This window comes from Legionella rowbothamii, from assembly GCF_900639985.1.
Lineage (GTDB): Bacteria > Pseudomonadota > Gammaproteobacteria > Legionellales > Legionellaceae > Legionella > Legionella rowbothamii.
The window spans coordinates 57,672-115,342 of record NZ_CAAAIM010000004.1 but is presented as its reverse complement, the minus strand read 5'-3'; the positions used below and the strand labels follow the sequence as shown (position 1 = coordinate 115,342).

Here is a 57,671-nt window from a genome sequence, read left to right as displayed (position 1 = left end):
GTGGACGAGTTAAGAAGCCTATTTATTATGTAGGTTGGGCCCATGGCCCAACAAGAAGCGTCTAGTCACACCAGAGCTCAATGTTGGGCCAGGAGTCCAACCTACAAGTCAACATTTTCTTAACTTAATGACAGAGCTATGCCTGTATCTTACCAGCCAGTTACTTCTGCAATAGCATCGCCTAAATCAGCAGGAGAACGTACTGTTCTTACGCCAGCAGCTTCTAAAGCAGCGTATTTCTCAGCAGCAGTACCTTTACCACCAGAAATAATCGCACCAGCATGGCCCATACGCTTACCAGCAGGTGCAGTAACACCCGCAATGTAGGATACAACAGGCTTGCTTATGTTGGATTTAATGTATTCAGCAGCTTCCTCTTCTGCAGAACCACCAATTTCACCAACCATAATAATTGCTTCCGTTTGCGGATCTTTTTCAAATAAAGCCAATGCATCAATAAAGTTCGTTCCTGGGATAGGATCGCCACCGATACCAATACAAGTACTTTGTCCGAAACCTTTATCAGTAGTTTGTTTTACTGCTTCATAAGTTAAAGTACCTGAACGCGAAACAATACCTACTTTACCTGGTAAATGAATTGAACCTGGCATAATTCCAATTTTACATTCGCCTGGAGTGATAATTCCTGGGCAGTTTGGTCCAATTAAACGAGCTTGGGTATTATTCTCTAAGTAAACTTTAACCTCCAGCATATCAAGAACAGGAACACCTTCAGTGATACAAACAATTAATTTAATTCCTGCATCAGCTGCTTCAATAATCGAATCTTTACAAAATGGTGCTGGAACATAAATAACTGTTGCATCTGCATTCGTTGCCTCTACCGCATCACGCATCGTATTAAATACAGGTAAGCCTAAATGTGTTTGGCCGCCTTTGCCTGGAGTTACCCCTCCAACCATACGTGTTCCATATTCAATTGCTTGCTCTGAATGGTAAGTTCCTTGCTTGCCAGTAAAACCCTGACACAATACCTTGGTTTCTTTATTAACTAATACACTCATTGTTGACCTCGAAATTTAGTTTAAGCCTGCAGATTAATGCTGCAGGCAATCGCTCATAGCAATCAATTAATTAAGCAACAGCTGCCACAATTTTCTTCGCAGCATCAGTTAAACTGGTTGCAGCAATTACGTTTAAATCACTTTTATTTAAAATGTCAGCGCCTAATTGAGCGTTATTCCCTTCCAATCGAACGACCACAGGGATCTTAACATCGACTTCTTTCACCGCAGCCAAAATACCATCAGCAATGAGGTCGCAACGAACGATACCACCGAAAATATTCACCAAAATACCTTTAACTTTATCGTCAGATAAGATAATTTTTAGTGCTTCACTCACACGCTCTTTTGTTGCACCACCGCCCACATCTAGGAAGTTTGCGGGCTCACCACCATGAAGCTTAATCACGTCCATAGTAGCCATTGCTAGGCCTGCGCCATTAACCATACAACCAATTGAACCATCAAGAGGAATGTAATTTAATTCCCAATCGCTAGCGCGATTTTCACGCTCATCTTCTTGTGATGTATCGCGCATACCTTTCAATTTGGGTTGGCGATATAATGCGTTACCATCGATATTTATTTTTCCATCCAAACACAATAATTGTCCTGATTTAGTAACAACTAATGGGTTGATTTCTAATAAGCTTAAATCGCATTCAACAAACATTTTACCTAAGCCCATCATTAACTGAGTAAATTGCTTGATTTGGTCATCTTTCAAGCCTAATTTAAATCCAGCTTCACGACCTTGAAATGGCATAACACCTACTAATGGGTCCACCACCACTTTGAAGATTTTCTCAGGAGTCTCTTCAGCTACTTTTTCAATTTCAACGCCACCTTCGGTAGACGCCATAATAACTACACGACGCGTTGCTCTATCAACAACAGCACCAAGATATAATTCACGGTCAATGTCACATGTCTCTTCAACCAATACGGCATTAACAGGTTGTCCATGTGCATCTGTTTGATAAGTTACCAGACGAGTTCCAAGTAATGCCTTAACTGCTGCAGCTAATTCATCACGGTCAGAAACTAATTTGACACCACCTGCTTTTCCGCGACCACCGGCATGCACTTGTGCTTTAACAACCCAACGTTTGGTTGATAATTGAGAAGCAACTTGCAGTGCATCTTCAACCGTGTACGCTACTTGGCCATTTGGCACCGGTAAGTTGTAGCTAGCAAATAATTGTTTGGCTTGGTATTCATGTAAATTCATTGCAATTACCTTTATAAAAAAGCAAAACCCGCAGACACGGGCTTGCTGTTAATTGTGATTATTAAACATTAAGTAAAAGACGAGCAGGATCTTCCAATAACTCTTTAACACTCACTAAGAACTGTACGGAATCTTTTCCATCAATTAAACGATGATCATAAGATAAAGCGACATACATCATTGGACGAATAACAATCTCACCTTTCTCAACCACAGGCCGGTCTTCGATTTTATGCATACCAAGAATACCTGTTTGTGGTGGGTTAATAATTGGCGTTGCCAATAATGAACCGAAAACCCCACCATTAGTAATAGTAAAAGTACCACCCTGCATTTCTTCCATAGACAATTTACCTTGTCTAGCGCGGCTGGCAGCATCGTTAATTGCCATTTCAATTTCAGCCATGCTCATTTGATCTGCATCACGAATCACAGGCACTACTAATCCGCGTTCAGTCGATACGGCAATACCAATATCATAAAAACCATGATAAACCACATCTTGACCATCAATAGATGCATTCACCGCAGGGAAACGCTTTAATGATTCAACAACTGCTTTAGTGAAGAAAGACATAAACCCTAATTTAACGCCATGCTTCTTCTCAAAACCATCTTTATATTGAGCACGCATATCCATTACGGCTTTCAAGTTAACTTCATTAAAGGTAGTTAACATAGCGGCATTATGTTGTGCTTCAAGTAAGCGTTCAGCAATTTTTGCTCTTAAACGAGTCATCGGCACACGACGCTCTTCACGCGTTCCCATTGCAGCGACTGGGGCTGATGCCGATTTGTTTGTTGCTGGAGCGGCTTTACCGCGATTAGATTCAATATAAGAAAGAACGTCGTCTTTGGTAATACGACCATCTTTACCACTGCCTGGAATCTGACCTGGTTGTAAATCGTGCTCTGCCATCATACGACGAACTACGGGGCTAGTTGATTTATCTTCATGAGCACTCACCTCAGCACTGCTTGCAGTAGCTTTTTCTTCACTTGGCTTGGAACTAGTCTCAGCAGCCGCAGGAGCTGCAGCACCTGCAGTGATTTTTGCCAGAAGTTGACCCGAAGTTACCGTATCTCCAGTTTGGAAAAGAATTTCACTGAGCACGCCATCAGCAGGAGCTGGCACCTCAAGAACTACTTTATCTGTTTCCAGATCCAATAGATTTTCATCACGAGTAACTTTATCACCTACTTTTTTATGCCAAGCAGCTACAGTTGCATCAGCAACTGACTCAGGCAGCACAGGTACTTTGACTTCGATAGACATGGTTATACCTTCTTATTTTATTAAATTCATTTAAGAGAGCACTGTCTGGAGCAAACACCAGACAGCAATAGCCTAAAATTTATTTCAACAACGCTTGTTCAACTAATGCCAATTGTTGTTGTGCATGCAAGGCGGGACTACCTACTGCTGGTGCCGCAGCAAATTCTCGTCCTGCATACTGCAATGATTGCTCAGGGCGTAAACAATCTTTCATATTATGCTGAGAAGAGAACCAGACGCCTTGGTTTTGTGGTTCTTCCTGACACCAGACTACATCCTTAGCATTTGGATACTTATTAATCTCTGCAATAAGCGCTTTTTTAGGGAATGGATACATTTGCTCAATTCGTACAATAGCAACATGATCCAAGTTTTTATCACGACGCATTTGCAATAAGTCATAATAAACCTTTCCACCACAGAGCACCACTTTCGTTACTTTTTCCGCATCTAAAGCATCAATTTCCGGAATAATTGTATGAAATTTACCTTTAAATAAGTCTTCTAGAGGTGACACAGCTAACTTATGACGTAATAAACTCTTAGGAGTCATCACAATTAGTGGCTTGCGGAAATCACGAATGGCTTGTCTTCTTAATAAATGGAAGATCTGAGCTGGTGTAGTTGGTGTACAAACCTGGATATTATGCTGTGCGCAAAGCTGCATGAAACGTTCCAAACGTGCAGATGAATGTTCAGGTCCTTGGCCTTCATAACCATGAGGTAGCAACATCACTAAACCACACAACCGACCCCATTTTTGCTCACCAGAGCTAATAAATTGGTCAATAACTACTTGTGCACCATTAGCAAAGTCACCAAACTGGGCTTCCCAAAGGACTAAGTAGTTAGGCTCCGAACATGCATAGCCGTATTCAAATGCCAATACCGCTTCTTCAGATAACACCGAATCAATAACGGAAAAACCCCGACCATGTCCATTAGAAATGTGCTCTAGAGGCGTAAATGAGTCCCCAGTTTCAATGTCATGCAATACTGCATGGCGATGTGCGAAAGTCCCTCGACCACAATCCTGGCCTGACAAGCGAACACCATAGCCTTCTTGAATTAGACTTGCATATGCCAAGGTCTCTGCATACCCCCAATTCATGGGTAATTCACCAGCCGTCATTTTGTCACGTTCACTCAATAAACGTTGCACTACTGGATGCAAAGAGAACCCTTGCGGCAAATCATTTAATTGCTTTGTAAGTTTTTGTAGATCACCTTTAGTAATGGTGGTATCTGCTTTATCCGTCCACTTACCATTGATGAAAGGACTCCAATCCATAGCATGTTTACCTTCATAATCGCCATGAACTAAATTAACCACTGGCTTACCTTGGTCTAAACCATCACGATAAGCATCAATTAGTTGTTCTGCATCTTTAGAAGTCAACAAACCTTGTTGAATTAATTTTTCTGCATAAAGCTCACGCAAGGGACGCATGGATTTAATTTTTTTATACATTGCGGGCTGCGTTACAGCAGGCTCATCAGCCTCGTTGTGGCCATGACGACGGTAGCAAACGAGATCAATAACCACATCGCGGTTAAATTTCATTCGGAACTCAAACGCAATTTGGGTTGCAAACACTACTGCTTCAGGATCATCACCATTAACATGGATGACTGGCGCCTGAACCATCTTGGCAACATCAGTACAATAAAGAGTTGAGCGAGCATCCAAAGGATTGCTAGTCGTAAAACCAATCTGGTTATTGATGACGATGTGGACCGTACCGCCAGTTGCGTAACCACGAGCCTGAGAAAAGTTAAAGGTTTCCATCACCACGCCTTGACCGGCAAACGCAGCATCCCCATGAATTACAACAGGCACTACGGAATCTTTCTTCTCTAAGTCATTACGGCGATTTAAACGCGCACGCACAGAACCTTCAACTACTGGCCCAATAATTTCCAAATGAGATGGGTTAAAAGCTAGTGCTAAATGCAATACAGAGCCTGAAGCCGTTTTAATATCAGAAGAATAACCAAGATGGTATTTTACATCTCCGGTACGTTCGTATTTAATTTTACCTTCAAATTCTTGGAAGAGTACGCTAGGTTCTTTACCTAAGACGTTAACTAGTACGTTCAAACGTCCGCGATGCGCCATACCAATAATTAATTCTTTTACATTATCCTTGCCTGCGCAATTAATGATTTCTTTCATCATGGGGATTAAAGAGTCACCGCCCTCTAATGAGAAACGCTTTTGCCCAACATAGCGAGTACCTAAGTAACGCTCTAAACCATCAGCAGCGATTAAGTCCTTCAAAATTTCCATTTTTTTTGCAGCATCAAATGTAGCGCGGCCGCGAACTGATTCCATTTTGGTTTGTAACCACGTAGTTTCTTCAGTATCAGAAATATGCATGTATTCGATACCAATGCTGCCGCAATAGGTTTCACGTAAGGCTTCATAGATTTCATTTAAGGGCATTTCTGGGCCATTAAAAGAAGTGCCAGCAAAAAACTTACGGTTTTTATCTACGTTGGTCAGATTATGGTAATTCAAATCTAAATTAGGAACAGCGGGACGCGCTATCATTTCTAATGGATCGAGATTTGCTGCTAAATGTCCTAATGCTCTAAAATCATTAATTAAACTAGCCACTTCATATTGATGGCTATCTCCAGATTGAACAACATGAGTAGCTTTCTTGTCCGCGTTCTGCAAAAAATATTCGCGAATATCACGATGAGATAGCTCTTGATTAGAACCGTTAACCTTAGGTAAGGCACTAAATACTGCTCGCCAATCGGCAGAAACCGAGTCAGGGTCAGCAAGATAATCTTCATAAAGACTATCAACGTAAGCCATACTTCCACCAGACAAGTAGGAAGAAGCCCATTCATTTTGCAGATTGGAACTGCTCATTATCGTTCTCCAAAGGGTGTAGCTAAAGGTTTATGTAACGACTCCACCCCTGCATTATGGAAGGGGTGGATAAATTGCATCATTACTGCGATTAGGTTTCCTGTCTCAACATTTGCGTGCGAATTTCTGCGATCGCTTTAGTTGGATTGAGTCCCTTCGGGCAAACATTCGTACAATTCATAATAGTACGGCAACGGAACACACTGAATGGATCCTGTAATTTCTCCAAACGATGATTCGTTGCAGTATCACGACTGTCTGCTAAAAAACGGCGTGCCTGTAATAATCCTGCAGGGCCTACAAATTTCTCTGGATTCCACCAGAAGGAAGGACATGAACTAGTGCAGCATGCACACAAAATACATTCATATAATCCATCCAGTTGCGCTCGCTCCTCCGGAGATTGCAAACGCTCTTGAGCTGGAGCTACCTGGTCATTTTGTAAATAAGGTTCAATACGCTCATATTGTTGATAAAACTGCGACATATCAACCGCTAAATCTCGAATCACTGGAAAACCAGGTAAAGGACGAATAACAATTTTATCCGTATTTAATTGAGAAACGTGGGTAATACAGGCTAAACCATTCGTTCCATTAATGTTCATACCATCAGAACCACACACCCCTTCACGGCATGATCTTCTGTAACTGATGGTAGAATCTTGCTCGTCTTTCAAACGCTCCAGCAACGTCAACAACATTGGATCGCTTTTAGCCGGTATTGTCAACTGATAATCTTGCATGTAAGGCTTAGCATCCACATCAGGATTATAGCGATAAATTGATAAAGTCAAATTTCTATTATCTGACATTCTTATATATCCTCTTTAGTAAACGCGTTCTTTCGGCTCAAAAGGCGCAATATGTTTAGGTGATGCATTAACCGGACGAAAATCGATTACTTCACCTTCCTCAAAATACAGTATGTGTTTAATCCAATTGGCATCATCACGCTGTGGATAGTCTTCACGGCTGTGTGCCCCACGGCTTTCGGTACGGACAAGTGCCGAATGTGCTGTCGCATAAGCAGTGGCCATCAAATTATCTAATTCTAAAGCGCTAACCCGATCGGTATTAAAGACCTGACTTTTATCTTCCAGCTGCGCATGCTTCAAACGCTCACGTAATGCTTCTAAACGTTTTAGACCTGACTCCATAACTTCACCAGTACGGAATACGCCAAAATCTTCTTGCATTACGCGTTGCATGTCAGCGCGAATAACCGCAATGCTCTCACCATCCTTAGATTCATTCCAACGATTATAACGAACCATAGAAGCAGCAACATCTTCGTCGCTGATATAAGCCATGTCAGGCAATTGATTGGATTGCCATAATTCTTCAACATGGATTCCAGCCGCACGACCAAACACTACTAAGTCTAATAAAGAGTTTCCACCTAAACGGTTAGCACCATGTACGGACACGCAAGCACACTCACCTACCGCATACAAGCCTTCTACGATATGCTCTTGGCCATTAGTTTTACTAATAACTTGGCCATGCACATTGGTCGGTATCCCACCCATACTGTAATGGCATGTTGGTACCACAGGAATTGGTTCAACAATTGGGTCAACCCCGGCAAATTTCATCGATAATTCGCGAATTCCTGGTAAGCGCGACATAATTAGATCTGCACCTAAATGATCCAACTTCAACTTAACGTAATCAACACCACCCGGATCAAAACCTTTACCGGCGCGCATTTCCAAAGACATAGAGCGGGCAACCACGTCACGTGATGCCAAATCTTTAACTCGAGGGGCATAACGTTCCATAAAACGCTCGCCATCTTTATTAATAAGGTATCCGCCCTCTCCGCGGCAACCTTCGGTGACTAAAGTACCGGCACCAGCGATCCCTGTAGGATGGAATTGCCACATTTCCATATCTTGTAAGGGAATGCCAGCTCTTAATGCCATGCCAAAGCCATCGCCTGTATTAATGAAAGCATTGGTAGTCGATTGATAAATACGACCTGCACCACCTGTAGCTAAAATACATACTCGTGATTGGAAAAACACCACCTCACCCGTTTCAATGCTCATTGCCGTAACACCAGAAATACGGCCTTCTGCATTTTTAACGAAATCTAAAGCATACCACTCGCTAAAAACGTGGGTTTTCGCTTTTAAATTTTGTTGATATAAAGTGTGAAGTAAGGCATGTCCTGTACGGTCTGCTGCAGCACAGGTACGAGCAGCCTGCTCACCACCAAAATTCTTGGACTGCCCACCAAATTGACGCTGGTAAATTTTACCATTGTCCATGCGCGAAAACGGCAAGCCCATATGTTCTAATTCATAAACAGCTTCTGGGCCTGTTTTACATAAATATTCAATACTGTCTTGGTCACCGATGTAGTCAGCTCCTTTCACAGTATCATACATATGCCAACGCCAATCATCCTCATGTGAGTTTCCTAAAGCACAAGTAATACCACCCTGAGCTGAAACTGTATGTGAACGCGTTGGAAATACTTTAGATAAAAGTGCCACTTTTAAACCAGAGTTTGCCATCTGTAGTGCAGCGCGCATTCCAGCACCGCCAGCACCAATAATTACTGCATCAAATGTATTCCGTGCAATAGCCATGCTTACCGCCCCCAAAGGATCAAGAAGCCCCAAATCAATTGACTAAGGAGCCATAAAAGAACCAACATCTGTACTGATAAACGTAAAACAGTACATTTCATATAATCGGTAGTTACTGTCCAGATACCAATCCAGGCATGCAACGTTAACGCAAACAACGCTAAAGCAGTTGCAATTTGCACCACTGGATTGGTAAATAGGCTATGCCATTGTTCATAACTCAATCCCGGATGCAACAATAAAAATCCAAAAAAGAAAAACACATACGCAGCAAAATATACTGCTGTAACACGTTGAACTAACCAATCTTTTAACCCATTGCCTGTTAAGCTGGTGACATTAGTTACCATATCCAGAATCCTAGTAAAATTGACAAAATAACGGCAAAAACTATTACTAAAACAGCAGTACGCCGACCAGCACACAGATGCTCACCAAATCCCAAATCCATAATCATATGACGGATACCTGCGAGCACGTGATAAATCAATGCGGCCCCGAAGGCCCATAAGATCAACTTATAGCACGGATGTGTTAATAATGCCTTCATCTGTGCAAAAGTCTCTGCTGATTGCACTGACTGACCAAAAATAAACAACATTATTGGCAATAATAGGAATAAAACCACCCCTGAAATCCTATGTAATATCGACGCGATGGCCATAGGGGGAAATTTTAAACTACCCAAATCAAGATTAACGGGTCTTTTCTTGTTCACTGTTAGTTTCTTCCTTAATTTGAAAAGTTATAAAAGGACGCACGAATGCGAAGTATAGCACTCTGTTTTTATCACGCAAGATTAAGTCATAATGTGTGGAGATATAACGGTTTAAATGGCTAAAATTTAGCCGAAATTAGGAGGGCATGTCATTCTGAGGAGGTAACGGCTATGGATCTTCTGAATATGGCATTATACTTTTGCATAACACTTATGCTTCTTTCAGGAGATCCCTTGCTGTCTTCGGATGAGCTGTCCTCTTAAAAGAGGGATAATTAACAACCATTTAAATCTTCATACCCGGAGATTTATGGGGTTGTCTAAAAGTTGACCGGGGTGCCTCTGGAGGATAGCCATATTTTTCAGCATTTTGTTTTACAATCTGCAGATAGCGCTCACCCCAAGCTCCTGGGTCGAAGTTGGTGACTACTACGTTATAATTTAGGTTAATAATTGACTCAAAAGCCTTTCTTTGTGATAACAAGTGTCCACCAAAAGCAACTTGCACTTCTACTTCAGTACTAACGCCCCCAGACTTCAATCGCTCTACCAGAATATAAATCATTTTTTCTATGGTATAGAATAACTTACACATGGACATACCTGAATTAATCATGTCTTCGCCTTTCGAGGTAGAAAGTTTCGAACCATAGTCATGAATATCATAGACAAACTCATATTCCTGAGTCCCAGGTATAAGTTCCGGCTTAATTACTATAGGCGGAGATATTGGCGGAATAGTAGGAGAAATAATATAAAGATGGAAATCAGCCCAATGCCACCAAATCTGATAAACCCGCTCTACTAAAGCTACGGGATCATTAAGATCGGCTTCCATTTCCAACTTGCGCAAATCAATACCGCGCTCTTCGGGCATATCTGCTAAAGGATCAATATTGCTTTCATCTGGTTCATTGGCCATGTATGAGTATCCAATGTAATGCTTCTGTTTATGATTATATATTAGCCCAAATTTCACGAATGAGCATCAAAGTTGGATTACATAGTGGTAAAAAAGATGTAAAAAAATAATAAAAACAGTAAGTAGGCTATAAAAAAACCTCGCCAGCACGCCATCCCAAACTACGAGAGGGAGCCCTGGAGATGGCTTAGATGAAGAACTAAGTAGAGTATCGCATTCAGGAGATATCCTACCGTGGTGGGACTTTATAGATGGCTTAGGTCTGATATTGATAATATTCAGGTGCATTAATACGGCATTTAAAACAAGTGCTCTGACAATTCGCTTTTTCCTGGCATTTACGAATTACCCCTTTTTTAACCCAAAGATCCAACATAGGTTGTAAAGCAGGTAAATCTAAACGAAACTCTCGAGTTAACTGTTGTGTGTTAACCACGCCCTGGCGACAAATATAATCACGTATTTGCAATAACATTCTGCCCTCCCCTTATGCGTTTACTGAAATGCCATAGAATAGGGAGCAAGACAAACGTCAAGACGGATGCTAAAAGCCAATAATGACCATATGGTGAATGTTCTATAAATTTGGCTCCCTGATAAAATCCAACCGCCGCCAAATAAGCAACAATAAAGGACCAAGTAACCGATATCCACATAAATTTTTTATTTGCTTCCTGACGAATAACCGCCATGGTGGAAACACAGGGAATGTATAGAAGAACAAATAAGAGATAAGCATAGGCCCCAATTTGCCCATCGAAACGCTGGACCATAATGCCATAGACTGACTGCGATACAGAATTATCTGCAGCACTCGCTAATACGGGATTTGCAAAAGCGCTACCTAATTGCGATAAATTTTGAGGCACAGACCATAAAGCAGCTTCAATACCGCCCCAAAAATCAAAATGTGCTGCAGCAATTTCACCTAGGTGCCCTGCTTGTGCATAAAGAGAATTTAGCGTACCAACCACAACCTCCTTGGCTAACATTCCTGTTAATAAGCCCACGGTCGCAGGCCAATTGTCTGGATGAATCCCCATCGGGGTAAATAAAGGAGTAAGCCATTGCCCCATTATCGATAATAAGGATTCGCTATTTGCCTCAGCAGCATTAATACCACCGCCCAAAGTAATTGCATTTAAAGCTCCCAATATCACACAAATGGGAATAATTAATTTCCCTGCACGGAGAACAAAAAACCGCAGCCGCATGGCAGTTTCTTTGCACAAACGGCGCATCGACGGCTTGTGGTATGCGGGTAATTCTAAAATCAATGGCGAAGAATGCCCTTTAAGCATGGATTTACGTAAAATAAATCCGGTGAGAATCGCCATTAGAATCCCAACTAGATACAATGAAAATACGATATTTTGACCACCAGAAGGGAAAAAAGCAGCTACAAATACGGCATAAATGGCCAATCGGGCACTGCATGACATAAAGGGGCTCATCATAACTGTCAATAGTCGATCGCGTTCGGAATCTAAAGTACGTGCCGCCATAATCGCTGGGACATTACAACCAAAACCCACAATCATGGGTACAAATGACTTGCCCGGCAATCCCAAGACACGCATAACTTTATCAACAACAAAAGCGGCTCGAGCCATGTATCCTGAGGTTTCTAATAAGGATAAAAAGAAAAACATCGCCGCAATCACGGGAATAAAAGTTAACGTCGTATTAATTCCTTTTCCAATTCCATTTGCCAAAATAGCAATGAGCCAATTCGGAGCATGAGCTTGTTGCATTAACCAAGCAACTCCTTGCACAAAAATGGTATCTGTACTGATATCAAAAAAATCTTGGAATGCCCCACCTATGTTGATCGCAAATAAAAACATTAAATACATCATGCCAAAGAAGATTGGCAATGCCCAAAAACGATGCAATACAATACGATCTAACTTGGCAGTAAAATTTTCGCTCGCATCACTACGTTTTTTTTGCACAGCAGTAACTAACTCATGGATTTTCTGATAACGAGCATCTGCCAATAAGACATCAAGCTCTAAATCATTATCATTCAATGCAGATAAAGCCTGAGTTATTCGCTCATTAACCAAAATCACATCGCCCTCAGCAATTCTGCGTGAAAAATAGTACGCGAGTGCTTGGCTATAACCTTCAGCGATTAAAGCATTTTCTATCTCCATTAAGCCTTGGTGTACTGGGGATGCTAAAGGAAGAGTCCACGGCAAAATGACTTGCGGTAACTTGAGCAAAGCCTGTTCTAAGGCCGCCAGCCCTACCTTTTTATGTGCCTGAATAGCAATTACTGGACAACCTAACTGTTGTGTTAATGCGGTCACATCAATGGAGATGCCTCGTTGCTCGGCAATGTCGATCATATTTAAAGCAACAATAACAGGTTTACCCAGCTCTAAAATCTGGCTAGTTAAATATAAATGGCGCTCTAAATGACAGGCGTCCACTACGTTAATAATGCAATCTGCCTGCATGGTAGCAACTGATTGCGCGGCGATTTGTTCATCCTGACTCACGCCACCGGAGTTAGCCACTAAGGAATAAACTCCTGGTAAATCAGTGATGTTAATTAATTGTTTCCCTAAAGAAAAAGACCCTGTTTTCTTTTCGACAGTGACCCCAGGCCAATTTCCGATACGCTGATTATCACCAGTTAATGCATTGAATAAGGTGGTTTTGCCACAATTCGGATTGCCTACCAATAAAACATGGGTCATATACGCTCCAAAATCAATTGGCTTGCCTCTTCCTTACGCAAGGTCAATGCAGTGCCTCGTACATCAATTTGGATGGGACAACCCAAAGGCGCCATTCGGACGACACGAAACTCTGCTCCACATGTAACCCCTAAAGATAGGAGCCTGCGTCTATATTGCACATCAGTAGTACCATAGCTCACTAATCGAACACGGTCACCCTGAGCTAATTCAGTTATTCTGGTCATGGAATAATCAAAAGACATTAATATATTAGATCTATTCTAACACAAACGATATCGAGAATCATTCTCATTTAAGAAAAATAATTCGCCGAACGATTACTCCATTCTGAGTTTACGATATCAATTTATAAACTCCATAAACCAGCACCAAAATAAATCCAATTTTTAGATAAAATGCGAGGCGTGTGTTCAGGTATAAATTATGCAGATACGCGAAAGGATGCTTATAGATTAAGGTGCGTAATATTTTTTTACAAACCGGAGTGGGGACTCCATGCATTGCTTGCTCGTGAATGCGGACACTTGGTCCATGATTGGCCTCAATAATCGCTCCATTGGAATGGTCAAGTGGCACATTTATATCCGCGCACTGCACATCAAAACCAACTAACTCCAGCCCTAATACTTTGGCTGCTCGGACAAAAAGTCGCTTGTTTTCTTTGCAAATCTTTTTTCCTAAAGAAATATAGGTTCCGCCACGAGTGGCATTCGAGGTATAAGCTACGGTAACCCACTCCCCCCTTGGTGGAATGTAATTCAGATCAATATCTAACTCTTTTAGGCGAATATTAAACTCTGTATCGATGCAAATCGGTCCAAGAGTATCATTAACTTTTTGGCGTTGCTTATTAGTTATTTCTACAAGTTCTTGCAAATTGTGTTTACCATCACCAATCACATGAGCTGGATGCCTTAATACAACGCCAATCACATTATTTTTTAATACCAATACGCGATACGATTGTAAATTACCAAGATATTCTTGAATCAATAAAGATTCATACTTCACAAACTGTTCGCGCAAATGCTCATCCAGCTGTGCCAGACTTTGTATATTACATAACACATCCTCTCCAAGCCCCCCCGTAACTGGTTTTACAACCAATGGAAATGACAACTCGGAAATTATCTCTTCAAGTTCTCCATTTTCAAATTGCTCCTGGTAAATGACTGTAGTGTTTGGTACTGGTAAACCAGCTTGTTCGAGAAGAGAGTTAGTGGCATATTTATTTTTGGAAACAAATGCATTGGTATAACTATTTAACGGGGTAACGGCACGAAAAAAAAAATAGTGTTTTGAGCCTAAAGAAAGTTCTAATGTACCTAATTCAGAATTATACGTTACAGGAAAATGCATCTCCAATGCATGTTTCTGATAACATTCAGTGTTTTTATTCATGGAAGACAACTGGTTTTCCTTATGAAAAATATATGAAAATAATTATCATCTAAACATCGCTCATTTGACAATAATATTTTTTTAACTCACCATTTAAATCATAAACATCAATAGGTTCTTGCATGCACGACGATTTAAAGCCCTATCGTTATCCTAACAGTTATCTTGTCAAAACGTTAAATAATAAAGGGCCCTCATCAACATATATTGATGAGTATGGGAAACAATTTATTCACTATGCAGCCTCACAAAAAGAGCCTGTTTTAGAGCTAGGAACCGCTTATGGTTTTGTCGCAATTGAAGCATTAAAAGCTGGAGCAACACTAATTGCGAATGATTTGGATCAACGTCATCTCGATATTTTATACAATAATACTCCTGAAGAATGCCGTTCGCGTTTAACTTTATTGCCAGGCGAATTTCCCAAAGACATTAATTTAGCCAATGAAAGTATTGCTGGCTGTTACATTTCACATATGCTCGGCTATCTAGCTGTAGCGGATTTACCAGTAGGATTTATGAAACTTTATCGTTGGCTCAAACCTGGTGCTTCATTATTTATTTTATCTTCCTCACCTTATCGTACTATTTATAAAGATCTGATTCCTATCTATGAACAACGAATTAGGGAAGATCAACAATGGCCGGGTTATTTTACAGGAATAAAAGAACTTGTTAGCGGCAAACTCGCCCGCTATGCTGCGGCAGATACCTTACACTTTCTAGATGACAAAGTATTAAGCCGTGAATTAATGGGTGTAGGTTTTGTAATTAAAGAGGCTAAATTATATCCCCGAAAAGATTTATCAGAAAAAGTTGCTTTTGATGGCCGCGAAGGGGTCATTGTTATTGCTCAAAAACCATAGAGGTAGTTTATCGTAATCGTTCATCAAAGGTGATTTTATGGGAAAAGTTAAGGTTTCTTCGAGCTTTATTAATCAAGAAAAGCTCCCCTTAATCATACAACCGCAAGACCAGCAACTATTAAGCGCTGAGCATCTAGTGCAATTTCTTAATGAGGAAAATGCATTATTTCAGGAGCAATTATTAGAGTATGGCGCCGTCTTATTTCGTAATTTTCAAGTCAACTCTCCCGATGCATTTTTGAAGGTAATTAATGCATGTGCTTTGGGTACTGTTTATAATTATGATTTTTGCACGGTTCCTCGCACAAAAATTCAAACAGGAGTCTATACCTCCATCAATTACACTCAAAAAAAAATTCCCATGCATAATGAAAAAGCTTATGACTATGACACACCAAGCCATATCTATTTTAATTGCGCACAACCTTCTGAGACAGGTGGATGCACGCCCTTAATTGATGGTAATAAATTGTGGTTTTCTCTTCCAGAACCCTTAAAGAGCAAATTAGAACTTCATGGGGTGATGTATCGTCGCTATTTTTATGGTGATGGTATAAAACTGAAATTAATCAGAAAAATCGGCGGAGGGATTAATTGCAGAACATGGATGGAACAGTTTGATACCCAAGAAAAAAGCGTCGTTGATGAGATATTCGCCAATAGCATTTACCAACATCAATGGACTATAGGAAATGGCTTAATCACTAAAAAAATAATGCCTCCTTATCGTCGGCATCCGATATCAGATAAAATAGTTTGGTTTAATCAATGTCATAATCTTAATCGTTATTTTAACACGAACACTGGCTTTATTCGTTTGAAAGTTAAAAATCCTATTGCCCGTTATATTATGGAGCGGCCTAGCTTATCCCCGTTGACGGCTCGTTTTGGCAATGATGAGAATTTTTCAAAACATGAAATCGAGTTAATTAATCAATTAATGCTTGAGCAGCAAGTAATGACTCCATGGCAAAAAGGTGATGTAATGATTGTTGATAATTACTCTTGCTTGCATGGAAAAACAGCCCATACTGGTGAGCGCTTAATTTTAGTTGGTATGAGCCAAAGACCGACAGATGTATCCGATATAGTCGACCCTAATTTAGAGTAAAAAAATGATTAACAAAAAGGAATTCGCGATTGGCGAGTTGTACTATATAAATGAGCTTGAAGTTTCTATCCTCATTAGAGAAATATATGGGTTGGATGCTTATTTACGAGATTATCTAACCTTAGAACCCAATTCAGTGATCTTTGACATCGGCGCTAACATAGGTATTTTTTCTTTATATGCATTATATCAGTGTGAGGAACAAGCAAAAATCTACAGCTTCGAACCGATCCCCGCTACATTTGAGTGCTTGCGTAATAATTTAGCGTCTTTTGGGGAGAAAGTGCAGGTCTATAATATGGGAATTGGTAATGTTGCTGAAGAATGTACGGTTGAATTTACCCTTTTTGGCGCAGCAACAGCCACGGCAACCTATCGACCTGAAGATAAAATTATTTCAAATTTTCGCCCCCAATTGAATTATGATACCTTGTTGAAACTATCGAGTCGACGGGATCGTAAATTATATTACCTATTAAAGTATCTGCCTTTTCTGCGGAATTATCTTATTAAAAAGAATTACAAGAAGCGCACGACATCGCACAAAGTTCAATGCAGACTTGAATCTCTAGGGCGTTTTATTGAAAAAAATAATATTGATCATATCGATTTTTTAAAAGTAGATGTTGAAGGAGCTGAATTTGAAGTCATTAAAAGTATTTTCCCTCATCAGTTTTCTACGATAAAACAGTTGGCAATAGAGGTTCATGATATTGAGCATCGGGTTGAACATCTTGCAGCTTTTCTCGAAGAAAAAGGATATGAGCTCAAAATATATCGAAGCCCGGTTATGGAAAGGCTAGGATTTAACCATCATATGATTTATGCAAGACAGCAAGAGAAATTGTAGGTTGAGCCATGGCCCAGCCTACATGAGTACTCGCTTACTCAAACTCATTGCGCACTCTATCCCATCTCCTGTACTTCCCGCTTAGGATGACGACTTAAATAATCAACCGATTGCATTTCCATTAGCCGACTGCGAGTCCGTTTAAACATATCCAACAATTCGCCCTTTAGATACAACTGCTCAAGGGGAACTGCGGCGGTAATAATAATATTCACCCCGCGGTCATACATTACATCAATAAAATGAATAAACATGATTGCTTGTAAGGTATGATTTTCAGTTAACTCTGGCACATCGCTGATAAAAATAGAATCAAACTTATCCGCCAGTTCTAAATAATCTAATTGGCTGCGCGGCAAGTTGCACAATACATTAAAGTCAAACCAGATGGATTTATCACCCCGCTCCAAATAAAGAATATCTCGATTTTGGATCAAAATCGTCCCAGGTCCTTGGGGGGAGGCAACCAAGCTTAGAAATTGCTGTTCCATCTTCTGTTGAGTTTGCTGAGTCAACGGAAACAAATAAGCATCGACTAATGGCTCGCGCCCGACGCGATAATCTCTTAATTCATTGAGATTTAAAACCTGGCAATTTTTATTAATTGCAGTAATCGCAGGCAAAAATCGCTTACGGTGCACCCCGTTTTTATACAGATCGTCGGGCATGGTATTCGATGAAATAACTAAGATGACCCCATGTGAGATTAAAGCCTGTAAGAGTTCTGCTAAAATCATGGCGTAGGCTACATCGTGCACCAAAAACTCATCAAAACATAACACACGAACTGATTTAGAGAGATTTTTCGCAATGTGCCGCAAAGGATCTTTTTGACCTTGTAAACGTCGTAACTGAGCATCAACTTGTTGCATAAAATGATGAAAATGAAACCGCGCTTTTTTGCTTTCCCCAATATGGTCATAAAAGAGATCGACCAGATAAGTTTTACCCGCACCTACAGGCCCATAAATATATAAGCCCTGGATATGAGGTTTACGTATCCAGGAAAACCAGGATGTGTTTGCCTTTTCTAAATCCTGCGCCAGACGTTCCATATGTGCCAAAATCTCTCGTTGCAGGGGATCATCATTAATCTCACCACGCTCAATCGCATCGTCATAATAGGCCGTCAAGGTCATATGAGCTTTACCTGTGTACTAAGATATTCAGCCAGTTTATTTTTAAGCTCAATTAACTTGCCATGGAAAAAATGCGTTGTCTCGGCAAAACGAATCACGGGTATTTCTGGTTGGGCTTGAGCAGCAAAATCAAAGACCATATCAGGCGGCACCACTTCATCCTCGTCACCCTGAATAATTAGCCAAGGATAAGGCCCAGGGCTAAATTCCTTATAATCATAGTGATGTACAGCAGGGGCAACACTAATCAAAAGCTTATGCGCGCATTGCGCTGCGACACGATAAGTCACATAAGAACCAAAAGAAAAGCCGGCAAAAATAAATCGTGCCTCAGGTTGCTCCTTTTTCCAAGCCAGTACTAAAGAAAGCATATCCTCACTTTCACCAATCCCCGCATCATACACCCCCTCAGATAGGCCAACACCGCGAAAATTAAAACGCAACGAGGGAATACCTAAGTCTTTGAATGTACGCGCCAAAGTAGTTACTACTTTATTGGTCATCGTTCCCCCCTGCAAGGAGTGAGGGTGTCCTAAAAAAGCAATGTAATTAGAAACACGTTGCTCTGGAACCGTCAAAACAGCTTCCAATTGACCAACCACACCGCGTAAAGTTAAAGGATGCTCCCCCGGCACAGCTAATTTTTCAGTGATTTGCATACAAAACCTGTTATTATAACGAGCATAAATGATAACTCAGAATCAAAGATGATGAAAATGCATAACGAACAAAAAGAATCGACTATCCCAAGAGAAAACAAAGCAACACTCTGGTCTAAGCGTTTTATTCTATTAGTCGTAGTGCCTGCATCAGTTCTTGTGTCAGTAATGGTTTTATATCTATTCGGTGGTCGTTATGTTTCAACAGATAATGCTTACATCAAGGCCGACCTGATCCCGCTTAGCCCTCAAGTTTCAGGAGCCATCCAAGAAGTATTTGTTCAAGAAAACCAAGCGGTGAAAAAAGGCCAGCTGCTTTACCGTATTGATCAACGACCTTATAAAGTCGCCTTAGCCAAAGCAGAATCTAAATTGGCCCAAGTAAGTATTGATATCAAAGCACTCAAAGCCAATTATCTCGAAAAGAAAGCAGAAATTGCTTTAGCGCGTACCAAATATAATTTCTCGTTACGCAACAAGCAGCGTCAGCTGGGCCTGGCAGAAAAACATTTTGCGTCTCAATCCAGCCTTGATGAAGCCAGTGAAGGAGCTGAAGTTGCAGCACAACAAATTATCACAACAAAACATAGCCTGCAAAGCCTCGCAGAATCACTTGCTGGCAGCGTAAATGCACCAGTAGAACAGCATCCGACATATCTGGTGGCCAAAGCCGAATTGGAACAAGCGCAACTTGATTTAGACCATACCGAAATTAAAGCCCCTGTTTCAGGAACCATCAATATCCCGCCCAAAAAAGGCCAATATGTAACTCAAGGAACAATAGCCATGTCGTTGGTGGCACATGAGCATCCGTGGATTGAAGCCAATTTTACTGAAAAGGAATTGACATACGTACGTCCAGGACAAAAGGTAACTGCTTCGGTAGATATTTACCCAGGGCAGAAATGGACCGGTATAGTCCAAAGCATCAGCCCTGCAACTGGCTCTGAGTTTTCCATTATTCCAGCGCAAAATGCTACAGGAAACTGGGTTAAGATCGCCCAGCGAGTTGCGGTGCGAATTCAATTAGATCAAAAAGCAAACAGTCCTCAACTACGCTCTGGTTTAAGCTCCTGGGTGGAAATTGATACAGAACATAAACGTTATGCGCTTAAATAATTATGCTCGAAAATAAGCCCGGCCCGAACGTAACAAACAGGCTATTCATTACATTATCAATAATGCTTGCTACCGTAATGCAGTCACTAGATACGACCATTGCTAATGTGGCTTTGCCTCACATGCAAGGAGGCATGGGCGCTACTCAAGAGCAAATTTCCTGGGTACTCACCTCCTATATTGTTGCCGCAGCAATCTTCACTCCACTAACTGGCTTTTTAGGGGATCATTTCGGACGGCGACGTATTTTCATTTGGTCAGTGATTGGTTTCACCGTTGCGTCCATGTTATGTGGCGCGGCACAGACCCTCCCGCAAATTATTTTATTCCGTCTACTGCAAGGAATTTTTGGTGCAAGTTTAGTTCCATTATCTCAATCCGTTTTACTGGACACCTATCCCCCAGAGAAACATGGCTCAGCTATGGCGATGTGGGGCATGGGGGTCATGGTTGGACCAATTCTTGGTCCATCTTTAGGTGGTTGGTTAACTGAGTACTACAATTGGCGTTGGGTATTTTACATTAATTTACCTTTCGGTATTTTTGCTTGGTTAGGCTTAACCATGTATCTGCAAGAAAATAAATTAAAACTTGGCAAGCATTTTGACCTAATGGGTTTTGCATTTTTAAGTATTGCTATTGGTGCCTTACAGTTATTTTTGGATCGCGGTGAATCTTTAGACTGGTTTAATAGTGATGAGATTATCATTGAAGCTCTTATTGCACTTATCTGCTTGTACTTGTTTATCACCCATATTCTTACTTCGCGCAGCCCATTTATTGAACCAGCAATGTTTAAAGATCGTAACTTCAGTGTGGGACTAGTGTTTATTTTCATTATCGGTATTATCCTTTTAGCGACCATGGCGCTAATGCCTCCTTACATGCAAGGTTTATTAAATTATCCAGTAATTGATGTAGGGCTGCTCTTAGCACCGCGTGGGCTAGGAACCATGACAGCCATGATGATTGTAGGAAAAATCTCTGGGAAAGTGGATACGCGCTACCAAATCTTCCTCGGCCTAATGCTTACCTGTTACTCCTTATGGATGATGACCTTATTCAATGCCAATATTAGTGGTCATGACATTGTTTTAAGCGGAGTCATTCAGGGACTTGGCTTAGGTTTTATTTTTGTGCCTCTCTCAACCCTATCTTTTGCTACCCTACCGACTCAATATCGTAATGATGGTACGGCACTATTTAGCCTATTACGAAATATCGGCAGCAGCATTGGGATCTCCATTGTCATGACCAAATTAGCCCAAAGCACACAAATGAATCATGCAGCCTATGCGAATTACATAACCCCTTTTAATATGAATTTACAGCAAGCAAGCCAGTCTGGTATTTACCCCTTAAATTCACTTAGCGGCCTTGTTTCTCTTAATGCAGAAGTTACACGCCAAGCCACCCTGATGGCTTATTTACAAGATTTTCGCTTTATGATGTGGCTCGTTTTATGTGCCTTACCATTATTATTTCTCTTAAAGGCTCCAGCAAAGAAAGCTAAGGAAAAAACGCCTTCTCAATTACCTGAATTTGAACTATGATACCTGAGGCTGTTAATTGCATTAAAACAATAGAATTATCAGCCCCATGGCGCGTTGACCCCAAGTAAGTATTCGCGGAAATGTGAATACGTCGTCCCGAACACAGTGAGGGATCTCCTGAATGTGGCATAAATGCAATAGTTAAGTGTAAGGCCCCATTCAGGAGATCTTTCCTCCGGAATGACGTACCGTTGTTATCGAACGCTTACAACACGGCAGCGACCCCTTATCATTTCAATTTATGGAGGACTTGATCCATGCGACAGGTACCTAAAGTATATTTTGGTTTTATTAGTCATGCGCCACTTAGTCTGCTAAGGAGTGCCGCATGAAAATTCATGATTTTAAACGCAAAAAGCAAGAGCAGCAAAAAATCGCTATGCTCACGTGCTATGATTATCCCTCCGCCTGTACTATTGCTGAATCTGATATTGACTGTGTTCTTGTTGGCGATTCAGTGGCAATGGCAGTACATGGCCATGATACAACCATTACGGCAACCATGGACATGATGGCTCTGCATACTGAGGCAGTAGCTCGTGGTCTAAAACAGCAATTTTTAATTACCGACCTGCCCTTTTTAAGTCATAAAATTTCTCTGGCTCAAACGGTTGAAAACGTAACTCGCCTTTTGCGCGCAGGTGCTCATGCGGTAAAAATCGAAGGCGGTGATGCAGATACTTGTAAAACGATTAACCACCTAGTGACTGCCGGTGTTCCCGTAATTGGTCATATAGGCCTCACACCACAGTCCATTCACCAATTAGGTGGTTTTAAGGTTCAGGGAAAAAGCCAGGAACATGCAGATATCCTAGTGCAACAAGCGCTTGAATTAGAACAAGCTGGTTGCTTTGCCCTCGTCATTGAATGTGTTCCTCAACAGGTTGCTAAGCGTATTACCGATGCATTGAGCATCCCCACTATTGGTATTGGGGCGGGTATAGATACTGACGGACAAGTCCTGGTTTGGCATGATATGTTAGGCCTGCAAACCAGTCATAACTTTAAATTTGTTAAACGCTACGCTCAAGGCAAAGAAGTATTGCTTAATGCAATTAATGCTTACGCAGGTCAAGTGCATCAAGTGAGTTTCCCAACACCTGAGCATACATTTTAGGTAATGGAATTTACATACCCTGAGCACTTTTAATAGCGTCAACTTCAGCAACCATTGTAAAGCAAAGGCTGGGCTTCAAAAGCCCAGCAACATTGTTGCTGCTCGTTCCGATGGTAGCTTTTCAGCCCCGCCTACACTCATCAAGATATGTGTAGAAGCAATGCTTGACACTATTACAAAAATACTTATGCACCACATGTAGGAGTAATTCATGCAAATTTTTCATGATCTTCATGAATGGATAAGCTTTCGAAAGCAGCTTTCCGTAAAACACACTATTGGCTTTGCACCAACTATGGGCAATTTACATGCAGGCCATGCTTCTTTATTTTTAGCGAGTCAGAAAGAAAATCAGTATACTGCCACCACTTTATTTGTTAACCCCACCCAATTTAATCAAGCAGATGACTACAAACATTATCCTCGGACTTTAGAGGCAGATATTTGTATTATGGAGGAGTCAGGAGTTGATTTTTGTATTTTGCCTACGGAAAAGGCAATGTACCCTGATCAGTATAACTATCAAGTTCATGAACACCAACTTTGTCAGCTTATGGAAGGAACACATCGTCCAGGTCATTTTAACGGTGTACTCACTGTGGTTATGAAATTACTGAATCTGGTTAAGCCTCATAAGGCTTATTTTGGGGAAAAAGATTACCAGCAGTATTTACTGATCCGTGAAATGGTTAAGGCTTTTTTTATGGATATAGACATAATCCCCTGCCCTATTATTCGGGAATCCAGCGGTTTAGCTTATAGCTCTCGTAATAATCGTTTAAATCGAGAAGAAAAAGCATTAGCAGAAGTGTTTGCCCAACTATTCCAGCAAAAAGACAAGACCTGCAAACAAATTGAAGCTGATCTAAGAGCGAGAAATATAACCGTTGAATACATTGAAGAATACGAAAATCGCCGTTTTGCGGCTGTACGTATCGGCGATATTCGTTTAATCGATAATTATTGTTTGTAGTTTTTAATGGGGTAGCCTGGTTACTTGCAACCAGGCTATATTAGATTTAGGCCGATATGCTTTCCGGTACACTACAATAACTCAGGTACCGCTCCTGCAACCACCTCACCAATCGTAACAACTTGAGGTGCCCGTTGATAGGTAGCCCCAACTAAGGTTGATTGTGCAGGAATACCAGCCCATTGGGTATTCTCAGGCAAGCACTCGCCTTTCATTAATAAAGAGAGACTTCCTAAGGTAGAGTTATCTTCCATTACTGTGTTGTAGAGTACGATTGACCCAGTACCGATGTTACAGCCTGAATTAATGGTAACATTAGATACCTTAAATATACGATCTTCATAAAGATGTGTTTGGATTATAGTTTCCGCATTAATGCACACATCATCACCAATGTTGATTAAATCAAATTCAGAAAACTCAGCACTATCAGTAAATACTCTTTTTCCAGCCTTAGTTCCTAAACAACGATGAATCCAAAGTGCAAAGGGAGTACCTAAAACCTTATTTGTTAAATGAGGATTGGTGTAATAGTTATAAGAATATTCAATGACATCATTTTTCCAAATAAAAGGATCCCAAATAGGTTTAGTTAGGGGCTTTAATTTGCCCAAAAGGACCCATTTTAAGCCGACTAAAACTCCAACCATACACACAGTAAGGAATAGCTCAGAAACGGGCAAGACAAGCGCCGTAACGCCCCAAGAATAGGTTGTTAACATGTAGTCCAGAATATAAAGCATGTTAAATAAAACGATTAATGAAAAAGATGTAGGTAAAATAATCCGTAAAAACTCGATTAGCAAACGCGTGCAATACAATTTTTTTGATGGATAAAACGTCTCTTTATCAGAAAAACCAACAAAAACTTCACGTTTTGGTAGATAAACGGCTGGAGAACCTAACCATGCAGAATTTACTTCTGTTGCCTTATCCCCTGGAGGTGTTATTGACAAACATCCAAGCAACGCACGCTCACCCAGTTCTTTACCTGCAGAAAGTAAACTAACATTCCCTACAAAACCACGACGGCCAACAGAAACTGGAGCAAAATTAATTGCACCCTGATAAACATGGGGCCAAGCTAAGGCGACAGAGCTTGCCGTAAACCCCCCCTCCTCGATCGTTACTAAGTCAGGAATAATGTGAGGGGTCTCTCCCATCTCTACGCTTTTGCCCAGTTTAGCACCTAAAAGTCGCAAAAATGCCGGCAAATAAAGGGTATCGGCCATCACTGAGATTTCATCGCTATCTAGCATTTTTACGATGATCCAATGACGAAGATAATAAAAGCTTTTCAGCGAATACTGGCCAGGTTTTACCTTGTCCATAATAATTTTTTTGCAAACAATGACACACAGATAATACAAACTTAAGAAAACAACAGAACCCAAAGGAACTGCAAAGAATATCGTTGTGAAATAACTGCCTTGATCATAATAATAACTGATAAAAGAAAGCGCCGGAATCAGACATAAATAAAACATAACCATAACAAAGACAATGCCTAAATAGTGCAAAATACCAAACGTCGTATTTTCCAGCATTGTTGACTCTTCCACGTCTACTTTTTTCCTCGCGATGTGATCCGCCGGAAGCATGCCTGGGACTGCAGGAGAGCCCGAAAAATAAGCTCCTTTAGGAATAAAACCTTGGTCAGGTAACATGGACATATCATCCAATACCGCATTATCTTCAACAACGCTATTTAAGCCAATAACCGACCGAGAACCAATATAGCAATTCTTACCAATAGTAATAGTACCTATTTTCAGCCAACCATCTTCAACAATATATCCATAAAGCCGGCTATCCGTATTAATAGACGTATTATCACCAATCACCAATAGGTCATGAGCAGCAATCTGCATGGAGCCTATATGACAGTTTTTACCTATTTTTGCCCCTAACAGACGGTAATAAATCGTGACTAATGGAGATCCTACTAGGTACTTAGCCAAAAATAAGTTTTTTTGCAGTTTCTGTACCAACCACCAACGATAATAGAACCAACCCCAAAGCGGATATTCACCCGGCTTCACTCGGCCTAATAAAATCCACTTCATAGCGACGGTAATCATTAACGAAATAATAGGTAATGATAAAAATAAGGCCAAAAATGCTAACTGTGATTCACGAGAAATAATTGAATATTCTGAAGTCACCCAACTGTAGCATAAAACCACCGCCAACAATTGAAAGGTGCCCACTCCATATTGCAATAAACAGCCGAAAAACTGCCCAACACCGCATAAATAATATTTCCATTGAGGGGCACGGTATTTTGGCTTACGCGGAGCTTCTGCTTGTTGGGCTGGGTTTGAATTGTTGAATTTTTGCTCTAGCTGGCCAATTGTGGGATTTTTATATAAATCTAAAATAGATATATTTCGTAACGCAGGAATCCTACGTAAGCTAGATATCGCTTTCGCTGCCAGTAGAGAATGTCCACCAAGATCATAAAAAAAGTCAGCATCTGCAGAAATGTTAGGATAATCCAGCACCTTCTCCCAAACATGGGCAATTTCTTTTGCCAATTCTGATTTGGGTGCTACATATGTGGTCTCTGCTTTTGCTTGAGTTGGTTTAGGCAAGGCCTTGCGGTTTACCTTGCCACTCGATAAGACCGGAAAAAATTCCAGAACCTCTGTAATCGCTGGAATCATATAATCAGGTAAATTAGTTTTTAAAAATGATCTGAGCTCACTGACACTAAATTTTGCATTTTTTTCGAGTAAAACATAAGCAACTAATGTTGGTTGATCTAGGGTTTGCAAAGAAACTACTGCTTGCTTAATGCCTGGGTATTGCATCATTACGGCTTCGATTTCATTAAGTTCAATACGAAAACCACGTAGTTTCACCTGATCATCAATCCGCCCAGCAAAGCGTATATCACCATGTTCTGTTTTAGATGCTAAATCACCAGTACGATACAAGCGCTCTTGATTTGCTGGATTAATTACAAATTTTTCCGCTGTACTTTCTGGACGATTCACATATCCTCGGGCCAGGGCTAAGCCACTAATGCATAACTCACCCTCTTCGCCATCGCTTACTTCATTTAGATGTTCATCAACAATCACAACGCCATAACCAGGCAGTGGCTTGCCTATGGTAATTTCTTTCTCTGGATGACATTCCGCATAAGTTGCAATAACGGTGGCTTCCGTAGGACCGTAAGTATTAATAATTCGAAGCCCTTTACGGCTCCAATTTTTAACCAAACTGGCAGGACAGGTTTCGCCGCCTAAAATTAATAACCGTAAATCAGGTAACTGCCCTTCTAAAGTAGATAATAGTGTCGGAACGGTGGACAGTACACTAACCTGATGTTGATGTAAGAAAGAAATTAAACCCAGGCCTGAGCGAACCTCTTTTGCAGTACATGCAACTAAAGCAGCGCCATTAGCAAAAGCCATCCACAGCTCTTCTAACGAGGCATCAAAAGCTAAAGAGAAACCTTGATAAACACGATCATTGCTGGTTATCGCATAAAGAGTACTTGCCTCGGTTACATAATGACAAATACTGCTATGTGGAATTTCTACTCCCTTGGGCTTGCCAGTCGAGCCTGAAGTGTAAATGACATAACATAAATCATCTGCATCTTGCTCATTTGAAACTGAGGTCAGTCTTTTGGTCGGCTGTTGTGAAAGTTCCTCATTAAGCTCATCAAGCGCATAAGCCTTTGGCCATGCTAGTTTTTTTTGTGCTAATTGGCTTGAGGAGGTTAACACTGCCGTAAATTGCAGATCAGAAAAAATATAATTAATTCGCTCCTCAGGGTAATCTACTTCAATAGGAACGTAAGCTGCTCCTGCTTTAAGAGAAGCGAGTATGGCAATATAGCATTCAACGGAGCGTTCTAAAAGAATACCGACAATGCTGCCTTTTGATACGTTGTTCTCAACAAGATAATGAGCCAACTGGTTAGCACGACATTCTAATTCTTGGTATGAAATAAAAGCATTATCGCAAATTAAAGCAATATTACTGGCAAAGCGATCGACGGATCGCTCAAAAAAATGATGCAACTGCATAGTGTTATCACCGGATGAAAAACTCAAGTTGGCTTGCTCCTACTAAAGGCACCATTTCCACAACTTCATTGATTTTTGATAAAAAAGCACAGAAAACCCTATACTTTAAATATATTATATTTAGCATCAATAGTAAAAGGCTTATGAAAAAAACACAGAAGCGGAGCTATATTTGAGGGATTATAATTCTTTATTGTCTGACAAGCGACACTCTAAGGATATAATTTTTTTAAAAATCATCGTACCTTATACACGACAGTAATTTTCTGCGCCCCAGATCGAACAAAAAAAAGATCATGCTGGACTTTAATGCCACATTGCACACAGCACATCCTCCTGCAAAGGATACGAGGGAGGAGAATGTGCCATTAGCTAAAAAATTTCTTGTAGAAAATTAGTCATTGCCAACCAGGAACGTTTCGCTGCAGTGGAATTATACATTAAGCCTAATTCGGTATCATGAGCATTAGGGTTGGTGAATGCATGTTGCACTTGACCATACATATGCAACTGCCAATCAACCTTTGCTACAGTCATTTCTTGACAAAACGCATTGGCTTGCTCGGGATTTGCCAGAGGATCTTCATAACCATGCAAAACTAAAATCTTGGCTTTAATGGGGCCCGACTTCATACTTCCAGGCTTATTCAGTAGCCCATGAAAGCTAACCGCACCTTTGATATCAGCCCCTGAGCGTGCTAATTCTAAAGCACACATGCCGCCAAAGCAAAAGCCAATGATCGCAACCCGCTCCTTATCTACTTCAGGAATGGAGAGAACCGTCTTTAAAGCAACATCCAAACGTCGACGAAACAATGCTTGATTAGAAACCAAGGGTTGTATTAATGCTGATTTTTCTTCCGTCGTTTTGCCAATCTGAGCATTCCCAAACATATCCAGTGCAAAGCCAAGATAACCCATTTCAGCAAGCATCGTTGCTTTTTGGCAAGCAAATTCATTACGTCCCGACCAATCATGAGCTACAATTACTGCGGGCCGAGTACCTTCTTTAGAAGAGTCGTAAGCCAGAAAACCATGAAGTTCCAGTTCATCCTGATGATAAATATAGTTTGAAGTATGCATGTACTATCCCTGAAATAAACAGTAACGATAGTCTAGGTGAATCTAATTAAATGTCCAGTAATTTAACCTGGGTAGTGCATAAAAAAGGCTGTGATTTTTATGAGTAAATATAAGGGATTTTTAATATATAGCCATTTGATAATAAACGAATTGTGAATCAATAAAAAAATTGGTCTACACTAAAAGAAAATGAAAGGAATTAATATCATGTTAACTACATCATTAACATACGTTAGGGATTTATTACATGCGAAATTCTGCTATCAAGTTTTTATTACGCCCATCCATTTCCCCCTAGAAAAAGAATATCGAAATTTTGCCAAATTAGCCTGTGAAATTATGGAGAAAAGGCGTACGGAGGTAATTCATAAGGAGTATCCCCGTCATCACGTATTACATCGGTTTCTCCCCATTAAAACAACTAAAGATAAAAAAATTCTTATTACTCATGGCTGGATATCTCGCGCTGCTTATATGATGCGAATTATTGATTCTTTGCAACAACAAGGATATGAAGTATATGCCATTGATTTCCCCGCTCATGGTGAAGCCAAAGGGCTACAATTGCCGTGGATGGATGCCGTCAACGTAATTAAGGAAACCGTAAACCAATATGGTCCTTTCTATGGAGCCATTGGGCATTCTTTTGGTGGTTCCATGTTGCTTAATACGTTAAATTTATCCGGACAACTTCCGGAATGGCGATTACTTCATAAACCGGAACGTGCCATATTAATTGCTTCTCCCACGCACATGCGTGGTCCAGTAACTCACGTTGCTAAAAAATTCAAGCTTAGTGGACATGGGTATGTTCACCTGCGTCATCTCATGGAAGAAGATGCGAAGGTAGGTTTAAATCGGATACAACTAAATCATTTCATTTCCCAATCCCCGAATATTCCCTTTTTATGTATTCATGGAGACTTAGACAAAACGGTGAGCACCGAGGAATCTATCCGTTTTTGTAGACAGTACCCTAATGCGGATTTGCGAATTTTGACAGACGCGAATCATGTCAGTGTATTAATGGACGAGCGGGTGGAGAGTTTGGTGCGAGATTTTTTAGAGTAATTGGTGCTGCTCACCTACTTAGTACAAGCAATGCTGGAGCCTGTAAATAGAAAATCGAATTACCGCCTTGACCGCGGTAATTCGAGAATATTATATTATTTGGCAGGGAACAAACTATCCGGCTACGCCTCAATATACTGACGTAACTTCTTCATCGCATTTTTTTCAAGCTGTCGCACACGTTCAGCAGATACACCATATTTTTCTGCTAAATCATGCAAAGTCAGTTTATCATCGGCTAACCAGCGTTGCTGCAAAATATCTTGGCTGCGCTCATCAAGCTGCTCTAAGGCCAGCATTAATTTCTCGCGACCTTGATCCCCACTGTCTTCTTTTTCTAACACCAGTGCGGGATCATCTTCTGCATTAAATAAATAGCGCTCTGGTGCATGGAAATCATCACCATCATCCGCATCAGAAGCCTCATATGGAGAATCCATCGCATTCAAACGTTGCTCCATCAACAGAACGTCCTTAGTACTGACACCCAGATCTCTTGCCACAGCTTCAACTTCTTCATTACTAAACCACCCCAAGCGATTCTTCATCTGACGAAGATTAAAAAATAACTTGCGCTGTGCTTTAGTAGTCGCAACCTTAACAATACGCCAATTGCGCAATACAAATTCATGGATTTCCGCTTTAATCCAATGGACTGCGAAAGAAACCAAGCGCACGCCCATTTTAGGGTCAAATCGTTTTACAGCTTTCATTAACCCAACGTTGCCTTCTTGAATTAAATCATTTAAAGGCAAACCATAGCCTAAATAGCCTCGAGCAACTCGAACAACATAGCGTAAATGAGCAAGAACTAAGTGTCTAGCTGCTTCAAGATCCCCTTCAGAATGAAAACGCTCGGCATAGGCAAGCTCTTCCTCCAAAGTTAACATAGGAATTTGATTAACTCTATGAATGTACGCATCAAGACTGCCTATCGGTAAATTCATAGCAGCAAGTTGCAAATGTTGACTCATACGTCTTCCTCTTGGAATTAAACTACAATTGAGGTTCTATAGAAGCTAGTTGCCGTTTTACCGACAAACAGGCCCCTAACCAACCTAGTATAATAGCAAATATAATGAGTAGCAAGATTTGGCGCATTGAAAGAAGATCAATCGAGTAGTGCATTTGATATACAAATGCTAGGTGATTAACTGCTCTTGCTAAACTTAAAATAAAAATGTTCACTAAAAAGGCAGCGAAAACAGCCCCAATAACCCCATACCAAATTCCTGAGTATAGAAAAGGCCGAAGGATAAAGGGATCTTTAGCACCAATTAACTTTAAAACTTGAATCTCTTCCTGACGACTATGTAATGCTAAACGCAATGTCGTACCGATGATCAGCACTACCGCTAAGGCGAGCAAGACTAATAAGCCATCGGCAAAATGCGAAGCAAATCGTATCAGCGCGTCAAGGCGACTAATCCACTCCATATCAACCTTCGTTTGCTCAACACCCACCAAGGCTTGCAACTGTTGGACCAGCTGATCCAACTTAATGGGAGAATCAACCGATAGGGCTGGCTGTACAGCCACAACCGCCGGCAATGGATTTTCAGGAAGATAACGCATGATATCCTGCATTCCCTCTTGCTTTGTTAATTCCGCGAGTCCTTCTGCCGATGATGTTAATGAAACCCGGCCGACCCCCTCAGTATCACGCACCCTCTGTACAAGTTGTTGCTGTTCAGCTTCCGTCAAATTAGGTTTTAGATACATAGAAATTGGGCCGCCTCGTTTCCAATCACCTGTCAGTTTATTGATATTATCGGTACATACCCAAAAAAGAGCGGGCAATGCCAAAGCAATTGCAATCACCACTGAAGTCATTAAGGTCGCCACCGGTTTGCTGCACAGATAATTTAAACTTTGAGTTGCAGCCTGGACATGATAGGCAATAAACGGTTGTAATTTCTTTAACATACCCTGCCTCCTTTCAGCATGACAATTCGATGTTTCATGCGGGCAATTAAAGGCAAATCATGGGTCGCAATCAATACACTTACACCAACCTGATTAAATTGCTCAAATAGGGACATAATTTCCGTAGACAGCTTGGGATCTAAATTTCCAGTAGGCTCATCAGCCAATAATAAAGCCGGTTTATGTACTACAGCACGCGCGATGCCAACCCGTTGTTGCTCTCCTCCAGAGAGATGAGGAGGCAGCATTTTTTCCTTGCTTAATAAACCGACCATGTCTAAAGCAGCATGAACCCGTTTTGCAATCATGGGATAAGGAGTGCCCTGGATTTGTAAAGGTAAGGCGACATTATCAAAAATGCTGCGATCATTCAGTAAATAAGGCGATTGAAAGGTAATGCCTAATTGACTGCGGTGTGCCGCTACATCGCGACGTTTCAAATGATTTAAACGCACGCCATTCACTGTTAATTGTCCAGACGTAGGCCATTCTAAAAGGGCGATTAGCTTCAATAAAGTGCTTTTACCCGCTCCCGAATGTCCGGTAAGGAACGCCATTTCGCCCTTTTGTAACGAAAAATTAACATTGCTTAAGGCTTCATAGCCACCAGGATACCGTTTACTCACCTGCTCAAATGTGATCATGAAACAATGCACCAACAAATTGTTCAGCATTAAAGGGACGTAAATCCTCTATCCCTTCACCAATCCCTATATAACGAAAGGGTATTTCTAATTCACTCGCAATAGCAAACAATATTCCACCTTTGGCAGTTCCATCCAACTTGGTCATGGTAATGCCCGTTAATTTCACTGCCTCATGGAATTGTCGTGCCTGTATTAATGCATTCTGCCCTATGCTTGCATCCAAGATCAACATCGTTTCATGAGGTGCTTCAGGGCAAAGCTTTTGCAAGACCCTTTTTACTTTTTTCAACTCATCCATCAGATTGCCCTGGGTATGCAAACGTCCGGCGGTATCAGCAATAAGTACATCGACTTTACGCGCTTTTGCTGCTTGCAGCGCATCAAAGACCACTGAGGCACTATCTGCCCCAGTATGTTGGGCAATGACAGGGATATCATTTCGCTCACCCCAAACTTGCAATTGCTCTACAGCTGCCGCTCTAAACGTATCCCCTGCAGCCAACATAACTTTTTTGCCTTGTTGTTGAAACTGTTTCGCTAATTTACCAATCGTGGTCGTTTTTCCGGCGCCATTGACGCCAACCATTAAAATAACAAAAGGCGAATGATCTTCGGTCTCTAAAGTTAAAGGGGTATCTTTTGGAGTTAAAATGGATTGTAAATGCGCTTTAAGAGCATCATAAACTGCCTCACCATTAGCTAACTGCTTACGCTCCAAGCCTTCGGCGATTTGTTTTAATACCTTTTGCGTCGTATTAATTCCAAGATCCGCGGTGATGAGTATGGTCTCTAGCTCATCCAGTAATTCTTGGCTAATCTCTTTTTTACCTAATAAAAGCCGTCCAATACCATCACCCAATTGGTGACGTGTTTTACTTAAGCTTTTGCGAAAACGAGCAAAAATACCTTCTTTGGTGGCTTCCAGTTTAGGTTCTACAGGAATTGGAGCTACCTCAGAAATAGACTCTTCGATTTCCTGTTGCTCGGTGCTCTCAGGCGGAGCTTCACTTTGGCTTCGTTTAAACCATTTAATCATATTAGTATACAAATCCTAAAAAATGTGGAATTCTATCATCTTTTTGCTTAGAGGTTAATTTGTGCGCAAAATATTGATCACCTTACTTATGGTACTATCTTGCCAAACCTTCAGCCAAGTTCAAGAGTATACCTTGAATAATGGATTAAAAATATTGGTTAAAGAAGATCATCGAGCTCCTATTGTGGTATCCATGATTTGGTACAACGTAGGCTCCGCAGACGAGCCTGGCGGTATCACAGGGGTCTCTCATGCCATTGAACATATAATGTTTAAAGGTACTAAAAAATACCCGTTAGGGGTCTTTTCTAAGACAATCGCGGAAATTGGCGGCCAATCGAATGCGTTTACCAACAATGATTACACCGCTTTTTTTGAAAAAACCGATGCCTCCCGCTTAGCAACCAGCTTTGAACTTGAGGCTGATCGCATGAATAATTTACTGCTTAGTGCCGATGAATTTGCGAAAGAAATTAAGGTAATCCAGGAGGAGCGTCGTTTACGAACTGACGATAATCCCCAAGCTCTAGCCTTTGAACGCTTTTTAGCAACCGCTCATTTAGCCGCGCCCTACAATCATCCAGTTATTGGTTGGATGAGCGATCTAAAACAAATGAGTGTTGATGATATAAAAAAATGGTATAAACGCTACTATGCACCAAATAACGCAACCCTGGTAGTAGTAGGCGATGTAAATGCAGAGCAAGTTCATGCGTTAGCACAACAGTATTTTGCAGCCCTTCCTCAGCGAAAAATTCCCGTACGTAAGCCACAACAAGAACCCCCGGCATTAGGAAAGAAAGCAATTCAGGTACAAAGCACAGCAAAACTGCCGCTGGTGATGATTGGTTATTCGGTACCTGGAGTAAAGACAGCAAAAGCAGCATATGAACCTTATGCACTGGAAATTATTGCTGGTATTATGGATGCCGGTGAAGGGGCTCGTTTTGCCAAAAATCTCATCCGAGGGCAACATATCGCGACAGGAGCCAGTACCTACTACAATCTTTATACTCGCTATCAAACTCAATTTATCGTTTATGGCGCCCCCAGCCAAAACCAAAACGTGAACGTTTTGGAAAAAGGCTTAATTGAACAATTGGCCGATTTGAAAAAGAATCTCGTGAGTGAAAAAGAATTACAACGCATTAAAAATCAAATCATTGCCCAAAAAACTTATGAAAAAGACTCGATTTTTAGTCAAGCAATGGAGCTTGGTTTGCTAGAAACCGTAGGACTTGGCTGGAACAAAGCTAATGAATATACCCAAGCAATTAATGCGGTAACTGCGGAGCAAATTCAACAAACGGCTCAACGTTATTTTCAAGACAATAATATGACCGTCGCCAAGCTAGAGCCGCAGACCACTCCTAAGGTGAAATCATGAAAATATTAACTACCTGCCTTATGGCGTTAACCATCGGCTTATACAAGCCGGCTCAAGCGACAAACTTTAAAACTGAAAAATGGCAAACAGCGAATGGCGTACACGTAGTGTTTTACCCCGCAAAAGAAGTACCGATGCTGGATGTTAGTCTCGCATTTGCGGCAGGTTCCTCCTACGATGGAGAACACTATGGTTTAAGCTCCTTAACCGGCCATTTGTTAAATCAAGGCAGTGCGGGCCAAGATGCAACCGCGATTGCCGAGGCATTGGCAGATACTGGAGCACAATTCAGTGTGGAAAATAGCAGAGATATGATCATTTTAAATCTGCGCTCGTTGGTCAGTAAGGATAACCTTGCTCAGTCAAGTAAAGCATTTACCCAAATTATTAATCAGCCTGATTTTACAGATGAGGCGTTTGACAGAGAGAAAAAACAATTACTAATGGCTATTGAGCAAAGCCATGAATCACCCGAAGATGTTGCGGATCGGGCATTTTTCAAGGCCTTATACCAGCAACATCCCTACGCACATCCAGTTAATGGCACCACCAAATCACTAAATACTATTACTAAAAAACAAGTAACGGACTTCTATCACCGTTATTTTGTAGCGCCCAATGCGGTACTCGTCATGGTGGGGGATATTAGTAGTGAAACAGCTCACCAATTAGCCGAACAGTTTACAGGAAAGTTACCTAAAGGTACTCCCGCTCAGCCTGTTGCCCAAGCAGCGCAGCTACCTCAAGCCGAACATGTGAAGACCTCCTTTCCATCATCGCAAACCATGATTCGTCTTGGTCAAATAGGTATTGATCATCAAAATCCCCGTTATTTCCCGCTGATGGTGGGGAATTATATTTTAGGTGGTGGCTCCTTAGTTTCGAGACTGGCTATTGAAGTAAGAGAAAAACGAGGATTAACTTATGGTGTTGAGAGTCAATTTTCGCCCATGCCTGGAGAAGGGCCTTTTCTCATCAGTTTATCAACTCGTAATCAGCAAGCTAAGCTGGCTCTGGATATCATTCAAAAGGAATTACACACTTACATCAACAATGGCCCCAGCGAGCAAGAACTGGATGCAGCAAAACAATATCTTACCGGTAGTTTCCCACTCTCTTTAGCAAGCAACCGCAGCATTGCAACCATATTGTTACGTATGACTTTTTACCATTTACCAGATGATTATTTGGATACTTACGTCGCTCGCATCAAGGCCGTAACCAAAGACGAAATAAAACAGGCATTCCAACAACAGCTAAACCTGGATAAATTACTTCTCGTTACAGTGGGGCAATCTTGAAACAGGAAATTCGAATTATAGGAGGTCAATATCGTGGGAAAAAGTTATCTTTCCCCGATATTGAAGGTCTAAGACCCACCCCTGACCGAGTACGCGAAACCGTATTTAATTGGTTAATGCACGATATTAGAGACGCGCGCTGTCTCGATGCCTTTGCGGGCAGCGGTGCTTTAGGCTTTGAAGCCTTTTCCCGTGGTGCGGCTCAAGTCCTCTTTGTGGAACAATCACCCCAGGCCTATGCGAATTTGCACAAAATAATTACCTCTTTTAATAGCCCTATATTAAAGATCATAAAGACGGATGCCCGCGCTTATCTACAATCCAGCAAAGAGCAATTTGATATTATTTTCCTCGATCCCCCGTTTGCACAAAACTACCTTCCTCAATGCATTCAGGAACTGACCCAGAATGATATTTTAGTTCCCGGTGGTTTGGTTTATTTGGAATCGCCAACAGCAATCGAATTGAATGAAAAATCCTGGCGAACTGTGAAACTCAAAAAAGCCGGCCAAGTAGTCTACGGTTTATTTGAAAAATTATAGGATACGCATAAGCTGGGCTGAAAAGCCCAGCAAATACTGTTGATGTCATTTCCTAATGCGGCGCTTTTCAGCATAGCCTATAAAAAAAGCTACCAACAACAACCAAACCACGACCAAATAGTCAAAGCTCAAACTAAGTGCTGATTTTATAGATAAAATCTCTCTAGCGTAGCAAAAAGCGAATTGATTTAACAAGGCTTTTTGGCGATTCTTTTCCAGAATTTACGTTATGACTTGACAAGGAGCGTGGCTCCTGTTTCAATCATTCCAATATTATCTAGACCGAAAGAATTTGAATGAACAACAAGCTTGTCACGCTTTTAATTGCTTCAATCCTGCTTGCCAGTTGTAAATCTACGGGAGTCTTTTTTAAAAAGCCCCCCGTAAATAACCCTAGTGATGATGCCACCATTAAACTGGCAGAAGCGGCAGTTTCGGTTAGCGATTCAATGCATGAAATGGCTCGCATAGAAAAAGTAGTCGTGCCACCACACAAAGATAATATCTTAACTATACCCAATGCCTATAATCTACAAGCTCGTGCAAGCGTAGATTGGTCCGGGCCGATTGAAGAATTGACCGCGCGCATCGCGAAGGCTGCGCATTATAGAGTACGTATTCTCGGAAAATCTCCAGCGATACCTGTACTTATTAGTCTTACCGTTAAAGACCAAAGCTTAGCTGAAATTCTGCGTGATATAGATTATCAAGCTGGAATAAAAGCTTTTATTCATGTTTACCCTAACAGTCAGGTTGTTGAATTACGTTATGCCAAAATTTACTCTTAGTCTCACTGTTCTGGTGTCTGCCTTATTGGTGGCATCATGTCACAAAACACCTTATCTAGGTGATACCGGTTCATTGGCTGGTTTGCAAGCCATGGCCAATGTAACGGCCAAGGAAAGAACCAGAAAGCAGTCTGGTAAATTTCGCCAAATGGCTCTTAAAGAAACAGCCCTCAGCCTTGGAGCTCAAGCAGGCTTGGCATGGCGAGCGAAAGCTATTGATGAGCAATTGGCCAAACAAACGCGCACCTTAGATACTATCTATGATTTTAATTCACTCACTCTGGAGCATAATATTCTCCCGCCCGTATTATTAGAAGGAAGAAATACCTTAAATCTAGCAGATGCACAAAACATTCGTGTTGCAGATCGCACTTATAAAGTAGCAAAGCAAGCCCATTTTGTGACGACCCCTCCAACATGGCGTCAATATTTATGGTTAGATTATGTTAAACCAGAATATCCAAACCATACCCTGCTTCCTAAAACTCGAATCGAGAAGAAAATTTGGTGTATGTATGTAGCTAAAGGTTGGAAAAACGGTATTGAGCAAGCCAATACTATTCTTGAAGAAAACATTGCTCGTATCAAAGAAGACTTTGGCGGCATGATTCTTTACCGCAAACTATTAGCAATGAATATGGTTTCTCCTCCCTATGTATCCCATACTGACTTAGGGGTTACTGGGGATGCCTCCGAAATTCGTATTGATGATCGCGTCTTACGTATTACGGCACTACCTGCATTAAATATCAATAGTAATGAATGGCGAGCAGCTGTAGCCAAAGATGAGAATGCGTTGGAACAATTTAAGAATATGGAAAAACTGGCAAGTCAGTCTAAAATTATCATAACAGACAAATCTTGGCAGCCTGTTATTACACCAACGACGAACTGATAATTTAATTATGACTACAGACCATTTAATGCCTGATGAGCCAACACGTTTTACACCATTATTTATGGATAAAATGTTGGAGCATACGGAGCGACTAAACGCATCGGATATCACCATTCAAACGGGTGAACCTATCTATGCCGAAGTTTATGGAAAATTGCTGCGCATTACGAATCGCCGCTTATCCAATACGGAGCTTGGCGATTTAATTAATTCTATTTATGGACCTAACGCGACCACCCAGCTCCTTTCAGGAAAAGATATTGATACGCACTATGAATTTCGCCCTAATCGTGGCGTGCGTTATCGTTATAGGGTCAATGGTACAGCGTGTCTTGTTGAAGGCCATGATGCCATTCAAATTACCCTTAGGACTATTCCTACCACTCCTCCTAAGCTAGAAACCATGAATCTTCCTGACATCGTGCTTGATGCCGTTGCACCACAGGAAGGAATTGTTTTTATCACCGGAGCAACGGGCTCGGGTAAATCAACCCTTTTGGCCTCTATTATTCGCGACTTAATTGAAAAAGAAGATTCACATCGTAAAGTATTAACCTATGAATCACCTATTGAGTTCGTTTATGATGAAATTGAAACGGTTTCGTCGATCGTAAGTCAGTCTGAAATTCCTCGCCATTTGCCTAGTTTTGCGGATGGAGTAAGAAACGCTTTACGCCGCAAGCCTCGTCTTATCATGGTTGGGGAGTGTCGTGACGCAGAAACCATTAGTGCGGCTCTGGAAGCAGCACTCACAGGACATCCTGTATATACCACCTTGCATACATCTGGAGTTGCAGAAACGATGCGTCGTCTCGTAACCTCCTTCGCAGGGGAAGAACGTTTGGGACGAACTATTGATATTCTGGAAACCATTCGACTATGTATTTGGCAAAAGCTAGTCCCCACTGTAGATGAAAAACGGGTAGCATTACGCGAATACCTAGTATTTGATGAAGAAGTCCGAGATATTTTATTAGAAAGTGATCCCAATGATGTCACCGCAGCAACACGTAAGTTGGTGCGACAAAAAGGACAACTGATGACCTGGGATGCCAAAAATAAATTCGAACAAGGAATAATTAGCGAACGCGTCTACAAACTGATTATTGCTGGGGCAAAAGATTATCAGCAATAATTAAATTAGAGGGGTACAGCTATAAACGGAAACGCTTTACGTTATTATAAAAGTGCTCAAGCCTTATTTTTACCAGTAAAACCTATTGAAGTTTTAGAGGGTTTTGAGCTTCGCCTACATAAACACCGTTATTTTTTTTGTGGTGCCGAGCCTCCAATAAACTATTCCAGCAGCACCCGCATCGGCAGGCATAAATATGTTGCAAACCGCTTGCTAGAAGAAGCAGAAATTCCTGTTCCTAAGGCAGTTTTAGTGGATAAGGAAGAGCTGGAAAATGATGCATTTACCGAGCAAACAGATCAGCTTGAATTTCCTTTGGTGGTAAAGCCATTAAATGAGCGGCAAGGCAGAGGGGTTTTATGCAATATCCAAAGTCTTGATGAATTAAGAACCGTACTAACCCAAGCCTTTGCCAGCTATGAACAAATCATTGTGGAAGAATTCCATGCCAATTTACGCTCCTATAGGGTCCTAGTATTTAATCAAAAAGTAATCGGGGTGGTACTACGCCATCCGTCCTTTGTTATTGGCGATGGGAACCATAACATTAACGACTTAATTGAACTAAGTAATAAAGAACGCAACCGAATCAATGAGTTTTTAGGGCCTATTAGTTTGGATGCAGAGGCTTATACTTGCCTTAAAGAACAAGGGCTAAAAGAAGACTATATTCCTCGAATCGGGGAAAAAGTAGACTTAGGCTACACCAGTAATGCCACTCGTGGGGGCACCTACGAGAATATAAATAAAAATATATGCAAAGAAAATCGCAAGCTCATGATTCGCGTTGCCAATACACTCAACCTCAAATTGGTTGGCATTGATATACAATGTGAAGATATAAATAAACCAATAAAATACCCTGAGGGGGTTATTATTGAAGCCAATGAAATCCCTAGTATACGCATCCATGAACTTCCTATGTCTGGACCGGCCAATCTGGTAACCCGAAAAATAATGCGCCATTTTATCTATCGGCACCCTTTTGCCTATTTATGTTCGCTATACTTTAATAAACGCACAGCATTTTATTTTAGGGCAGTGATTGTTGCCATAATTATCGCTGTGCTGTATCCATTACTCAAGACTAAAGGCATTATATGACCGATTCCATACAAATGTTGGATGCCTCATTAAGAGATGGTGGACATCGAACAAATTTTCATTTTAAGGACACTGTATTAGAGGGGTTTCTGCCCCTTCTCGACCATTCAGGCATTGAATACATTGAAATTGGCTATCGCAATGGTTCCTTGCATTTTATTGCAGACTTAGGGCGAGCCGGATGGTGCCACAAAGATTATTTACTCTTTTGTCGTGACTTGATTAAAAATGCAAAAATAGCAGTCATGGCTCATCCCCGTAACGTAACTGAAGAAGACCTAAAAGAACTCAAAACCTGTGGCGTGGTTTTATTAAGAATCTGTATTGCGCGAGGAGAACTCCCCGTTGCTCTCCCTTTAATCAAAATAGCCCAGGATCTAGGCTTGATGGTCTCGGTTAATTTCATTCATATTTCATATTACACAAATAACGAATTAGATGAAGCAGTTGGTTTAGCCAGTAGCCATCAACCAGATATTATTTATTTTGCAGATTCAAATGGGAGCTTATTACCCTCTCGCACTAAAGAAATCTACGACCGCTATATGAGAGATACGTCGATTCCCTTTGGTTTCCACGCTCATGATAATATCGGCCTAGCCCAAGCAAATGCGTTGGCCGCACTCAATTCAGGAGTTCGTTTTATTGATGCCTCCCTTGCTGGAATGGGTAAAGGCATAGGTAATTTGCGAACCGAGTTTTTCACGGCATACCTCCATGCAATTGACATTAAAAAATATAACTTACAAGATGTCTTGGATGCTGCCAATTATGTACGAGATGTGCTAAAAATAGGACATGAAGCAATTGAGATGGATGAGTTCATTCGAGGGATTACTGATCTCTCTACCGCAGATCTCAAGGCATATAAAGAAAAAAATAAATTGTCCTAGAGGTACATCAACATGCAAAAAAAGAAAATATTAGTCATTGGGCCTGTTTCTGCACACGCTGAAGATATGGCATCGATTGCTAAAACTTTATCGTTCCTCACTGAAGACTATACCCTTGATTACCTTGACTCACTGTCCATTATGGAAGAACTCCCCAATGCTGCTTATTACACACTTTGGGAACAAAAATTATCAACCTACATCAATGATTATGATGCCTTTTTCGGATTTTCATTTGGTGGAGTGATCATTCAACAATGCTTTTCATTGTTTCAGCCATTGAATAAGCCAATCATCTTATTTTCAACCCCCACGTTTGCTGATAGTTCCTTAAAGCAGAAGCTAGGCTTAGTCATTCATTTATGCCAACAAGATAGACTTGAAGATGCCCTCCAGGCGCTCTATGAGCCTGTTTTTTACCCTAATCCCATGCCCCCGCTATCAAGTACTGAGTTTAACCGAGAGGAAGCCTATGAGCGGCTAATTTTTGGTTTAACCCGAGTATTACAAACAGACTCGAGGACTATAATACAAAACAACCATGTACTCCATTTACATTTGATCGGCGAATACTCAGACCTGGTGAATAATAAAAACGTTATTGCTGCTCAGAACAGCCAATTAGTGATTGTGCCTCATTCCAGTATGCGGGTACTGCAAGATAACCCCGCCTATTGCCAAAAAATTATTTTGGAGGTTTTAAGTGGAGCTCAATAGAAAGCTTAAAATCGCCGTACTGCCCGGAGATGGGATTGGCATTGAGGTTACCAAAGCAGCGCTGCCTATATTTACTGCACTCGATCTACCCATTAGCTTACACTTAGGCGATATTGGTTGGTCGTGTTGGCAAAAAGAAGGTACGCCTATTCCAGAAAAGACTTGGGATCTGATCCAGGAGTGCGATACGGTTTTATTAGGGGCTATCACTAGTAAACCTCAACGAGAAGCACAACAGGAGTTACCGCTTGAGTTGCGCGATCGCGATCTTAGCTACATCTCACCAATTATTTTACTAAGGCAAAATTTAGATTTATACGCTAATGTACGCCCGTGCTTTTCCATTCAAGCCAGCGAAAAACCATTTAATTTTTGCATCATCCGCGAAAATACTGAAGGACTCTATGCGGGTTTTGATTATGCTCCACCTCCAGAAGAAATACTTGGTTTGCTCGCCAAGAAAAAAAACTGGCAACAGATTCCCGCCCAGGAACTAAGTTGCGCGCTGCGCTTGCAATCAACTGGAGGCTTAACACGTTTATTTGAATTTGCATTCCATTATGCAGAACAACAGCAAATGCAACGAGTCACCTTTGCAGATAAACCTAATGTTTTACGCCTAAGTGGCCATTTTGCCCGCGAGATATTTGAGTCTGTAGCTCAAAAATACCCACATATTCATGCCGATATCCTCAATGTTGATGCCGTTGGGCTGTGGCTTATTCGCCGCCCCGAAGAATTTGGTGTCATTGTAGCAGAAAATATGTTTGGTGATATTTTATCCGATGTCGGAGCTGGGGTCATGGGCGGTTTAGGATTTGCACCCAGCGCCAATATTGGGAAAAAACAGTGCTATTTTGAACCCGTTCACGGCAGTGGGCCTCACATGCCTCCCCAAACAGCAAACCCCACCGCCATGTTCTTAACAATAAGCATGCTCCTTAAACAATTCGGTTATAAAGAGCAAGCCAAACTGATTAATGAGTCAGTGCGTGTGATCATCAATAAAAGACGGTTTGTAACCTATGATGCAGGAGGTAACTCAAGCACTACAGATATGGCCAATGCGATTATCGACCAATGCATGCGCTTCGCCCAAAACCAGCATAAAACCCCAACGCTAAGTGAAAAAAACTCCATGGATGCATACCTGAAAAAACTATATACCTTTAATACCACCGAAATATCGGATGCATTGGATGCCTGCAAGGTTGAAGGTGCGTTGTTACATATAAAAGCATTAGCACCTGGCATGAAGATGGCCGGTCCCGCCTATACCGTATGCTATGCGACTAATGAGCAAAAAAGCTCCGAATTTAAGAATGCTGCAAATTACATCGATGCAGTACCAGAGCACTCTGTTGTTGTTATTGATAATAACGGGCGTATTGATTGCACCGCCTGGGGAGCCATCCTTACCAAAATGGCACTGCATATGAATATAGCAGGTACGGTCGTCAACGGAGCTATTCGTGATGTAGACTTTATTCGCGAGGCTAACTACCCCCTTTTTTGCGCTGGAACCTACATGCGCTCAGGCAAAAATCGTATTCATAAAGTAGCTGAACAATGCCCCTTGATTATTAATGAGGTTACGATTAATCCAGGTGATATCATTTTTGCAGATGATAATGGGGTTTTAGTCATCCCAAAACAATTAATATCCGAGGTGATTGAGAAAGCGGAAAAAGTAAAATTCACCGAACGTAATATTACTAAGGCGATTCAAGAGGGTTTCTCATTGGAACAAGCACGAAGTGATTATCGTTATGACCAACCCTGGCTTGGTGCTAAAAAGAAATGAACAAATTAGCAGATTATCAATTTATTGATATTCATTACCATGCAAGTCCCGATCTCTATGCACGTCGCTGGAATGCACTACAAGCAGGAGAAATTTATCAATCCTTGCACGGAGCCGTTTTTTTAACCAGTCATCTTGGTGCAACCAGCATTCAAGCCACCTTAGCGCAACAACAAGGATTACCGGTTTTTCCTTCGTTGATTTTAAATCAGCTGGCAGGTGGAATTAATTATCGCGTCATTATGCAAGCATTGAATGAATACCAACCGCTAACCCCCTCAAAATTGTTGGTACACTTTCCTACAATTACGGGTCGCAGCTATCCCTCAAAAATTTCACGTCAATTAAGCTATCCACATTTAAGTCCATATAGCCAACGCGGCGAAACTCTGTTTAATAGCAAACAGCAATTAGGTAAAAATGTAGTTGATATTTTAAAAATGGCAAATGACTATCCAATTATTTTAACCACTGGACATGCATCCCAAGAGGAGGTTTACTGCTTAGTGGATGCTTGTATTCGCTATAAAGTACCTGCATTAGTTTTAAATCAACCGGCCCATCCATTGGTTAATTTAAAAGCACCGGACTTAATGGAATTAGCCCAGAATGAATTTGTCTGGGTTGAGCAAACGGCATTAACGTATCTTCTAGGACATCAGGATAAAGAAGATTTTAGTGCAGTATTGCAGAACATTCCTCGCGTTATTTATAGCTCGGATCTTGGGCAAACAACGCAGATGGATATTAAGGAATGGGCCCGTTATTCCTCGCAGCTATTTACTGAGTTGCAGCTGTCGGAACAAAGAAAAAACGAGCTGTTGCGGGGGCATGTGATTAAGCTGTTTTCGTAGCTATTGCGCGCGCCGGCCCTATTCCGAAAAAACTTCTTTCAAAAACACCTCTGTTGTTTGCCAAGAACGTTGATCAGCCTGCTCGTTGTAATGCAACCCCATCTCATCATCATTCGCTAAGGGATTAGTAAATGAATGAGCAGTATTACCATAAATATGGATTTGCCAATCCGCTTTCCGAGCACTCATTTCAATCGCAAATTGATTGACCTGCTCTGGTTTAACCAAAGGATCATCATAGCCATGTAAAACCAATATTTTAGCTTTAATAGGAGCAAATAATTCTTCTTCTGGAGCTTTGAGCACGCCATGAAAACTAACTACACCTTTAACATCAACGCCAAAACGTGCCAAATCCAACACACATAAACCACCAAAACAATAACCTATAGCCGCAATATTGTTTTTATCAACCTGAGGTAATTCCGTGAGTAAATTAAAGGCGGATTGAATTCGCTTAATTAACATTTGACGATCATTCATAAAAGGAGTCATTAAAGCTCGTTTTTCTCCCTTTTCAAAAGCTACTTGCGCTTGCCCATACATATCAATAGCAAAGCCCACATAACCCATCTTAGCAAGTTGTATGGCCTTATTACATGCCTCATTACCCCGGCCCCCCCAATCATGGGCAACCATCACCGTGGGCCGTGGCGATGAAAAGTCTTTGTTGTACGCGATGAATCCTTTGCAGATTGTATTCGCGTCATTGTAATTTATTTCATCCGTTACAATCACACTAAACCTCAACTCATTAAAACACTAAGGTCTGTGTACATCCCAGTTTAACCACCGAAATGTAAACAGACCTAATTTCAATAAATAACCTATTCTGGTTAACCGCCCTCACCACCAAGACCTTTGAGTTTGCCACCAAGACCGCCGCCTTTACCGCCGCCGCCACCGCCGCCACTTTTACCACTAGTAGCCTCAACGCTACCGCTGCCGCCGCCACCACTACCGATGGCACCTTTAGCTTTATTGAGTCCTTTCATACCAATACCACCAAGTTGCTTGTCAATTTGACCTTGAGCATCTCGGGTTTCTTTAATACCGGCATCTTGTTGCTTTTGAACCTCACCAGCCCATTGTGCGGACTCTTGTCCTAAGCTTTCAGGGTTACCTCCAATCCAGCGTAATACCTTATCAGGTAAATAGGATATTAAGGTAAAGGATTTTTGTATTAATACTAAATACATCGACGTGTAGGTCAAAATCGAGAAGAAGAAGGCATAAACACCAGCCCAATCCGAATAACCTCCAGTACCTGAAGCCATGTCATCGACCCCGCCGCCTAAGGTTGAAATCGCCGTGCCTAGGCCACTCTTATGCGTATTGTCCTGTTGAATAAAGGCAATGGCTGTATCATATCCGGAGTTAAGAATCCATACGCCAACGTACGACAAGGCAATACCAGCAATATATCCAATAATCATCATCGATGGCCTTAAAAAGACGTTGATTAAGATCATGATTGCCGCTTCACCTTTACCGAAGGCATCATGCCCTTCAGGGTGAGTTACCCCTAAGGCCACTATTGGTGCGGCCACCATCGCTTCAATCACCGAAATCAACCATGACATCGCACCGAAAGTGAAGATCATGTAAGGCAATATCGGAATATAATATGCCGTAGTAAAGCCTATGGTGGTCATAACCCCTACCCAAGCGAGTAAAAGAGGCAGAGCCAAAGAAATCAACGCAAAGATAAAGATACCAAACACCGGGATTAACGCACTGGTAACCGCCATATTTAGTAACATAAGCCAGAGGTTACCAGAGAAGTTAATGTATTGGGTCCCCATATTTGCTAAAGCCACAATAGGGTTAACTCCTGGAGCAGAGAGAACTTGCACCCCTTGTTTAAAGATATCAGCCATACCACTCAGAGGAATCATCAGGAATGCCATGACTACCTGGTTAATTATCTGTCCAAAAATCTGCATCAAGGTGTTATAGATGAAGAGGAATATGACATTATAGAATAAGTTCCCCAACAATTGTCCTAAACAGAAGGAGAAGAACAAGATCTGAACCTTACCGCATGAGAAGCTTTGTTGTTGTAATGTATATAATGACGTATCAACATGGAAGTTAATGGTATTCGCAAAGGTCAAAGGTTTTAAACCGGGTTGTCCTGGCGTTTGCATCATTACTGAGTTATTGACAAAGCCATAGACTGTCGATGATTGTAAACTAGGAACGGCAGGTCTATTAGGATTTGCTGTCATATTAGGTTTAGGCACAAGACTACTTGCCGAGGTAGAGGTAGGAGATGAAATACCAGAACCGTCAATTAATGATTGCACCATTGCTATAGGTGAACGATTCCCACCAAACCAAGTACACAATGTTGAGTAAGAGCCTCCACTACAACTGCCATTATCACCAAAAGGCGAGGTAATCTGGGTTGCATCAAAAGAGCTTTGATCCAAACCGGTATTACTATCTGTCATGCTCGCGTTTTGGGTCGCACTACCCTGAATTTGTACTAGATTAAAGAAGTAAGCTCCTGCCATAATCCAGCCTTGGGTGGAGGCTTGGGCAATGAATGCTCGTGCATTACTGGCATTAGCACTATCGTTCATTTGAGTTAGCAGGTTTAGCGTTGGCATCATAATGCCGTTATAATCATTTATTGCATTAATAAACTCTGTTCCATTAAACAATGTGCCGCCACCAGCACTCCCTGCAGCAGGCCCCCAAATCAAGCAATTTTGACCATATGATGAACATACAGTCGAGTTTTGAGTATAAGGTACTCCAAACTGCTGATTTGCCAAATTGGCAATAAATGGCGTAGAGCTGCTTGAATTATTCGAACCTGGTGCCGCAAATCCTGGAGCATTACCAATTATAGTTTGGGTTACATTAGATAAATCCACATACATTTGTTGGATGGCAATTGCCCGTGACAGCTGTGCGGTTTGTAACTCATCGGGTGTAAGAGAAACACCCCCTATGCTCGTTGTTTCACCAACCACTCCCTGACTAGAACCCAAAGCACTTGAGTTGCCTCCCACATTATTGGTATTAGATACAGTACTACTTGAGGGTTTAATACCAAAGGTCGTTTTGAGAGCTGACAACACGGCATTATCAGATTTGGTTGTGGTATTCGTAGTTGAAGTAAGGGTATTAATATTATTCCAGCGGATCTGGCCGCAAATACCATTTAAGAAATTATAGGGAGAACCAGTGTCAAAATTAGGCATTGACACGGTCCAATAACTTGCAGTGGGATTATTATTTTGCGTAGTCACTGCATTGACCGAACCAAGAAAATCAGGAACAGAAGTATTACAGAACGTAGCCATAGTTCCGGAAGGTGTTCCCGAACAAGGCCCTGAGTTTTTTGCCTTTTGATTTAAATAATTTTGCCGCTGATTTTGTAGCTGTGTTTGCAAACCCAGCATACACACTTGACCTGCAAGAATATTCATCGCGCCTGAAGCAATGCCTGACATTCCGGCAGAACCATTAACAAGCGCTGAGGCAGGGTTTACTTGTTGGGCTTGGATTATAACGCCCCCACGGTTCAAATAACTTAAAGCCGCATTCCAAACTTTATCTGCGGCTCCAACACCTTGTACCACAATCCACATAACAAAAATTTGCATCAAGCAATAACCGGATGCTTTAGGGATTAATAAGGATAAACCTACGGTGGAACGTACTGGAATCCAAATAGAAGACCATTTTTGCCCTAACATTTGTCCTTCATGGGCTGTATTCATAGTCGAGACGAGTAGGGTGTACATTATAATCATACCGCCTAAAGCTAAAACGGCAGAGTTAAACACCCCAAACATGCTACCCATTATTTGGCTGCCCGTACCGCTGATCACGCCATCGACGATACCAAACAAATTACCCAAAAACACAATTGAATAGTCACTGGCCGGCGGGGCAAAAGTCAGCGAGTTATCCGCTAAAGCCAAAGCGGGGAAGAGGAAGAGGAGTATAGTTTTTGTAAGAAAATTGCTCATTTTTTCTCCCCTAATAATCCTTGCCTGAACCATTCGTCAAAGGTACAACCCAACTTACGACTTTTAATTTGGTAGTACCAGAAATGGTAGCGAAAAGCCAATGCCAATGCGATTAATGTGACTATTAAGCTCACTAAAACCGCCATAAATGAACCATAAAAAAGTTGATAACCGGCATAGCCCAAAATCAGGCCTGCTGCGATTAGCATGACGATACTTAAACGAAACAATGCTTTTTGCTTTGTCATTAAGGTTGTATCATTAAGATTTAATTTAGTTGCGGCCTCTTCAAAGGACTCAACCTCCTTATTCTGTTGTGGTACAAACAATCGTTTAAATCCATTAGATAGGTATAGAGTAAAAGACCTCACCCGTTCCCAATCAAACCATGCGCGAACATTTAGAATACTGCTAATAAGCTTTACAATTCTCGATTCTGATTGCTTCTTCATATTTTTTACTTCTTTAAATTAGAAATCTATCTTTTACCCTTCATAATATACTATAGTAGTAAGTAATGAATTCGTCCATTAATCTAACACAGTAAAAAAAGAGTAAATCATGCCCGATCTTAGCCATGAAGCATCCTCCCAATATTGGTTTGAATATATCGACCCGATGATCTACCGCGTTATTACTTTTATGGAAAGTGTTGAGGACTGGACCCTCGATGGAAATCCCGAATTTGAGGCTGCTATGGAGCAGTTGGGTAAGGAGCTTGACGACATTGAAAAAATCGATTTAGGACTCCTGTCTGAAGAGGAAAAGTTCATTCGTATCGTAGGAAATATTAAATCAGGGAGAGGACTACGTTTGTTGCAAGCAATCGATACAGTTCATCCGGGAAGCGCTTCACGTGTCCTAATACATGCGGAAGAAACGAGTACTGGAAGCCATGATCCTGCAGGAGTTTTTCTTAAGAGAAACATTGTATTTGAACGTTTACGCTTATTATCGCGAGTTTTTTGTCAATATCGACTCAAACTCGTTTTGCGCGCACTTGAAGGGGATGAATGATGAAACGACTATCAAAATTCGCTGTGATTAATTTGTTTTGCTGGACGGCACTGCCCGCTGTAGCAGATGACCTTTCCCAGTACGGCACCCAGCAAACAGCAACCAACACACAAAATTTAGTAGAATATTTAGTAAATCTTGGTGGCTATTTAGGGTATAACATTACTCAATCGCCTACCAAGAATAACAGCACAGTAAGTCAAACCCTACTTAATGCCAGCACAACCCAAGTTGTGCAAACCTACATGTTTAATACCTTTTTAGGCGCCCTCCCTGTTAACGCCTTCAGTGCTGCCTTAAGTCAAATCGTTCCAGGAGAAGTAGCTGGTGCCTCATCAATAAATGCTTGGGCCAATAACACCTTCAATGCACAAAACTTCAGTAACCCCTCATCCCAACAGCAAGGCAAGGTGTCCGTTGTCAATAATATTGACCAGCAGACCTTTCAACAAGACCCTGTGAATCAAGGAATATTAAATATACTCGGTACACCAGATAACAGCTATTGTATGAACTACGATGGCACTGCTTGGGTCGGATGCTCCTCTAATGCCAATGGTGGTAACCTAGTACCAGCAAGCGTGGTTTCTTCGAATATCATTGGGGAACTTCCCTCGACTTACCAATATTTTACATATCAATATAACCAGCAATTTTTAAGCCAGTTAAATAGCAATAATCTAACTGCGCCACTTTTGTATTCAACCCAAAGTACATCGAGCAATACAGGTTCAACTATACCTACATCTGGCCAATCTAACTCCCAAAATCAAGGCTTAAATGCACAAAATCAGGCTCAGCAAGCTGCGAATTTTATTCGCTATGTTTCTGGCTCTGTAACACCATTACAATTACCCAATCTTAAGTCCTATGATACCTTATATAGTACCGCAACAGCATCAAGCGGTTCTCAGCAGCCTACACTTGAACAAATACAAGCGAAAACTACGCTTAATAATTATTTTACTTCACTACGGACCTATGCAGCGCAATACTCTGTAGGACTAAGTAATTTATATTTCATTATGTCAAAAAGGCTACCACAAAACCAAAGTACTACCGGGCAGGCACCAGCAAGCCAAGCATTGAGTGAGTTTCAAATGGCGACTTGGAGATTATTTAATGCGGATATGAGCCAAAATAATCAATGGATCAATCAAATTAATACAGCTTCTCCAGCAACGGTCGAAAAAGAAATTGCAACCTTATTGGCTGAAATTAATTATCAAATGTACTTAGGTCGCCAAATACAAGAGCGTATTTTACTTACAAACAGCATTATGCTTTTGCAAAATACTCGCTCAACACAACCTAGCGGGAACTTCACTGGCTCGGGCTCAACAACAAACTCATCTCAATAATCTCATCATGTGGGCCTTAAGGCCCACAGTTTTTTTATCATCTGCTATGATAATTCATGCGACTAAAGCTCAAAACGTGCCGGAAGGTAGGCTGGGCTGTTAATCCCCAGAAAAAATGGTCTCCACCACACACCCAATGCGGGGCTTAACAGACCAACCTACATCTATGAAGCTCTTTTATACACCAAATAAACATTATCAATCGTCTTTTGCGAACGTCCTTGCGCATTACGTGCAACAGGTCCCGACTCAAACCGAGCAACAAACTGATAATGTGTCAAAAAGTCAGAGCCTTCGAGTAGGTTTATTAAGAAATCACACCGAGCCTCAAGGACTGGCTTACTGATAATAACCCAATTGGGTTTTACCTGCTCACGAATATAAGAGGCATATAAGGCAAAGTTACTGTTATAAGGTGGTTGTGTTAACTCCGCGTTATTCAAGCACTGGCTATCAATAAAACGTAAATCAGAGCGAGCATTAAAAGGAATTACCCCACAATCCCCTAATAAAATAGTATCCCCCTTTGCTGCCTGCTCATTCAATAATCGGGCAATCAATAACCTGCTTTGATTCCGACTTTGGTAATTGTTGGCCAAAACATGGAGAGAAGCCAAATTATCCCTCGGGATTAATAAAAACGTTATGAAAATAAAGATAAAGCAAACGAGCAGCTTTAAATCTTCTTTTACTATATTAAAATAATGTAAAAACTCGAATACTCCCAAAACTGCTAACAAAGAAAAGAGCGCGAAAGGAGCTAAAAATAAACGTAGCATATGTGCTAAAACAGGATCCGCCCCCCATAACATTAGTCCATAGAGCACGGAAGGCAACCACAACAGGATATGTCGGCAATCTTTAGGCGCCAACAAATAAGGCAAAGAGGCGACAATTAAAGGGATAATGACGCGGATATAATCAAGATCAACCACCCCACGCTGTCCGGTCAAAAAAGCTTTACATTGGTAACTATTTGGAATCCAATGCCCAAAATAACGCACACGCCAAATAAAATAAATTGTATAAGGAAGCACCAAACATACCAGCGTAATGATTCCCCATAAATAGCCCTTTTTTTTGCTCAGCAGCATCGTGCTTATGCGTTTTGATTTCCACTGACAAAAAATAAATAGGACAACAGGGACAGCCCAAACGATTCCCTCAAATCGGGTTAAACCAAGTAATAGCAAGCTAATATTAGTGATAGCCCAAGCCCGAGTAGATAATCGACTATCTCCTGTTGACTGCTCTAACACAGGAGAAAACCCCAAAGCCACTGCACATTGCCATGTTAATAATAGGGATAAAGCACAGAAAAAAGCACTTTCTAATCCACTAACCGTCCACCAAACCACTCCCGTATAATGGCTAAAAATGAACACTGGGAGCATTGCCAATAAAGGACTTAAAAAAAGCCGGCTCAAACGATATAAAAAAAACAGCGCCGAGCCTAAACTAAAAACGGAAATCCATTTCATCGTCAACACAACAGGCCAATGTAGCTTAAAACTTAAAGAAGCCATTAAAAGCCAAAGAAAATTTGAATATCCTTCAACCCGAGGTAACAACGCAGGCCAGTTAATCCCCTCTCCCTCGGCCAACTGACGTGCATAAAGCCAGGTAATGTAGGCATCGTCGGTGGTAAACCCCCATGCCGCCGCTATGGAGACGATTAAATAATAAGTACAATAAACCGCAAAAATAATTGCTAACCAACTTTCTTTTCTCGATGATAAAGAACTCAAAATTGAATGTTCCGTTGTTTCTAAAAAGTGGTTCAAGCATAGCGATAAGCAGTTATGCTGTCATCCAATTTTTATATCTCTAAAGAACTTCGAGCATAATAACCTGTTCGATAAAAAACCAATTGATTTAATTAAATCCATTAATTTCCAGAGCAAGAGCCTGTTAAAGCCTTTATATAAAGATAAATTAACAATTTTGCAAAAAAAGGGTGCAAAAAATGTCACATGTGATATGATTTCACTCAAATTGTAACATACTGTTTTTAGGTCAATTTCAGCTACTGACTCACAAATAAACTAAAAGATAAAATAAAAATCAAATTTAGCGGGTAAATATGTCTAAGACTTTAACTTTTTATGTTTCCGGAATGACTTGTGGTGGCTGTAGTGGCCGTATTCATCGTATTGTAACCCAGAAGCTAGCTGCAAAATCCCTCGTGCTTGAGGCATTTGATGTCGATTTTTCACAATTTAGAGATCCCAAAAGGACCACCATGGTTATTTCGGATTCGCCTGACACGCAATTAACAAGCTGGCAAGAAATAAAACAATACATTGAAGACCTCGGGTTTACCTGTAAAGAATATGACTACACTCCCCCAGAAGAGCTTCCAGTAACACTGCCACTCCTAGAGGAATCCCAAGAAGCACTTCGAGTAGAGCATACCCCCCCAGTTCTAGAAGAAGCCATGGCTATAGAACCGCCTTCACCGAAATCCTCTCCTCAACTCAGCGAGCTCTTCATTAGCCAAGCAAAAAAGTATTTTTCGTCACATTGGTTTAAGGGATTTCTCGGCTGTGGTGCCGGCGTTATTGTGTTAATCGCTTGCCTAAGCGGTGCATCCATGTCACTTGCAGTGATGCTGCCACTTGCAGCACTCAGCACTATGTTAACTTTAGCATTAGGTGCAAACTCCTATGTTGATGCATGGAAAAAATGGCGAGCAAGCCGCGCCCTAACCATGGACAGCCTCTTCGCCCTAAGTACAAGCTTGATCCTGGTTATTTCTCTTGCTTCATTATATGCCCCTTGGCTGCCTATGATGTTCGATGCTGCTCTACTTATCTATGGTTTTAGACATATTGGCCTTGGTATCGAAGACAGTATTAAAGCACGCATTGGGACGGCTAAATTCCAAGATCGAGCATCTAAAATAGTTAGAAAAATTAGCACAAACATTGAAGATGACGCTGCAGAACATGAAGAAAATGCGCTGTTAACCCACATTCAACCCGGTGATGTCATCCTGGTTAAGCCAGGAGAGATTATCCCGTTAGATGGAATATGTCTTGAAGAAAGCACTATTTATAATACGATTACTACTGGAGCAATTCTTCCCCGCCATTTCATGCCTGAAGCTAAAGTGCTTGCAGGAATGCGCCTTGCGGAAAATGCAGCCCCGTTAAAAATTCGCGTTAGCAGAAACTATCAAAATTCCTATCTTTCCCGCCTCGACACCCAAATTGCCAAGGCAGCTTTAGATAAATCCCCTATTGAGCTACAAGCAGTACAGCTTTTAGAATACTTCATTCCCTTGGTGCTATTACTTGCATTAACCGCGGGAACTGCCATTGGCCTATTTTTCTCAATAACCGCTGCAATTCAATGCGTGGCATCAATTTTGGTAAGCGCTTGTCCTTGTACATTAGGCTTAATTATTCCTCTTGCTGTGACTTCCGGGATGCATAAAGCAGCTGAAAATGGGGTGCAATTTAAGAGCACTAAAGTGCTACAACATGCCGAGCACATAGATACAGTTATTTTTGATTTGAATGGCACCCTAACGACGGGTATTCCTGAAGTCAAACAGATAAAAGCACTCAATGAGCAAGAAATATCTGAATCGCAACTCCGCAAAATTTGCGCAGCTCTGGAAAAATGGTCCAAACATCCTACAGGCAAAGCCATTTATGCGTATACAAAAGACGATAATTCAGATGAGTTAGAAGTAACTGAATTAAATAAAAAGCACCACTCAGGAATCATTGGGGAAATTAATAGCAGCAACTACATCATCGGTAGCCTCTCCTTAATGAAAAAGCAAGGAATAGAGCTCCCTAGAGATGCAACCTTACCTGAGCTAGAAAGTGGAGATGACCTAGTCTTAGTTGCTCGAGATAAAACCATCATTGGCTATATGGTAATGACTGACCCGCTGCGCAACGATGCTATTCGTACGATCAATGCCTTAAAAAACATGGGTAAAGAAATTCACCTATGCACGGGAGCAGCCAGAGAAACAGCTCGCCGCTATGCGAAAAGACTTGGCATCAATCCTGAACATGTATATGCAGAGTGTGTTTCAAATCAAAAGACAATTTATATCCAGGATTTAAGAAACAGAGGACGTAAGGTAGCCATGTTTGGTGATGCAGGAAATGATGCGGAAGCTATGGCTGCAAGCGATTTTAGTGGGGCTATTGCGTCTGGAGACCAAGTTACTCAAGAAGCCGCTGATGCCGTAATTCATCCAGGTGCATTAATGGCAATTGCCTCATTGTTTGCTATTTCAAAACAAACAGTCGCGAATATCAATCAAAATATGGTGGGAAGTTTTACCTACAATTTTGGTATGGTCGGCGCCTCCGGACTCTTATTTATTACCGCAGGCATCACGATCCCCCCTGCGATAGGCGTTGTTCTAATGATGTCCCAAGCCTGCCTTATCTTGTGGAATGTTTATCGATTCAAAAATCAACCACTTGAACATTTGGCAGAAGAGGCTCAAGAAACTCAGAGTCAAACAATGTCCCATACAAGCATGATGAGACGAATGCCCACATGTGGCAATAGTGAACGCTGTACACCAGATTCTCAGTCCGATCTTCTAGAGGACATGACTCCTAACCCTAGTTGCTTAGTAGAGTCAGGAGTTTCAAACGATACAGATGCCCAAGTGCCACAAATATGCCGTGTTTAATGGCAAGTACAGGATGGTGATTGAGTATTATCTTTACAAACTAAGTGACCTGTAGATTTGTCACATCGAGCAACACCACCATGATTAGAACAACAACCTTTAGTGCTACCAGAAGTAGTAGTTCCCTTGGTAGTTGTAGGGGTTGTTGTGGTTTTTGATTTACCGCCCCACCAGCTACTTTTGGGTTTTGTTGTTGTAGTAGTTGTGGACTTGGTTGTGCTCTTAGTTGTCGCAGGGACTGTTTTCGTTGCTTTATTTGTTGTAGTGGTCGTTTTAGGTGTCACAGCCTTCGGGCTTTTTGACTTAGGACAAGTACAGGTTGGAGAGGCAGTGCCATCCTTACACATCTGCACCCCGGTTGTTTTATTGCACGAGGCTACCCCACCATGACCTGCGCAACACGCGGCATAAGCTCCTGCTAATGGACTAGCAAATAAAAATAAGGCAATAATAAGACGATTTAAACTGCTACATTTTACTGCTAAATTATTATTCTTCATTTGGAACTCCATGTCCGTGGTTCACATAAGTAAATATAGACCATGTTTTGCTTAAAATGCATAATTAATATTCTGCTAAGATTAAAAGAGGATCCTCTCCATATTTAACGTCCATTATCAGCGGAAATTTTGGAGAAAATTACCTGTACATATAAAAATAATTTCTTATGAATCCTTGGAAAATGATGACAGACATTAATTATAAAAAACTCAACGCATGGATGTGGTTCATCTTCTTATGCCTGATTATTGTGATGAGTTTTGCATTAGTTACCCTACACCGTTGGATAGGGGAGCCTTCTTCTGCCTTCCATGTTGTAATGCTTATTTTTACTTTTTGCTTACTGATAACCATTCTAATGGCCGTATGTATGTATTTAATACTTAAGTCACACGAAAAAAGTAAATCTCTCTTTGATAACGAACAGCACTATAAAATGATTCTAGACAGCATCAAAGACAATGCAATTTTCACCCTAACCCCTTTAGGCCATGTAAAAAGTTGGAATATTGGTGCACAACGAGTTTATGGGTATTCAGAAAAAGAAATCGTGGGTAGACACTCCTCCCTGTTTTATCCCCATGAAGATATCGCGAGAGGCATCCCTACAAATATAATAACCATTGCCCAAAAAAAAGGCAAATTTGAAGGTGAGGCAATACGAATACGTAAAGATGGCAGCCCCTTTTGGGCACATATATTAATGGAGCCGATATATAACGATAAACAAAGATTAGCAGGTTTTGTTAAT

At 41.2% G+C, this 57,671-nt stretch carries 49 protein-coding genes (1 of these 49 only partly in view); 23 read left to right on the top strand and 26 right to left on the bottom strand.

Annotation, left to right across the window (positions count from 1 at the left end; genetic code table 11):
* Positions 1-149: 149 nt before the first annotated feature.
* The 13 genes from sucD to E1P08_RS08565 all read right to left on the bottom strand — a co-directional run bounded on the left by sucD (position 150) and on the right by E1P08_RS08565 (position 14,767).
* The gene (gene sucD, locus E1P08_RS08625) at positions 150-1,025 is read right to left on the bottom strand and encodes a succinate--CoA ligase subunit alpha (RefSeq protein WP_133136628.1); all 876 of its coding nucleotides are present in this window, start codon (positions 1,023-1,025) and stop codon (positions 150-152) included.
* 70 nt (positions 1,026-1,095) lie between these two features.
* On the bottom strand, positions 1,096-2,256 hold the full coding sequence (gene sucC / locus E1P08_RS08620; RefSeq protein WP_133136627.1) for an ADP-forming succinate--CoA ligase subunit beta: 1,161 nt from the start codon (positions 2,254-2,256) through the stop codon (positions 1,096-1,098).
* A gap of 61 nt (positions 2,257-2,317) precedes the next feature.
* Positions 2,318-3,532: a 2-oxoglutarate dehydrogenase complex dihydrolipoyllysine-residue succinyltransferase gene (odhB, locus tag E1P08_RS08615; protein ID WP_133136626.1), complete on the bottom strand. Its 1,215-nt coding sequence runs from the start codon at positions 3,530-3,532 to the stop codon at positions 2,318-2,320.
* A 79-nt stretch (positions 3,533-3,611) separates the two neighbouring features.
* Complete coding sequence (locus E1P08_RS08610) at positions 3,612-6,416, bottom strand: 2-oxoglutarate dehydrogenase E1 component (RefSeq protein WP_133136625.1); 2,805 nt, start codon at positions 6,414-6,416, stop codon at positions 3,612-3,614.
* Positions 6,417-6,507: 91 nt separating this feature from the next.
* The gene (locus E1P08_RS08605) at positions 6,508-7,230 is read right to left on the bottom strand and encodes a succinate dehydrogenase iron-sulfur subunit (RefSeq protein ID WP_133136624.1); all 723 of its coding nucleotides are present in this window, start codon (positions 7,228-7,230) and stop codon (positions 6,508-6,510) included.
* 15 nt (positions 7,231-7,245) lie between these two features.
* Positions 7,246-9,015 (bottom strand): succinate dehydrogenase flavoprotein subunit, encoded by a 1,770-nt coding sequence (sdhA, locus tag E1P08_RS08600; protein ID WP_133136623.1) that lies wholly within the window; start codon positions 9,013-9,015, stop codon positions 7,246-7,248.
* Between the two features lie 2 nt (positions 9,016-9,017).
* A complete protein-coding gene (gene sdhD, locus E1P08_RS08595; protein WP_133136622.1) occupies positions 9,018-9,365 on the bottom strand; it encodes a succinate dehydrogenase, hydrophobic membrane anchor protein in 348 nt (115 codons plus the stop codon).
* Positions 9,359-9,733 carry a succinate dehydrogenase, cytochrome b556 subunit gene (gene sdhC, locus E1P08_RS08590; RefSeq protein ID WP_133136621.1) on the bottom strand — a complete coding sequence of 125 codons (375 nt, stop codon included), beginning with the start codon at positions 9,731-9,733 and terminating at the stop codon, positions 9,359-9,361. The genes sdhD and sdhC overlap by 7 nt, the downstream gene beginning before the upstream one ends.
* 286 nt (positions 9,734-10,019) lie before the next feature.
* Positions 10,020-10,610, bottom strand: coding sequence for a virulence factor (locus tag E1P08_RS08585; RefSeq protein WP_165485141.1), 591 nt, complete (start codon positions 10,608-10,610; stop codon positions 10,020-10,022).
* A 301-nt stretch (positions 10,611-10,911) separates the two neighbouring features.
* Complete coding sequence (locus E1P08_RS08580) at positions 10,912-11,130, bottom strand: FeoC-like transcriptional regulator (RefSeq protein WP_133136619.1); 219 nt, start codon at positions 11,128-11,130, stop codon at positions 10,912-10,914.
* Entirely contained in the window at positions 11,111-13,363 is a 2,253-nt protein-coding gene (gene feoB / locus E1P08_RS08575; RefSeq protein ID WP_133136618.1) for a Fe(2+) transporter permease subunit FeoB, read from the bottom strand. Before feoB ends, E1P08_RS08580 begins: the two co-directional genes overlap by 20 nt.
* The gene (locus tag E1P08_RS08570) at positions 13,360-13,590 is read right to left on the bottom strand and encodes a FeoA family protein (protein WP_133136617.1); all 231 of its coding nucleotides are present in this window, start codon (positions 13,588-13,590) and stop codon (positions 13,360-13,362) included. The genes feoB and E1P08_RS08570 overlap by 4 nt, the downstream gene beginning before the upstream one ends.
* 109 nt (positions 13,591-13,699) lie before the next feature.
* Complete coding sequence (locus E1P08_RS08565; protein WP_242602413.1) at positions 13,700-14,767, bottom strand: sugar-transfer associated ATP-grasp domain-containing protein; 1,068 nt, start codon at positions 14,765-14,767, stop codon at positions 13,700-13,702.
* Between the two features lie 122 nt (positions 14,768-14,889).
* Here E1P08_RS08565 and E1P08_RS08560 point away from each other — a divergent pair, with 122 nt between their 5' ends.
* The 3 genes from E1P08_RS08560 to E1P08_RS08550 are packed head-to-tail and all read left to right on the top strand — an operon-like array spanning position 14,890 to position 17,594.
* Positions 14,890-15,633, top strand: a complete 744-nt coding sequence (locus E1P08_RS08560) for a class I SAM-dependent methyltransferase (protein WP_133136616.1) — start codon at positions 14,890-14,892, stop codon at positions 15,631-15,633.
* Positions 15,634-15,670: 37 nt separating this feature from the next.
* Positions 15,671-16,744 (top strand): TauD/TfdA family dioxygenase, encoded by a 1,074-nt coding sequence (locus E1P08_RS08555; RefSeq protein ID WP_133136615.1) that lies wholly within the window; start codon positions 15,671-15,673, stop codon positions 16,742-16,744.
* Between the two features lie 4 nt (positions 16,745-16,748).
* Positions 16,749-17,594, top strand: coding sequence for an FkbM family methyltransferase (locus tag E1P08_RS08550; protein ID WP_133136614.1), 846 nt, complete (start codon positions 16,749-16,751; stop codon positions 17,592-17,594).
* Positions 17,595-17,650: 56 nt separating this feature from the next.
* Here E1P08_RS08550 and zapE read toward each other — a convergent pair whose 3' ends face one another.
* Positions 17,651-18,733 (bottom strand): cell division protein ZapE, encoded by a 1,083-nt coding sequence (gene zapE, locus E1P08_RS08545; RefSeq protein ID WP_133136613.1) that lies wholly within the window; start codon positions 18,731-18,733, stop codon positions 17,651-17,653.
* Positions 18,730-19,392, bottom strand: coding sequence for an alpha/beta hydrolase (locus E1P08_RS08540; RefSeq protein ID WP_133136612.1), 663 nt, complete (start codon positions 19,390-19,392; stop codon positions 18,730-18,732). Before E1P08_RS08540 ends, zapE begins: the two co-directional genes overlap by 4 nt.
* A gap of 57 nt (positions 19,393-19,449) precedes the next feature.
* On the opposite strand from E1P08_RS08540, the gene E1P08_RS08535 reads away from it, so the two are divergent.
* The 4 genes from E1P08_RS08535 (at position 19,450) to panC (ending at position 24,154) form a co-directional block, all read left to right on the top strand.
* Positions 19,450-20,511 carry an HlyD family secretion protein gene (locus E1P08_RS08535; protein ID WP_242602412.1) on the top strand — a complete coding sequence of 354 codons (1,062 nt, stop codon included), beginning with the start codon at positions 19,450-19,452 and terminating at the stop codon, positions 20,509-20,511.
* 2 nt (positions 20,512-20,513) lie between these two features.
* Positions 20,514-22,064 carry a DHA2 family efflux MFS transporter permease subunit gene (locus E1P08_RS08530; RefSeq protein ID WP_133136610.1) on the top strand — a complete coding sequence of 517 codons (1,551 nt, stop codon included), beginning with the start codon at positions 20,514-20,516 and terminating at the stop codon, positions 22,062-22,064.
* Positions 22,065-22,392: 328 nt separating this feature from the next.
* Positions 22,393-23,181 (top strand): 3-methyl-2-oxobutanoate hydroxymethyltransferase, encoded by a 789-nt coding sequence (gene panB, locus E1P08_RS08525; RefSeq protein ID WP_133136609.1) that lies wholly within the window; start codon positions 22,393-22,395, stop codon positions 23,179-23,181.
* Positions 23,182-23,392: 211 nt separating this feature from the next.
* Positions 23,393-24,154: a pantoate--beta-alanine ligase gene (panC, locus tag E1P08_RS08520; RefSeq protein ID WP_133136608.1), complete on the top strand. Its 762-nt coding sequence runs from the start codon at positions 23,393-23,395 to the stop codon at positions 24,152-24,154.
* A 71-nt stretch (positions 24,155-24,225) separates the two neighbouring features.
* Here the strand turns inward: panC and E1P08_RS08515 are convergent, their stop codons facing one another.
* Positions 24,226-28,224: a Pls/PosA family non-ribosomal peptide synthetase gene (locus tag E1P08_RS08515; RefSeq protein WP_242602411.1), complete on the bottom strand. Its 3,999-nt coding sequence runs from the start codon at positions 28,222-28,224 to the stop codon at positions 24,226-24,228.
* A gap of 345 nt (positions 28,225-28,569) precedes the next feature.
* Positions 28,570-29,280, bottom strand: coding sequence for a dienelactone hydrolase family protein (locus E1P08_RS08510; RefSeq protein WP_133136607.1), 711 nt, complete (start codon positions 29,278-29,280; stop codon positions 28,570-28,572).
* 207 nt (positions 29,281-29,487) lie between these two features.
* Here E1P08_RS08510 and E1P08_RS08505 point away from each other — a divergent pair, with 207 nt between their 5' ends.
* Positions 29,488-30,351 (top strand): alpha/beta hydrolase, encoded by an 864-nt coding sequence (locus E1P08_RS08505; protein ID WP_133136606.1) that lies wholly within the window; start codon positions 29,488-29,490, stop codon positions 30,349-30,351.
* 122 nt (positions 30,352-30,473) lie between these two features.
* Here E1P08_RS08505 and rpoH read toward each other — a convergent pair whose 3' ends face one another.
* Genes rpoH through ftsY form a run of 4 tightly spaced genes read right to left on the bottom strand, consistent with a single transcriptional unit; the run spans position 30,474 to position 33,960 of the window.
* Positions 30,474-31,325 (bottom strand): RNA polymerase sigma factor RpoH, encoded by an 852-nt coding sequence (gene rpoH, locus E1P08_RS08500; protein WP_133136605.1) that lies wholly within the window; start codon positions 31,323-31,325, stop codon positions 30,474-30,476.
* 22 nt (positions 31,326-31,347) lie between these two features.
* A complete protein-coding gene (gene ftsX, locus E1P08_RS08495) occupies positions 31,348-32,277 on the bottom strand; it encodes a permease-like cell division protein FtsX (RefSeq protein ID WP_133136604.1) in 930 nt (309 codons plus the stop codon).
* Positions 32,271-32,921: a cell division ATP-binding protein FtsE gene (gene ftsE / locus E1P08_RS08490; protein ID WP_133136603.1), complete on the bottom strand. Its 651-nt coding sequence runs from the start codon at positions 32,919-32,921 to the stop codon at positions 32,271-32,273. The genes ftsX and ftsE overlap by 7 nt, the downstream gene beginning before the upstream one ends.
* Positions 32,908-33,960, bottom strand: a complete 1,053-nt coding sequence (ftsY, locus tag E1P08_RS08485) for a signal recognition particle-docking protein FtsY (protein WP_133136602.1) — start codon at positions 33,958-33,960, stop codon at positions 32,908-32,910. The genes ftsE and ftsY overlap by 14 nt, the downstream gene beginning before the upstream one ends.
* Before the next feature lie 61 nt (positions 33,961-34,021).
* Between ftsY and E1P08_RS08480 the strand changes: the two genes are divergently transcribed.
* The 11 genes from E1P08_RS08480 (at position 34,022) to E1P08_RS08430 (ending at position 45,383) form a co-directional block, all read left to right on the top strand.
* Positions 34,022-35,347: a M16 family metallopeptidase gene (locus E1P08_RS08480; protein WP_133136601.1), complete on the top strand. Its 1,326-nt coding sequence runs from the start codon at positions 34,022-34,024 to the stop codon at positions 35,345-35,347.
* The gene (locus E1P08_RS08475; RefSeq protein ID WP_133136600.1) at positions 35,344-36,648 is read left to right on the top strand and encodes a M16 family metallopeptidase; all 1,305 of its coding nucleotides are present in this window, start codon (positions 35,344-35,346) and stop codon (positions 36,646-36,648) included. The genes E1P08_RS08480 and E1P08_RS08475 overlap by 4 nt, the downstream gene beginning before the upstream one ends.
* Positions 36,645-37,190: a 16S rRNA (guanine(966)-N(2))-methyltransferase RsmD gene (gene rsmD / locus E1P08_RS08470; RefSeq protein ID WP_133136599.1), complete on the top strand. Its 546-nt coding sequence runs from the start codon at positions 36,645-36,647 to the stop codon at positions 37,188-37,190. The genes E1P08_RS08475 and rsmD overlap by 4 nt, the downstream gene beginning before the upstream one ends.
* Before the next feature lie 296 nt (positions 37,191-37,486).
* A complete protein-coding gene (dotD, locus tag E1P08_RS08465) occupies positions 37,487-37,978 on the top strand; it encodes a type IVB secretion system lipoprotein DotD (protein WP_133136598.1) in 492 nt (163 codons plus the stop codon).
* Positions 37,959-38,873, top strand: a complete 915-nt coding sequence (locus tag E1P08_RS08460) for a type IV secretion system DotC family protein (RefSeq protein WP_133136597.1) — start codon at positions 37,959-37,961, stop codon at positions 38,871-38,873. The genes dotD and E1P08_RS08460 overlap by 20 nt, the downstream gene beginning before the upstream one ends.
* Before the next feature lie 28 nt (positions 38,874-38,901).
* Positions 38,902-40,011, top strand: coding sequence for a Dot/Icm type IV secretion system ATPase DotB (gene dotB, locus E1P08_RS08455; protein WP_165485140.1), 1,110 nt, complete (start codon positions 38,902-38,904; stop codon positions 40,009-40,011).
* Positions 40,012-40,032: 21 nt separating this feature from the next.
* Positions 40,033-41,115: a UDP-N-acetylmuramyl peptide synthase gene (locus E1P08_RS08450; RefSeq protein ID WP_165485139.1), complete on the top strand. Its 1,083-nt coding sequence runs from the start codon at positions 40,033-40,035 to the stop codon at positions 41,113-41,115.
* Positions 41,112-42,008, top strand: a complete 897-nt coding sequence (locus E1P08_RS08445) for a beta/alpha barrel domain-containing protein (protein ID WP_133136594.1) — start codon at positions 41,112-41,114, stop codon at positions 42,006-42,008. The genes E1P08_RS08450 and E1P08_RS08445 overlap by 4 nt, the downstream gene beginning before the upstream one ends.
* Before the next feature lie 12 nt (positions 42,009-42,020).
* Positions 42,021-42,725 (top strand): alpha/beta hydrolase, encoded by a 705-nt coding sequence (locus E1P08_RS08440; RefSeq protein ID WP_133136593.1) that lies wholly within the window; start codon positions 42,021-42,023, stop codon positions 42,723-42,725.
* Positions 42,712-44,529 carry an isocitrate/isopropylmalate family dehydrogenase gene (locus E1P08_RS08435; RefSeq protein ID WP_133136592.1) on the top strand — a complete coding sequence of 606 codons (1,818 nt, stop codon included), beginning with the start codon at positions 42,712-42,714 and terminating at the stop codon, positions 44,527-44,529. The genes E1P08_RS08440 and E1P08_RS08435 overlap by 14 nt, the downstream gene beginning before the upstream one ends.
* On the top strand, positions 44,526-45,383 hold the full coding sequence (locus E1P08_RS08430; RefSeq protein ID WP_133136591.1) for a DUF6282 family protein: 858 nt from the start codon (positions 44,526-44,528) through the stop codon (positions 45,381-45,383). The genes E1P08_RS08435 and E1P08_RS08430 overlap by 4 nt, the downstream gene beginning before the upstream one ends.
* Positions 45,384-45,401: 18 nt before the next feature.
* Here the strand turns inward: E1P08_RS08430 and E1P08_RS08425 are convergent, their stop codons facing one another.
* The 3 genes from E1P08_RS08425 to icmV form a co-directional block, all read right to left on the bottom strand.
* Entirely contained in the window at positions 45,402-46,121 is a 720-nt protein-coding gene (locus tag E1P08_RS08425) for a dienelactone hydrolase family protein (protein ID WP_133136590.1), read from the bottom strand.
* A gap of 98 nt (positions 46,122-46,219) precedes the next feature.
* The gene (dotA, locus tag E1P08_RS08420; RefSeq protein ID WP_133136589.1) at positions 46,220-49,372 is read right to left on the bottom strand and encodes a type IVB secretion system protein DotA; all 3,153 of its coding nucleotides are present in this window, start codon (positions 49,370-49,372) and stop codon (positions 46,220-46,222) included.
* Positions 49,369-49,824, bottom strand: a complete 456-nt coding sequence (gene icmV / locus E1P08_RS08415; RefSeq protein ID WP_133136588.1) for a type IVB secretion system protein IcmV — start codon at positions 49,822-49,824, stop codon at positions 49,369-49,371. The genes dotA and icmV overlap by 4 nt, the downstream gene beginning before the upstream one ends.
* Positions 49,825-49,933: 109 nt before the next feature.
* On the opposite strand from icmV, the gene icmW reads away from it, so the two are divergent.
* Both icmW and icmX read left to right on the top strand, forming a co-directional pair.
* Positions 49,934-50,389, top strand: a complete 456-nt coding sequence (gene icmW, locus E1P08_RS08410; protein WP_058533335.1) for a type IVB secretion system protein IcmW — start codon at positions 49,934-49,936, stop codon at positions 50,387-50,389.
* Complete coding sequence (gene icmX, locus E1P08_RS08405) at positions 50,389-51,750, top strand: type IVB secretion system protein IcmX (protein WP_133136774.1); 1,362 nt, start codon at positions 50,389-50,391, stop codon at positions 51,748-51,750. The genes icmW and icmX overlap by 1 nt, the downstream gene beginning before the upstream one ends.
* Before the next feature lie 164 nt (positions 51,751-51,914).
* Here the strand turns inward: icmX and E1P08_RS08400 are convergent, their stop codons facing one another.
* Entirely contained in the window at positions 51,915-53,498 is a 1,584-nt protein-coding gene (locus E1P08_RS08400; protein WP_133136587.1) for a protein LphB, read from the bottom strand.
* Positions 53,499-53,833: 335 nt separating this feature from the next.
* On the opposite strand from E1P08_RS08400, the gene E1P08_RS08395 reads away from it, so the two are divergent.
* A complete protein-coding gene (locus E1P08_RS08395; RefSeq protein WP_133136586.1) occupies positions 53,834-56,419 on the top strand; it encodes a heavy metal translocating P-type ATPase in 2,586 nt (861 codons plus the stop codon).
* Here E1P08_RS08395 and E1P08_RS08390 read toward each other — a convergent pair.
* Positions 56,416-56,919, bottom strand: a complete 504-nt coding sequence (locus E1P08_RS08390) for a hypothetical protein (protein ID WP_133136585.1) — start codon at positions 56,917-56,919, stop codon at positions 56,416-56,418. The two genes, E1P08_RS08395 and E1P08_RS08390, sit on opposite strands and share 4 nt — an antisense overlap.
* 182 nt (positions 56,920-57,101) lie before the next feature.
* On the opposite strand from E1P08_RS08390, the gene E1P08_RS08385 reads away from it, so the two are divergent.
* Positions 57,102-57,671, top strand: the start of a protein-coding gene (locus E1P08_RS08385) for a PAS domain-containing sensor histidine kinase (protein ID WP_165485131.1). It continues 1,512 nt past the right edge of the window; 570 of the gene's 2,082 nt are visible here — the first part of the coding sequence; the start codon lies at positions 57,102-57,104; its stop codon lies beyond the right edge, outside the window.

Coding starts and splice junctions, on each gene's coding strand:
- E1P08_RS08445 (WP_133136594.1), top strand. CDS start 41,112: ATGACCGATTCCATACAAATGTTGGATGCCTCATTAAGAGATGGTGGA.
- rpoH (WP_133136605.1), bottom strand. CDS start 31,325: ATGAGTCAACATTTGCAACTTGCTGCTATGAATTTACCGATAGGCAGT.
- E1P08_RS08610 (WP_133136625.1), bottom strand. CDS start 6,416: ATGAGCAGTTCCAATCTGCAAAATGAATGGGCTTCTTCCTACTTGTCT.
- feoB (WP_133136618.1), bottom strand. CDS start 13,363: ATGACCCATGTTTTATTGGTAGGCAATCCGAATTGTGGCAAAACCACC.
- icmV (WP_133136588.1), bottom strand. CDS start 49,824: ATGAAGAAGCAATCAGAATCGAGAATTGTAAAGCTTATTAGCAGTATT.
- E1P08_RS08535 (WP_242602412.1), top strand. CDS start 19,450: ATGCATAACGAACAAAAAGAATCGACTATCCCAAGAGAAAACAAAGCA.
- panC (WP_133136608.1), top strand. CDS start 23,393: ATGCAAATTTTTCATGATCTTCATGAATGGATAAGCTTTCGAAAGCAG.
- E1P08_RS08605 (WP_133136624.1), bottom strand. CDS start 7,230: ATGTCAGATAATAGAAATTTGACTTTATCAATTTATCGCTATAATCCT.
- E1P08_RS08395 (WP_133136586.1), top strand. CDS start 53,834: ATGTCTAAGACTTTAACTTTTTATGTTTCCGGAATGACTTGTGGTGGC.
- ftsY (WP_133136602.1), bottom strand. CDS start 33,960: ATGATTAAATGGTTTAAACGAAGCCAAAGTGAAGCTCCGCCTGAGAGC.
- E1P08_RS08440 (WP_133136593.1), top strand. CDS start 42,021: ATGCAAAAAAAGAAAATATTAGTCATTGGGCCTGTTTCTGCACACGCT.
- dotA (WP_133136589.1), bottom strand. CDS start 49,372: ATGAGCAATTTTCTTACAAAAACTATACTCCTCTTCCTCTTCCCCGCT.
- sdhD (WP_133136622.1), bottom strand. CDS start 9,365: ATGGTAACTAATGTCACCAGCTTAACAGGCAATGGGTTAAAAGATTGG.
- dotD (WP_133136598.1), top strand. CDS start 37,487: ATGAACAACAAGCTTGTCACGCTTTTAATTGCTTCAATCCTGCTTGCC.
- E1P08_RS08555 (WP_133136615.1), top strand. CDS start 15,671: ATGGGAAAAGTTAAGGTTTCTTCGAGCTTTATTAATCAAGAAAAGCTC.
- E1P08_RS08390 (WP_133136585.1), bottom strand. CDS start 56,919: ATGAAGAATAATAATTTAGCAGTAAAATGTAGCAGTTTAAATCGTCTT.
- E1P08_RS08560 (WP_133136616.1), top strand. CDS start 14,890: ATGCACGACGATTTAAAGCCCTATCGTTATCCTAACAGTTATCTTGTC.
- E1P08_RS08460 (WP_133136597.1), top strand. CDS start 37,959: ATGCCAAAATTTACTCTTAGTCTCACTGTTCTGGTGTCTGCCTTATTG.
- E1P08_RS08565 (WP_242602413.1), bottom strand. CDS start 14,767: ATGAATAAAAACACTGAATGTTATCAGAAACATGCATTGGAGATGCAT.
- zapE (WP_133136613.1), bottom strand. CDS start 18,733: ATGACCTTGACGGCCTATTATGACGATGCGATTGAGCGTGGTGAGATT.
- E1P08_RS08585 (WP_165485141.1), bottom strand. CDS start 10,610: ATGCCCGAAGAGCGCGGTATTGATTTGCGCAAGTTGGAAATGGAAGCC.
- E1P08_RS08580 (WP_133136619.1), bottom strand. CDS start 11,130: ATGTTATTGCAAATACGTGATTATATTTGTCGCCAGGGCGTGGTTAAC.
- odhB (WP_133136626.1), bottom strand. CDS start 3,532: ATGTCTATCGAAGTCAAAGTACCTGTGCTGCCTGAGTCAGTTGCTGAT.
- E1P08_RS08510 (WP_133136607.1), bottom strand. CDS start 29,280: ATGCATACTTCAAACTATATTTATCATCAGGATGAACTGGAACTTCAT.
- E1P08_RS08475 (WP_133136600.1), top strand. CDS start 35,344: ATGAAAATATTAACTACCTGCCTTATGGCGTTAACCATCGGCTTATAC.
- E1P08_RS08430 (WP_133136591.1), top strand. CDS start 44,526: ATGAACAAATTAGCAGATTATCAATTTATTGATATTCATTACCATGCA.
- E1P08_RS08530 (WP_133136610.1), top strand. CDS start 20,514: ATGCTCGAAAATAAGCCCGGCCCGAACGTAACAAACAGGCTATTCATT.
- sucC (WP_133136627.1), bottom strand. CDS start 2,256: ATGAATTTACATGAATACCAAGCCAAACAATTATTTGCTAGCTACAAC.
- E1P08_RS08540 (WP_133136612.1), bottom strand. CDS start 19,392: ATGCAAATCACTGAAAAATTAGCTGTGCCGGGGGAGCATCCTTTAACT.
- ftsX (WP_133136604.1), bottom strand. CDS start 32,277: ATGTTAAAGAAATTACAACCGTTTATTGCCTATCATGTCCAGGCTGCA.
- E1P08_RS08570 (WP_133136617.1), bottom strand. CDS start 13,590: ATGACCAGAATAACTGAATTAGCTCAGGGTGACCGTGTTCGATTAGTG.
- ftsE (WP_133136603.1), bottom strand. CDS start 32,921: ATGATCACATTTGAGCAGGTGAGTAAACGGTATCCTGGTGGCTATGAA.
- dotB (WP_165485140.1), top strand. CDS start 38,902: ATGCCTGATGAGCCAACACGTTTTACACCATTATTTATGGATAAAATG.
- E1P08_RS08550 (WP_133136614.1), top strand. CDS start 16,749: ATGATTAACAAAAAGGAATTCGCGATTGGCGAGTTGTACTATATAAAT.
- icmX (WP_133136774.1), top strand. CDS start 50,389: ATGAAACGACTATCAAAATTCGCTGTGATTAATTTGTTTTGCTGGACG.
- E1P08_RS08505 (WP_133136606.1), top strand. CDS start 29,488: ATGTTAACTACATCATTAACATACGTTAGGGATTTATTACATGCGAAA.
- panB (WP_133136609.1), top strand. CDS start 22,393: ATGAAAATTCATGATTTTAAACGCAAAAAGCAAGAGCAGCAAAAAATC.
- icmW (WP_058533335.1), top strand. CDS start 49,934: ATGCCCGATCTTAGCCATGAAGCATCCTCCCAATATTGGTTTGAATAT.
- sdhA (WP_133136623.1), bottom strand. CDS start 9,015: ATGGCTATTGCACGGAATACATTTGATGCAGTAATTATTGGTGCTGGC.
- sucD (WP_133136628.1), bottom strand. CDS start 1,025: ATGAGTGTATTAGTTAATAAAGAAACCAAGGTATTGTGTCAGGGTTTT.